Source organism: Amycolatopsis vastitatis (assembly GCF_002234595.1).
GTDB lineage: Bacteria > Actinomycetota > Actinomycetes > Mycobacteriales > Pseudonocardiaceae > Amycolatopsis > Amycolatopsis vastitatis.
Genome location: NZ_NMUL01000043.1, coordinates 1 through 56,642, shown reverse-complemented (window position 1 = coordinate 56,642; position 56,642 = coordinate 1). Strand labels below are relative to the sequence as shown.

At 71.0% G+C, this 56,642-nt stretch carries 53 protein-coding genes, 1 tRNA gene and 1 pseudogene (2 of these 55 only partly in view); 28 read left to right on the top strand and 27 right to left on the bottom strand.

The genetic code is table 11. From position 1 onward, the window contains the following. On the top strand, positions 1-39 hold the 3' end of the coding sequence (locus CF165_RS36540; protein WP_093952159.1) for a YhgE/Pip domain-containing protein. 966 nt of this gene lie to the left of the window's left edge; only the last 39 of its 1,005 coding nucleotides appear in the window; its start codon lies beyond the left edge, outside the window; it ends in the stop codon at positions 37-39. Here CF165_RS36540 and CF165_RS36535 read toward each other — a convergent pair. Then, a protein-coding gene (locus CF165_RS36535) for a secondary thiamine-phosphate synthase enzyme YjbQ (protein WP_093952158.1) crosses the window boundary here: on the bottom strand, positions 1-387 show its 5' portion. The gene continues 24 nt to the left of window position 1, outside the view; 387 of the gene's 411 nt are visible here — the first part of the coding sequence; the start codon lies at positions 385-387; its stop codon lies beyond the left edge, outside the window. The two genes, CF165_RS36540 and CF165_RS36535, sit on opposite strands and share 63 nt — an antisense overlap. A 10-nt stretch (positions 388-397) precedes the next feature. After that, positions 398-1,612, bottom strand: coding sequence for an MFS transporter (locus CF165_RS36530; protein ID WP_158226871.1), 1,215 nt, complete (start codon positions 1,610-1,612; stop codon positions 398-400). 129 nt (positions 1,613-1,741) lie between these two features. On the opposite strand from CF165_RS36530, the gene CF165_RS36525 reads away from it, so the two are divergent. Next, positions 1,742-2,401: a TetR/AcrR family transcriptional regulator gene (locus CF165_RS36525; protein WP_093952156.1), complete on the top strand. Its 660-nt coding sequence runs from the start codon at positions 1,742-1,744 to the stop codon at positions 2,399-2,401. Here CF165_RS36525 and CF165_RS36520 read toward each other — a convergent pair. The 3 genes and pseudogenes from CF165_RS36520 to CF165_RS36510 all read right to left on the bottom strand — a co-directional run bounded on the left by CF165_RS36520 (position 2,386) and on the right by CF165_RS36510 (position 5,241). After that, positions 2,386-3,030: a response regulator gene (locus CF165_RS36520; protein WP_093952155.1), complete on the bottom strand. Its 645-nt coding sequence runs from the start codon at positions 3,028-3,030 to the stop codon at positions 2,386-2,388. The two genes, CF165_RS36525 and CF165_RS36520, sit on opposite strands and share 16 nt — an antisense overlap. A gap of 9 nt (positions 3,031-3,039) precedes the next feature. Then, entirely contained in the window at positions 3,040-4,344 is a 1,305-nt protein-coding gene (locus CF165_RS36515) for a sensor histidine kinase (protein ID WP_093952154.1), read from the bottom strand. A gap of 113 nt (positions 4,345-4,457) precedes the next feature. Beyond that, positions 4,458-5,241: pseudogene (locus CF165_RS36510) on the bottom strand (LysR family transcriptional regulator). Positions 5,242-5,304: 63 nt separating this feature from the next. On the opposite strand from CF165_RS36510, the gene CF165_RS36505 reads away from it, so the two are divergent. Next, positions 5,305-6,021 (top strand): SDR family oxidoreductase, encoded by a 717-nt coding sequence (locus CF165_RS36505; protein ID WP_093952153.1) that lies wholly within the window; start codon positions 5,305-5,307, stop codon positions 6,019-6,021. A gap of 42 nt (positions 6,022-6,063) precedes the next feature. On the opposite strand, the gene CF165_RS36500 is transcribed toward CF165_RS36505, so the two are convergent. Genes CF165_RS36500 through CF165_RS36490 form a run of 3 tightly spaced genes read right to left on the bottom strand, consistent with a single transcriptional unit; the run spans position 6,064 to position 8,453 of the window. Beyond that, positions 6,064-6,264 carry a hypothetical protein gene (locus tag CF165_RS36500; protein ID WP_093952152.1) on the bottom strand — a complete coding sequence of 67 codons (201 nt, stop codon included), beginning with the start codon at positions 6,262-6,264 and terminating at the stop codon, positions 6,064-6,066. 7 nt (positions 6,265-6,271) lie between these two features. Continuing rightward, entirely contained in the window at positions 6,272-7,381 is a 1,110-nt protein-coding gene (locus CF165_RS36495) for a fatty acid desaturase family protein (protein WP_093952151.1), read from the bottom strand. Between the two features lie 10 nt (positions 7,382-7,391). Beyond that, the gene (locus CF165_RS36490; RefSeq protein ID WP_093952150.1) at positions 7,392-8,453 is read right to left on the bottom strand and encodes a ferredoxin reductase; all 1,062 of its coding nucleotides are present in this window, start codon (positions 8,451-8,453) and stop codon (positions 7,392-7,394) included. 195 nt (positions 8,454-8,648) lie between these two features. Here CF165_RS36490 and CF165_RS36485 point away from each other — a divergent pair, with 195 nt between their 5' ends. The 5 genes from CF165_RS36485 (at position 8,649) to CF165_RS36465 (ending at position 12,922) form a co-directional block, all read left to right on the top strand. Continuing rightward, complete coding sequence (locus tag CF165_RS36485; protein WP_205661066.1) at positions 8,649-9,266, top strand: TetR family transcriptional regulator; 618 nt, start codon at positions 8,649-8,651, stop codon at positions 9,264-9,266. A 122-nt stretch (positions 9,267-9,388) separates the two neighbouring features. Further along, a complete protein-coding gene (locus CF165_RS36480; RefSeq protein WP_093952149.1) occupies positions 9,389-10,501 on the top strand; it encodes a Re/Si-specific NAD(P)(+) transhydrogenase subunit alpha in 1,113 nt (370 codons plus the stop codon). A gap of 5 nt (positions 10,502-10,506) precedes the next feature. After that, positions 10,507-10,809, top strand: a complete 303-nt coding sequence (locus CF165_RS36475) for an NAD(P) transhydrogenase subunit alpha part 2 (RefSeq protein ID WP_093952148.1) — start codon at positions 10,507-10,509, stop codon at positions 10,807-10,809. Next, positions 10,806-12,194, top strand: coding sequence for an NAD(P)(+) transhydrogenase (Re/Si-specific) subunit beta (locus tag CF165_RS36470; protein ID WP_093952147.1), 1,389 nt, complete (start codon positions 10,806-10,808; stop codon positions 12,192-12,194). Before CF165_RS36475 ends, CF165_RS36470 begins: the two co-directional genes overlap by 4 nt. Further along, positions 12,191-12,922 (top strand): lipoate--protein ligase family protein, encoded by a 732-nt coding sequence (locus tag CF165_RS36465; protein WP_093952146.1) that lies wholly within the window; start codon positions 12,191-12,193, stop codon positions 12,920-12,922. Before CF165_RS36470 ends, CF165_RS36465 begins: the two co-directional genes overlap by 4 nt. 57 nt (positions 12,923-12,979) lie before the next feature. Here the strand turns inward: CF165_RS36465 and CF165_RS36460 are convergent, their stop codons facing one another. Continuing rightward, positions 12,980-13,489: an Lsr2 dimerization domain-containing protein gene (locus CF165_RS36460; RefSeq protein ID WP_240521949.1), complete on the bottom strand. Its 510-nt coding sequence runs from the start codon at positions 13,487-13,489 to the stop codon at positions 12,980-12,982. Positions 13,490-13,628: 139 nt separating this feature from the next. Between CF165_RS36460 and CF165_RS36455 the strand changes: the two genes are divergently transcribed. Beyond that, entirely contained in the window at positions 13,629-15,023 is a 1,395-nt protein-coding gene (locus CF165_RS36455; RefSeq protein WP_167441672.1) for a dihydrolipoyl dehydrogenase family protein, read from the top strand. A 1-nt stretch (position 15,024) separates the two neighbouring features. On the opposite strand, the gene CF165_RS36450 is transcribed toward CF165_RS36455, so the two are convergent. After that, positions 15,025-16,800: a hypothetical protein gene (locus CF165_RS36450; protein ID WP_093952144.1), complete on the bottom strand. Its 1,776-nt coding sequence runs from the start codon at positions 16,798-16,800 to the stop codon at positions 15,025-15,027. A 270-nt stretch (positions 16,801-17,070) separates the two neighbouring features. Between CF165_RS36450 and CF165_RS36445 the strand changes: the two genes are divergently transcribed. After that, positions 17,071-17,574, top strand: a complete 504-nt coding sequence (locus CF165_RS36445) for a DUF3145 domain-containing protein (RefSeq protein ID WP_086853966.1) — start codon at positions 17,071-17,073, stop codon at positions 17,572-17,574. 31 nt (positions 17,575-17,605) lie between these two features. Further along, positions 17,606-18,199, top strand: coding sequence for a hypothetical protein (locus tag CF165_RS36440; protein WP_093952143.1), 594 nt, complete (start codon positions 17,606-17,608; stop codon positions 18,197-18,199). 52 nt (positions 18,200-18,251) lie between these two features. Here the strand turns inward: CF165_RS36440 and CF165_RS36435 are convergent, their stop codons facing one another. The 5 genes from CF165_RS36435 to CF165_RS36415 form a co-directional block, all read right to left on the bottom strand. Next, positions 18,252-19,499, bottom strand: coding sequence for a beta-ketoacyl-[acyl-carrier-protein] synthase family protein (locus tag CF165_RS36435; protein ID WP_093952142.1), 1,248 nt, complete (start codon positions 19,497-19,499; stop codon positions 18,252-18,254). A gap of 28 nt (positions 19,500-19,527) precedes the next feature. Further along, complete coding sequence (locus tag CF165_RS36430; RefSeq protein WP_004559006.1) at positions 19,528-19,773, bottom strand: acyl carrier protein; 246 nt, start codon at positions 19,771-19,773, stop codon at positions 19,528-19,530. Positions 19,774-19,846: 73 nt separating this feature from the next. Then, positions 19,847-20,830, bottom strand: coding sequence for a beta-ketoacyl-ACP synthase III (locus CF165_RS36425; RefSeq protein WP_093952141.1), 984 nt, complete (start codon positions 20,828-20,830; stop codon positions 19,847-19,849). Beyond that, positions 20,827-21,750, bottom strand: coding sequence for an ACP S-malonyltransferase (locus CF165_RS36420; RefSeq protein WP_093952140.1), 924 nt, complete (start codon positions 21,748-21,750; stop codon positions 20,827-20,829). Before CF165_RS36420 ends, CF165_RS36425 begins: the two co-directional genes overlap by 4 nt. A 235-nt stretch (positions 21,751-21,985) precedes the next feature. Next, complete coding sequence (locus CF165_RS36415; RefSeq protein WP_093952139.1) at positions 21,986-23,200, bottom strand: PucR family transcriptional regulator; 1,215 nt, start codon at positions 23,198-23,200, stop codon at positions 21,986-21,988. 117 nt (positions 23,201-23,317) lie between these two features. On the opposite strand from CF165_RS36415, the gene CF165_RS36410 reads away from it, so the two are divergent. The 4 genes from CF165_RS36410 to CF165_RS36395 all read left to right on the top strand — a co-directional run bounded on the left by CF165_RS36410 (position 23,318) and on the right by CF165_RS36395 (position 27,343). Then, positions 23,318-24,226: an ABC transporter ATP-binding protein gene (locus tag CF165_RS36410; RefSeq protein WP_093952138.1), complete on the top strand. Its 909-nt coding sequence runs from the start codon at positions 23,318-23,320 to the stop codon at positions 24,224-24,226. Positions 24,227-24,299: 73 nt separating this feature from the next. Continuing rightward, positions 24,300-25,520, top strand: a complete 1,221-nt coding sequence (locus CF165_RS36405) for an ABC transporter permease (protein WP_240521948.1) — start codon at positions 24,300-24,302, stop codon at positions 25,518-25,520. Positions 25,521-25,792: 272 nt separating this feature from the next. Beyond that, positions 25,793-26,566 carry a mechanosensitive ion channel family protein gene (locus CF165_RS36400; RefSeq protein WP_093952137.1) on the top strand — a complete coding sequence of 258 codons (774 nt, stop codon included), beginning with the start codon at positions 25,793-25,795 and terminating at the stop codon, positions 26,564-26,566. A gap of 141 nt (positions 26,567-26,707) precedes the next feature. Next, the gene (locus CF165_RS36395; protein WP_093952136.1) at positions 26,708-27,343 is read left to right on the top strand and encodes a nicotinamide mononucleotide transporter family protein; all 636 of its coding nucleotides are present in this window, start codon (positions 26,708-26,710) and stop codon (positions 27,341-27,343) included. Positions 27,344-27,371: 28 nt separating this feature from the next. Here the strand turns inward: CF165_RS36395 and CF165_RS36390 are convergent, their stop codons facing one another. Beyond that, positions 27,372-27,971: a TetR/AcrR family transcriptional regulator gene (locus tag CF165_RS36390; RefSeq protein WP_093952135.1), complete on the bottom strand. Its 600-nt coding sequence runs from the start codon at positions 27,969-27,971 to the stop codon at positions 27,372-27,374. A 79-nt stretch (positions 27,972-28,050) separates the two neighbouring features. Here CF165_RS36390 and CF165_RS36385 point away from each other — a divergent pair, with 79 nt between their 5' ends. Next, positions 28,051-28,797, top strand: coding sequence for an SDR family oxidoreductase (locus CF165_RS36385; RefSeq protein ID WP_439098536.1), 747 nt, complete (start codon positions 28,051-28,053; stop codon positions 28,795-28,797). Here CF165_RS36385 and CF165_RS36380 read toward each other — a convergent pair whose 3' ends face one another. Next, positions 28,798-30,009 (bottom strand): alpha-hydroxy acid oxidase, encoded by a 1,212-nt coding sequence (locus CF165_RS36380; protein ID WP_093952266.1) that lies wholly within the window; start codon positions 30,007-30,009, stop codon positions 28,798-28,800. Between the two features lie 74 nt (positions 30,010-30,083). Beyond that, positions 30,084-32,879, bottom strand: a complete 2,796-nt coding sequence (aceE, locus tag CF165_RS36375) for a pyruvate dehydrogenase (acetyl-transferring), homodimeric type (protein WP_093952133.1) — start codon at positions 32,877-32,879, stop codon at positions 30,084-30,086. A 415-nt stretch (positions 32,880-33,294) separates the two neighbouring features. Here aceE and CF165_RS36370 point away from each other — a divergent pair, with 415 nt between their 5' ends. From CF165_RS36370 to CF165_RS36355, 4 genes are all read left to right on the top strand, one after another. Beyond that, positions 33,295-33,726, top strand: coding sequence for a DUF3052 domain-containing protein (locus CF165_RS36370; protein ID WP_093952132.1), 432 nt, complete (start codon positions 33,295-33,297; stop codon positions 33,724-33,726). A gap of 72 nt (positions 33,727-33,798) precedes the next feature. Further along, positions 33,799-34,263: a peroxiredoxin gene (locus CF165_RS36365; RefSeq protein WP_093952131.1), complete on the top strand. Its 465-nt coding sequence runs from the start codon at positions 33,799-33,801 to the stop codon at positions 34,261-34,263. Positions 34,264-34,305: 42 nt separating this feature from the next. Further along, positions 34,306-34,377: transfer RNA gene (locus CF165_RS36360), tRNA-Val, on the top strand. A gap of 81 nt (positions 34,378-34,458) precedes the next feature. Next, positions 34,459-35,334 carry a class I SAM-dependent methyltransferase gene (locus tag CF165_RS36355; protein ID WP_093952130.1) on the top strand — a complete coding sequence of 292 codons (876 nt, stop codon included), beginning with the start codon at positions 34,459-34,461 and terminating at the stop codon, positions 35,332-35,334. Positions 35,335-35,341: 7 nt separating this feature from the next. Here CF165_RS36355 and CF165_RS36350 read toward each other — a convergent pair whose 3' ends face one another. Together CF165_RS36350 and CF165_RS36345 are read right to left on the bottom strand one after the other, a co-directional pair. Beyond that, entirely contained in the window at positions 35,342-36,787 is a 1,446-nt protein-coding gene (locus tag CF165_RS36350) for an MFS transporter (protein WP_093952129.1), read from the bottom strand. A gap of 103 nt (positions 36,788-36,890) precedes the next feature. Further along, complete coding sequence (locus CF165_RS36345) at positions 36,891-37,397, bottom strand: carboxymuconolactone decarboxylase family protein (protein ID WP_167441678.1); 507 nt, start codon at positions 37,395-37,397, stop codon at positions 36,891-36,893. A gap of 125 nt (positions 37,398-37,522) precedes the next feature. Between CF165_RS36345 and CF165_RS36340 the strand changes: the two genes are divergently transcribed. After that, positions 37,523-37,987 (top strand): MarR family winged helix-turn-helix transcriptional regulator, encoded by a 465-nt coding sequence (locus CF165_RS36340; RefSeq protein ID WP_093952127.1) that lies wholly within the window; start codon positions 37,523-37,525, stop codon positions 37,985-37,987. Here the strand turns inward: CF165_RS36340 and CF165_RS36335 are convergent. Then, on the bottom strand, positions 37,984-38,400 hold the full coding sequence (locus tag CF165_RS36335) for a cupin domain-containing protein (protein WP_093952126.1): 417 nt from the start codon (positions 38,398-38,400) through the stop codon (positions 37,984-37,986). The two genes, CF165_RS36340 and CF165_RS36335, sit on opposite strands and share 4 nt — an antisense overlap. A 61-nt stretch (positions 38,401-38,461) precedes the next feature. On the opposite strand from CF165_RS36335, the gene CF165_RS36330 reads away from it, so the two are divergent. Together CF165_RS36330 and CF165_RS36325 are read left to right on the top strand one after the other, a co-directional pair. Next, positions 38,462-39,598, top strand: a complete 1,137-nt coding sequence (locus CF165_RS36330; protein ID WP_093952125.1) for an acyl-CoA dehydrogenase family protein — start codon at positions 38,462-38,464, stop codon at positions 39,596-39,598. A 40-nt stretch (positions 39,599-39,638) separates the two neighbouring features. After that, complete coding sequence (locus CF165_RS36325; protein WP_093952124.1) at positions 39,639-40,586, top strand: SDR family NAD(P)-dependent oxidoreductase; 948 nt, start codon at positions 39,639-39,641, stop codon at positions 40,584-40,586. Here the strand turns inward: CF165_RS36325 and CF165_RS36320 are convergent. Next, complete coding sequence (locus CF165_RS36320; protein ID WP_093952123.1) at positions 40,583-41,752, bottom strand: aminotransferase class V-fold PLP-dependent enzyme; 1,170 nt, start codon at positions 41,750-41,752, stop codon at positions 40,583-40,585. The two genes, CF165_RS36325 and CF165_RS36320, sit on opposite strands and share 4 nt — an antisense overlap. Positions 41,753-41,798: 46 nt before the next feature. On the opposite strand from CF165_RS36320, the gene CF165_RS36315 reads away from it, so the two are divergent. Further along, complete coding sequence (locus CF165_RS36315; RefSeq protein ID WP_093952122.1) at positions 41,799-42,425, top strand: GntR family transcriptional regulator; 627 nt, start codon at positions 41,799-41,801, stop codon at positions 42,423-42,425. Next, positions 42,422-43,243 carry a metallophosphoesterase gene (locus CF165_RS36310; protein WP_093952121.1) on the top strand — a complete coding sequence of 274 codons (822 nt, stop codon included), beginning with the start codon at positions 42,422-42,424 and terminating at the stop codon, positions 43,241-43,243. Before CF165_RS36315 ends, CF165_RS36310 begins: the two co-directional genes overlap by 4 nt. Here CF165_RS36310 and CF165_RS36305 read toward each other — a convergent pair. The 5 genes from CF165_RS36305 to CF165_RS36285 are packed head-to-tail and all read right to left on the bottom strand — an operon-like array spanning position 43,233 to position 49,284. Further along, a complete protein-coding gene (locus tag CF165_RS36305) occupies positions 43,233-44,858 on the bottom strand; it encodes a CocE/NonD family hydrolase (RefSeq protein WP_093952120.1) in 1,626 nt (541 codons plus the stop codon). The genes CF165_RS36310 and CF165_RS36305 overlap by 11 nt on opposite strands. 49 nt (positions 44,859-44,907) lie before the next feature. Continuing rightward, positions 44,908-46,299, bottom strand: a complete 1,392-nt coding sequence (aspA, locus tag CF165_RS36300; RefSeq protein WP_093952119.1) for an aspartate ammonia-lyase — start codon at positions 46,297-46,299, stop codon at positions 44,908-44,910. After that, complete coding sequence (locus tag CF165_RS36295) at positions 46,296-47,213, bottom strand: asparaginase (protein WP_093952118.1); 918 nt, start codon at positions 47,211-47,213, stop codon at positions 46,296-46,298. Before CF165_RS36295 ends, aspA begins: the two co-directional genes overlap by 4 nt. Then, the gene (locus CF165_RS36290; RefSeq protein ID WP_093952117.1) at positions 47,210-48,640 is read right to left on the bottom strand and encodes an amino acid permease; all 1,431 of its coding nucleotides are present in this window, start codon (positions 48,638-48,640) and stop codon (positions 47,210-47,212) included. Before CF165_RS36290 ends, CF165_RS36295 begins: the two co-directional genes overlap by 4 nt. Then, positions 48,637-49,284, bottom strand: coding sequence for a FadR/GntR family transcriptional regulator (locus tag CF165_RS36285; RefSeq protein WP_093952116.1), 648 nt, complete (start codon positions 49,282-49,284; stop codon positions 48,637-48,639). The genes CF165_RS36290 and CF165_RS36285 overlap by 4 nt, the downstream gene beginning before the upstream one ends. A 388-nt stretch (positions 49,285-49,672) precedes the next feature. Between CF165_RS36285 and dnaE the strand changes: the two genes are divergently transcribed. From dnaE to CF165_RS36270, 3 genes are all read left to right on the top strand, one after another. Then, positions 49,673-53,260 (top strand): DNA polymerase III subunit alpha, encoded by a 3,588-nt coding sequence (gene dnaE / locus CF165_RS36280; RefSeq protein ID WP_093952115.1) that lies wholly within the window; start codon positions 49,673-49,675, stop codon positions 53,258-53,260. Positions 53,261-53,336: 76 nt separating this feature from the next. Then, positions 53,337-54,806, top strand: coding sequence for an MFS transporter (locus tag CF165_RS36275; protein WP_093952114.1), 1,470 nt, complete (start codon positions 53,337-53,339; stop codon positions 54,804-54,806). Between the two features lie 426 nt (positions 54,807-55,232). Beyond that, positions 55,233-56,441 (top strand): low temperature requirement protein A, encoded by a 1,209-nt coding sequence (locus CF165_RS36270; protein WP_093952113.1) that lies wholly within the window; start codon positions 55,233-55,235, stop codon positions 56,439-56,441. Positions 56,442-56,642 lie beyond the last annotated feature (201 nt).

Sequence of the window (56,642 nt, the reverse complement as noted above, 5' to 3'; positions counted from 1 at the left end):
CACCTTGCGGACCGGGTTGTCGAGGTTGGTGTCCACTAGGCAGACCGACTGCCAGGTACCCAGCGCCAGCACGCCGCCGAGCACCGGGATCGTCGCGTAGGGCGGCACCAGCGCCGGGAGCACGTGGTCACGGCCGTGACCCGGGCTCCCGTGCCGGTGCCGCCAGCGGCCGTCGCGGGGGAGCAGCTCGTCGAGCGCGGTCAGCAGGTCCTCGTCGCTGCCGGCGCCGGTCTCGAGGATCGCCAGGCCGGCGGTGGCGTGCGGGACCCAGACGTGCAGCAGCCCGTCGGCCGCGTCGGCGTCGCGCAGGAACGCTTCGGCCTCGTGGGTGAGGTCGTGGACGACGGCTTCGGAGCCGGTGCGGACCTCGATCTCGGTGGAGTACATGCGCCCCAGCCTAGGGAGCCACGGGCTCCTTCGCGGGCTCGCGGGTCACGGTGCAGGCGAACGCCGCCAGGCCGGCCAGGAGCACCGCGCCGGCGATGTACGGGACGGCGGGGGCGATCTCGTACAGGCCGGTCCCGAGCAGTGGCCCGCCCATGAACGCGAGGGCGCTGCCCGAACCCATGAGCCCGGCGACGGCCCCTTGCTCCTCCCGGGTCGCCAGCAGTGTCGGCGCGGACAGGAACCCCGGCGTCGCGAACCCCATCCCGGCACCGAGCACGGCCACCCCGGCGCCGAGCAGGAGCCCGTCCGAACCGGCGGCCACCAGAAGCATCCCGCCGGTCATGACGACCGCGCCGACCCGCACGAGCCGCAGGGGCGGCCAGTCCAGCCGCGGGACGGCGACCGCCTGGACGAGGATGATCATCCCGGCGCCGGCCAGCATGACCAGGCCGGTGACCCGCCCGGTCTCCTGCGTGGTGAGCCCCAGCCTGTCCTGCACCAGGAAGCCGACGGTCATGAGGACGATCGCGAGCGCGAGGTACAGCCCGAAACCGAGGGTCAGGAACGGCCACAGGCGCTTGTCGAACGGGCTCACCTTCGCCGTGACGGGGATTTCCCGTTCTTGCGGCAGGTTCCGCGGCGGCTTCGGCAGCGCGAACGCGATCACGAGGCCGATCACGGCCAGGATGACCGGCGCCGCGTACACCGGGACCAGCAGGTTCCCGGTGAGGCTCAGCGCGCCGCCCAGCGCGGGGCCGACGGCGAGCGCGAGGCCTTGCGCCGCACCGAACACCGCCATGCCCCGCACCCGTTCGGCCGGACCGGACGTCACGTCGGCGATGTAGGACTGCGCGGTCACCGGCGTCGCGGCCCAGGCGAGCCCGAACGCGACGCCGCGGGTGAGCAGGACGGCCGTGAACAGCACCGGCCCGGCGAGCACGCCGGTGAGCCCGAGCTGGGCGACGAAGGCGAAGCCGAGCAAGGCGATCATGGCGCCCGCCAAGGAGATCAGCAGGACCGGGCGGTGGCCCTGGATCGCGCTCCGGCGGCCCCAGAACGGGCTCGCCAGCACGACCCCGGCGCCGCCGACCGCCCACACCGCGCCCAGCGCGAACTCGCTGAACCCGAACTCGCGAGCCAGCGGCGGCAGGATCGGGTTGAGCAGCTGCTGGCCCGCCATCAGGCCGAAGACGGCCAGGCAGACCACGAAGACCGGCCGTCTCATGCCTCGGCCCGCCCGCGCTCGGTGCCACCCATCAGAAGTCGGATCAAGGTCTTGAACAGCTCGTAGTTTTCGAACATGTTCCGAAAGTAGCACCGGCGCACCCTCGGTGTCGAACGGCATGATGGGGGCATGCCACGAACCGCCGGCCGCATCGGCCGGCCGCCGACGACGTCCCGCCCGCAGATCCTGGAAGCGGCGCGGGTCATCCTCGACCGCGACGGCTGGGAGAAGCTGACGATCCGCCGGCTGGCCACGGAGCTCGGCGTGGGCGCGACGACGCTCTACCACCACGTACGCGACAAGGACGACCTCCTGATCCAGCTGCTCGAGCACTACGCCGGGCAGCTGCCGAGGCCGGAACTTCCGGACGATCCGCGGGAACGCGTCGTCGCCGCGGCGACCGTCATGCACGACTCACTGGCCGCCTGGCCCGAGATCGTGGAGGTGCTGACGGCCGACGACGTGCTCGGTGAATCGGCGCTGTGGATGGTCGAGGGCATCGTCGGCGGCGCCCTCGGCTGCGGCTGCACGCCCGAGCGGGCCGTCGCCGTCTACCGGGACATCTGGTACTACACCGTCGGGGAGATCCTGGTCCGCGCCCGTGCCGGACGGCGGGCGGCCCAGGACCGTCCACGCTACCGCGATTCGGTCTTCGGCAGCCTCGACTCCGCCCGGTTCCCCAGCCTGGCCGCGGTCGGGGACCGCTGGCCCGAGCTGACCGCCCGCGACACCTACCGGCAGGGGCTGCGCGCGCTCGTCGACGGGCTGCTGGCTCAGGAATCCAGGTAGCGCAACACCGCCAGCACCCGGCGATTGTCCCCTTCGGACGGTGGCAGGCTGAGCTTGCCGAAGATCGACGACACGTACTTCTCGACCGAACCGGCGGACAGGAACAGCTTCGCGGCGATGGCGGAGTTCGACCGGCCTTCCGCCATCAGGCCCAGTACTTCGCGCTCGCGCGGAGTCAGGCCGCCGAGTGCGTCGGTCTGGCGGGTGGCCGAGAACAGCTGGCTGACGACCTCGGGGTCCAGCACCGTTTCGCCGTCCGCGACCCGGCGCAGCGCGTCGAGGAAGTCCGACACCTCGGCGACGCGGTCCTTCAGGAGGTACCCGACGCCGCCCGCGCGGCCGGCCAGCAGCTGGGCGGCGTACTTCGTCTCGACGTACTGGGAGAACAGCAGGATCGCGCAGCCCGGGAGCTCGCGGCGGAGCGAGATCGCCGCCCGCAGGCCCTCGTCGGTGTGAGTAGGCGGCATCCGGATGTCCACAATGGACACGTCGGGCGTGTGCTCGTCGACCGCGGCTCGCAGCGCGTCGGCGTCCTTCACCGCGGCGACGACCTCGTGACCGCGGAAGGTCAGCAGCTCGACGAGGCCCTGGCGCAGGATGGTGGAGTCCTCGGCGATGACGATCCGCATGCCGCGACTTTAGCGGGGCAGCGGCACCCGCGCGGTCACTTCGGTCGGACCGCCCGGCGGGCTCGTGACGGCCAGTTCGCCGTCGACCGTCCGCAGCCGCTCGGCGACGCCGGCCAGCCCGCCGCCCGGCAGGATCCGCGCGCCACCGCGGCCGTGGTCACGCACCCGCAGCCACAGCGCGTCGCGTTCTTCGGTGACTTCGACCAGCGTCGTCCCGCCGTGCTTCGCCGCGTTCGTGAGCAGCTCGGCGGCGCTGAAGTAGACGATCGTCTCCAGCGACGGCGGCGGGCGGCGCGGCAGGTCGACGGTGACCCGCGCGTCGATCCCGGACGTCGCGACCAGCGTGGCGAGGGCGACGTCGAGACCCGCGTCCAGGGCGGCCGGGTGGATGCCGCGGGCGAGGTCCCGCAGCTCGGTCAGTGCCTGCTTCGCGTTGGCGTGCGCGGCGGTGACCAGCTGCTTGACCTCGGGCAGGTCGACGTCCGCCAGCTCGTCCTTGGCCAGGCCGAGCTTCATCGCGAGCGCCACGAGCTGGGCCTGGGCGCCGTCGTGCAGGTCGCGTTCGATGCGCCGCAAGCGCAGGGCGGCGTCCTCGACCGCGGTCGCGCGGCTCGCTTCGAGGTCGCGGACCCGTTCGGACAGCACGCGCTCGCCGAGCAGGCCGACGACCAGCAGCCGGTCGAGCGCGGTGAAGGCGTGGACCACCCACGGGAGCGCGACGAGGACCAGCAGCCCGGACGCGGACCAGGCGAGCGCGGCCGTCCAGTTCCCGGCGTGGATGGCGAAGACCGGCAGCCGCTGCTCACCCAGCGGGTACCAGAGGAACGCGTAGGTCGTCGCGGCGAAGCCGTAGATCGTCGCGACGAAGACCGTGAACAACCCGGCGAGGGTGAGCGGGAGGCGCAGCAGCAGGTAACCGGCCGCGCGCCAGCCCGCCGGATCGCCGACGCGGGCTCTGACCCAGCTCCACAGCCCGGGCTCGAGCCGGGGACGGCCCGGGACGGGCGCGCTCACGCCGAGCAGCGCCCGCGCGAGCCGACGGTGGGCGGCGCCGAGACCGCGGGCGTAGCGGAGGGTCCCGCCGAGCACGAGGAAGCCGAGCAGGACCGGCGTCAGCCAGACGCCGACGGCGAGGAAGACGAGGAAGCTGAGCAGGGCGAACACGGTCAGCGGCGCGGAGAGCCAGAGCCAGGCGTACTCGGCCAGGAAGTCCCGCGAGGCGAGCGGGCCGAACACGCGGCGCAGCAGGTGGGGACGCGGCAGGTCGAGGCTGGTCACCGCTTCAGTCTCGCCGGGTTCGGTGGGCGTGCCCATCCGGTTTTCCCCCACAGCGGCTCGGGGAAGCTTCCGTGGTCCGGCGGGTGTCGCCTGCGGTGCGCCACGCGTTTTCGGCGGCGGGCCCGCGGGGGCGCCCCCCGTCTTCCACTCTACCGGGGAGCACCGACAGTTCCGGGTGCCGAACGGTCCGGGCGGACCCCTCCGGAGTCCGCGGAGCCGTCGCGGAGCCCGGCCGCTGAACGGACGAGTACGGCGACCTCCCGTGAGCGGCTGTTCGACGGCCACGCGATCACCGTCGTGATGTCCGGGGCGTCGACGACCGGCACCGCGACGTGCTCGGGCCACTGCCAGGCGCGGCTGGACGCGGGATGACGAGCAGCGTCCTGCCGAGCGCCACGAGCTGGGCGAGCTGGGACTGGGTGCGCACCTCCGGCCCGGGACAGTCCGGGTAGGTCCCGTCGAGCCGGGGCCACCGGGCCATCGGCAGGTCCGGCACGTCGCGGACGTCCGCCAGCGTGAGCCGGTCGCGCGAGGCCAGGGGATGTCCCGCGGGGACGATCGCGACCTGGCCCTCGACGTGCAGGTCCTCGGTGTCGAACCCGGCGAGGTCGTCGAACGGGCGGTGCAGCAGGGCGACGTCGGCCTGTCCCTCGCGAAGCAGCCGGCCGCCGCGACCGCGTCGAGCGCAGTACCGGCCTCGCGGAGCAACACCCGGCCGGCATCGGTGAGCGCGACGCCGCGACAGTCCCGTTCGAGAAGCCGGACGCCGAGCCGGTGCTCCAGCAGGCGGATGGCACGGGAGAGCGGCGGCTGGGCGATCCCCAGCCGGACGGCGGCGCGTCCGAAGTGGAGCTCCTCGGCGACGGCGACGAAATAACGGAGTTCGCGGGTCTCGAGGTCGTGCACCGGCGAAGCCTCCTCCTGATACCGCATGAGTATCACAGCACACCGGGATGATCTTGGACGAGCAGCGGGTGGCGCACCGAGCATGGACTGGTGAACGACAAGAAGACCGCGCTGGTCACCGGCGCGAACAAGGGAATCGGCTTCGCCATCTCGCAGGGCCTCGGAACGGCCGGTTTCACCGTCGCGGTGGGCGCGCGCGACGACGCCCGGCGGGCGGAAGCCGTCCGGCGGCTGCAGGCCGCGGGCGTCGACGCGTTCGGCGTCGCCCTCGACGTCACCTCCGACGACAGCGTCGCCGCCGCGGCCGCGTCCGTCGAACGGACGGCGGGCCGGCTGGACGTCCTCGTCAACAACGCCGGCATCTCCGGTCGCTTCGACGGCGACGCGCAGGACCCGACGACGCTTGACCTCGACGTCGTCCGGACCGTCCTCGACACCAACGTGTTCGGGGTCGTCCGGGTGACGAACGCGATGCTCCCGCTGCTGCGCCGCGCGGAGTCGCCACGCATCGTCAACATGTCCAGCACCATGGGCTCGCTGGCGCTGCAGGCCGGTCCGATCCTGGCCGCCTACGCACCGTCGAAGTCGATGCTCAACAGCATCACGACGCAGTACGCCCGGAGGCTCGCCGACACGAACGTCATCGTCAACGCCGCCTGCCCCGGCTACGTCGCGACCGACTTCACCGGCTTCAACGCGCCCAAGACACCCGAAGAGGGGGCCGCGATCGCGATCCGGCTCGCCACACTTCCGGACGACGGCCCGCGCGGTGGCTTCTTCGACGACGGGGGCGTCGTCCCCTGGTGACCCCGTTGCCGGACGGACGGGGGATGTCCCGTCCGTCCGGCGTCAGGGGGCGTCCGGGTCGTCGTCCCGGGCCTTCTGCGCGGCTTCGCGCATCTCGATCACGTCCGTGAGCCAGTCACCCGTCTCGCGGGCAATGTCGCGGATCGCCCCCGTGATGATGCTCGCGATGTTGCCGACGTGCGTCGCGGCCGATTCGGTGATCACCTGCAGGGTGTCCTTCTCCCGCTCGAACTGACCCACCATGTCACCCTCACGCTGCTCGGAGCTGCCGGTCGGGTTCCACGGTAGTCGGCGACGGCGAATTCTGCGGAAGCGCCAGCTTCACGATCTTCTTCGCCACCGACCAGAGCTGCTTGCGCAGCGGCCCGGTGTGGTACGGCAGGCCGTACTTCTCGCAGATCGCGCGCACCTCGCCGGCGATCTCCGGGTACCGGCGCGCCGGGATGTCCGGGAACAGGTGGTGCTCGATCTGGTGCGACAGGTTGCCGCTCATGATGTGGAAGAGCGGGCCGCCGCTGATGTTCGCCGAACCGAGGATCTGCCGCAGGTACCACTGACCGCGCGTCTCCGAAGCGGTCTCGTCCTCGGTGAAGCTTTCGACGTCGGCCGGGAAGTGGCCGCAGAAGATGATCGCGAACGCCCACAGGTTGCGGGTCAGGTTCGCCGTCGCGTTGCCGAGGAACGTCAGCGGCGCCAGCGGCCCGGTCAGCAGCGGGAACAGGACGTAGTCCTTGCCGATCTGCCGCCCCGCCTTCCGCAGGATGCGACGCAGCACCGGCACGTTCTCGGCCCACGTGCGCTCGCCCTTGGCGACGTTCTCGATCTCGAGGTCGTGCAGCATGACGCCCCACTGGAAGAAGATCGCCAGCAGCGTCGCGTACACCGGGTTGCCGAGGTAGTACGGGTGCCACTTCTGGGCGTCGTCCATCCGCAGGACGCCGTAACCGATGTCGCGGTCCTTGTCGAGGATGTTCGTGTACGTGTGGTGGATGTAGTTGTGCGAGTGCCGCCAGTTCTCCGCCGGCGCCACGGTGTCCCACTCGAAGCGCTGCGAACTCAGCGCCGGGTCGCGCGTCCAGTCGTACTGGCCGTGCATGACGTTGTGGCCGATTTCCATGTTGTCGAGGATCTTGGCCACCGACAGTGCGCCGACGCCGACGAGCCACGCGGGCGGAAAGAACCCGGCGAACAGCAGTGCCCGCCCGGCGACCTCCAGGCCACGCTGCGTCTTGATGATGTCGTGGATGTAGTCGACGTCTTCCTGGCCCAGATCGTCGACGATCCGCTGCCGCAGCGCGTCGAGCTCGCGGCCGAACTCCTCGACCTGTTCCGGGGTCAGGCGATCCTGCAGACCGGTCATGGCTGTCTCCCTAAGCGTCGATCTCGACGTCCCCGACGGGGACGGAGATGCAGAGCTGGATTTCTTCGTCTTCTTCGCCGGAAATCTCGCCGGTGCGGGCGTTGCGGACGCGACCGGCGGTCTTGAGCTGGGTGCAGGAGAAGCAGATGCCCATCCGGCAGCCGTGCTCCGGCGACAGCCCGGCTTCTTCGGCCTGCTCCAGCAACGGCTTCCCCGAGTTCGCGCATTCGCGGCCGCTCCGCCGGAATCGCACCTGACCTCCGGCGTCCCCGAGAGTCAGCGCGGGCGGCGTGAACTCCTCGGTGTGCACGCGTTCACCCAACTGCTCGTGCACGGCGTCCATCAGCGGCTTCGGGCCGCACACGAACGCCTCCGCGTCGCGGAACCAGGGCGCGACCCGCGAAAGGTGCTCTGACGAAAAGAAGCCGTTCAGGTCCCCGCCGCCGGAGTGGGTGTACGCGTGCACCACGCGCAGCCCGGGGTGCCGGGCGGCGAGCTCGGCCAGTTCGGTGCGGTAGAGCGCGTCGGCCGGGCCGTTCGAGTACTGCAGGAACACGATCTCGCCGGGGTTCCCCTCGTCGACCAGGGTGCGGGCCATGGCCAGCACCGGCGTGATGCCGCTGCCGCCGCAGATGAGCAGCACCCGGTCCGGCCGGGCGGCGGGGAGCGTGAACGTGCCGTCCGGAGTGGACAGACCGACCACCGAGCCGACGCCGATCGAGCGGTTCAGGTGCCCGGAGACCAGGCCCTGCTCCTTGACCGTGAACTCCAGTTCGCCTTCGTACTGCGAACCGCACGGCGAATAGCAGCGCGTGCGCCGGACGCCGTCGATCTCCACCTGCAGGCGGACGTGTTGGCCGGCGGCGAAGCCGGGCCACGCGCGGCTGGGCCGGACGGTGAGGGTGACGCTGTCCGGCGTCTGCTTCCGCACCGCCGTGACCAGGCCGCGGATCTCGCGACGGACCAGCATCGGGTCGACGAGCTCCAGGTACCGGTCCATCCCGTGCGGCGTCAGCAGTGCCTCGGCCAGCGAGGCGAGACCGCGTACCCGCCGGGGGATGAGCGCCGTCATCGGGAACCTCCTCGGTTACAGTGAACGGCTGTACACTGAATAGTGCACTGCAGAAGTGGACACCCTGTCAACGCGGGAAGGCGAGGATGTGACGTGAGCAACGCGGTGGACGCAGTGTCGAGCGGGGCTCCGCCCCGGCCCCCGGCAGGGGGCAGGCCCCCTGCACCCCCAAAAGATGTCCGTACGCTGGAGCTCGTGTCCGAAGAGCCGGTGACCCGTCAGGAGCGCAAGCAGCGCACGCGTCAGGCGCTCCTGGACGCCGCCCTGGACATGCTGGCCGACCGCCCGTTCGCGACGCTTTCCCTGCGCGAGGTCGCCAAGGGCGCCGGAATCGTCCCGACGGCCTTCTACCGGCACTTCGCCTCGATGGAGGAACTGGGCGTCGCGCTCGTCGAAGAAGCGACGCGCACGCTGCGCGGCATGATGCGCTCGGCCCGCACCGACCCCGACACCTACCAGGGGATGATCAGCGCCTCGGTGGTCACGGTGCACCGGTTCGTCCGGGCGAACGAGGACCATTTCCGGTTCCTGACGCGCGAACGCTACGGCGGCGGTCCGCTCGCCAAGGCCATCGGCGTCGAACTCCGCCTGTTTTCCGGCGACCTCGCGATCGACCTCGCCCGGTTCGCGCCGCTGCGGTCGTGGAGCACCGAAGACCTGCACATGCTGGCCGACTTGATCGTTTCCGTGATGCTCGCGACGATTGTCGAACTGCTGGAAGCCCGCCCTGGTGAAGACGAGAAAATCACCGGAACGGCGGAAAAACGGCTGCGTCTTGTCCTGCTCGGCGTCCCGCACTGGAAAAGCGACTGAACGTTTCACGCACCCCATCCGTACTTCCGTGACAAACGGGAGACTTGCGACTCACGTCACTGGGGACTGTCGGTCCGGCGTGGTACAACCCTCGGATCGTGCCTCGCCGATGAGGAGGTCGTGTGGCGGACAGCGAACAGAGTCAGCAGCTCACCGTGGGTGTGGTGGCCGAGTCACGCCCCGGGGAGCGCCGGGTGGCCATGGTGCCGAAGCTCGTCGGGAGGCTCGCGCAACGCGGGTTGCGCGTCCTCGTCGAGCCGGGCGCCGGCGCCGGTGCGCACCTGAGTGACGACGCGTACACCCAGGCGGGCGCCGAACTCGGCGACGCGTGGGGCGCGCCGATCGTCGTCAAGGTCAACGCGCCCTCGCCCGGGGAAATCGCGAAGCTGAGCCGGGGCACCGTGCTCGTCGGTTTCCTCGATCCCCGCGGCAACCCGGAAGGGCTCGCGAAGCTCGAAGAAGCGGGCCTGCGCGCCTTCGCGATGGAGGCGATCCCGCGGATTTCCCGGGCCCAGGCGATGGACGCGCTGTCGTCGCAGGCCAGCATCGGCGGCTACCGCGCGGTGCTGCTCGCGGCGCAGAAGCTGCCGCGGTTCTTCCCGATGCTCACCACCGCGGCCGGCACGGTTCCGCCGGCCAAGGTGCTCGTGCTCGGCGCCGGCGTCGCCGGCCTGCAGGCGCTGGCCACCGCGAAACGGCTCGGCGCGCAGACCACGGGCTACGACGTGCGGCCCGAGGTCGGCGAGCAGGTCAAGTCGCTGGGCGCGCAGTTCCTGGACCTCGGCATCGAGGCGGTCGGCGAAGGCGGGTACGCCCGCGAGCTGACCCCGGAGGAACGCGAAGAACAGCAGCGGCGGCTCACCGAGGCCATCACGAGGTTCGACGTCGTGATCACGACGGCGCTGGTGCCGGGCCGCAAGGCGCCGACCCTGGTCACCGCGGACGCCGTCAAGGGCATGCCGGCCGGCTCGGTCGTCGTCGACCTGGCCGGGGAGTCCGGCGGCAACTGCGAGCTGACCAAGCCGGGCGAGGACGTCGTGGAGCACGACGTCACCATCTCGTCTCCGCTGAACCTGCCCGCCGAAATGCCTTCGCACGCCAGCGAGCTGTACGCGCGCAACGTCACCGAGCTGCTGGAGCTGCTCGTGACGAAGGAAGGCGCCCTCGAGCTGAACTTCGAGGACGAAATCGTCGCCGGTGCCTGCGTGGCCGGGCGCGAAGGGAGCGCGTCGTGAGTCCTTTGGTGCAGAACCTGGCTGTGCTGGTGCTCGCCGGGTTCGTCGGCTTCGCCGTCATCTCCAAGGTGCCCAACACCCTGCACACGCCGCTGATGTCCGGCACCAACGCCATCCACGGCATCGTGCTGCTGGGCGGCCTGGTCGTGCTCGGCCTCGGCGTCGACGGCGTGTTCAACAAGATCCTTCTGGTGATCGCCATCGCCTTCGGCACGATCAACGTCGTCGGCGGGTTCCTGGTCACCGACCGGATGCTGTCGATGTTCAAGGCCAAGAAACCCGTTGCCGGTGAGGAGGACGAGAAGTGACCGACTTCATCGCGATCCTCTACATCATCGCGTTCGCCCTCTTCATCTACGGCCTGATGGGCCTGACCGGCCCGCGCACCGCGGTTCGCGGCAACTGGATCGCCGCGGTCGGCATGGGCATCGCGGTGGTCGCCACCCTGCTCACGCCGGGCATGGGCAACTGGCTGCTGATCGTCCTCGGCGTCGGGATCGGTGTGGTCGTCGGCGTCCCGTCGGCGCGCAAGGTCAAGATGACCGCGATGCCGCAGATGGTGGCGCTGTTCAACGGCGTCGGCGGCGGCGCGGTCGCGCTCATCGCCTGGGTCGAGTTCAACTCCACCGACGGCTACGCGCACGAGCCGGTGTACATCGCGATCGCGTCCCTGTTCGCGGCGATCATCGGGTCGATCTCCTTCTGGGGCTCGAACGTCGCGTTCGGCAAGCTGCAGGAGCTGATCAGCGGCCGCCCGATCACCATGGGCAAGCTGCAGCAGCCGGTCAACGCGCTGCTCCTGCTGATCGCCGTCGTCTGCGCGGTGCTCATCATCACCGGCGGCGACAACGAACTGCTGATCATCGGCCTGCTCGTCGCGGCGGGCATCCTCGGCCTCACGGTCGTGCTGCCGATCGGCGGCGCGGACATGCCGGTGGTGATCTCGCTGCTCAACGCGTTCACCGGGCTGTCGGCCGCGGCGATGGGCCTGGCGCTGGACAACACGGCGCTGATCGTGGCCGGCATGATCGTCGGCGCGTCCGGCTCGATCCTGACCAACCTGATGGCCAAGGCGATGAACCGGTCCATCCCGGCGATCGTCGCGGGCGGCTTCGGCGGCGGCCCGGCGGTCGCGGCCGGCAGTGGGACGAAGGAAGCCCGTCCGGTGCGTTCGACCAGCGCGGCCGACACCGCGATCCAGATGGCGTACGCGAGCAAGGTCGTCGTGGTGCCCGGCTACGGCATGGCCGTGGCGCAGGCGCAGCACACCGTCCGCGAGATGGCGAAGCTGCTGGAGAAGAAGGGCATCACGGTCGCCTACGCGATCCACCCGGTGGCCGGCCGGATGCCCGGGCACATGAACGTGCTGCTCGCCGAGGCCGACGTGCCGTACGAGCAGCTCAAGGAGATGGACGAGATCAACTCCGAGTTCGCCCAGACCGACGTCGCGCTGGTGATCGGCGCGAACGACGTCACGAACCCGGCCGCGCAGACCGACCCCAGCTCGCCGATCTACGGGATGCCGATCCTCAAGGTCAACGAAAGCCGGTCCGTGATCGTCTTGAAACGCGGGATGAGCTCCGGGTTCGCCGGCATCGACAACGACCTGTTCTACGATCCGAAGACCAGCATGCTCTTCGGGGACGCCAAGTCGTCGGTGGGCGAGATCGTGGAGGAACTCAAAGCGCTATGACGACGGGGTCGGACGTCCGTGCCGCGTTCACGGACCCGGCCGAAAACCTGGCGTTCGACGAAGCGCTCCTCCGGGTCGCGTCCGGGTCACCGGTGCTGTGGCTCTGGCGCAACCCGGTGTGCGTCGTCGTGGGCCGCGGGCAGCGGATCACGCGCGAGGTGCGCGTCGACGAGTGCGCCCGCGACGGCGTCCCGGTGCTGCGCCGGGCCAGCGGCGGCGGCACGGTGTTCCACGACCCGGGAAACTTGAACGTGACGCTCGTCCTGCCCGGCCCGGCCGACCGGCCCCTGGAGGCGCTCGGCCAGGTGATGAGCGCGGCCGTCGACCAGCTCGGGCTGGTGCCGCGGATCGGCGACCGCGGGTTGTTCGTCGGGGACGCCAAGCTGTGCGGCTTCGCCGTGTTCCGCACGAAGACCGGGCTGCTGGCCCACTCGACGCTGCTGGTCGAGACGTCCGCCGGCCTCGTCGGCCGCTACCTGACGAGCGCGCCGCCGGACCCACGGCCGCTCGACTCCCACCGCAGCCCGGTGGCGTCGCTGGCCGAGCACGGCCTGCGGCCCGGCTTCCCCGCGGTCGAGGCGGCGGTGCGGGCGGCGGCGTCGCAGCTGCTCGGGACGTTCGTGCCCCGGCCGCCTTCCGCGGCGGAACTGGCGCGGCAGCGGGCGTTGCTGCACACCCGCTACCGCTACCCCTCCTGGCACGCGGACGGCGCCCAGCGCGCGGCCTGACCGCCGCGAAAGACCCCGGAGACCGACGGCCTCCGGGGTCTTCTGTCTCCTGTGGACTTACTCGGCCGCGGAGAACGTGACCGTGGGCACCTTGCGCGTGGACGCCGGGGTGGACTTCTTCGGCTCCGCCGCTTTCCGGGCCCGGGTGGTCTTCGCCGGTTCGGCCTTCGCCGTGGTCTTCGCGCGGGTGGTGGTCTTGGCCGGGGCCGCCTTCGCCGTGGTGGCCTTGGCCTTCGCGGCGGGCTTGGCGGCGGGCTTCGGAGCCGGGGTCTGGACGGGTTCGGCCTTCTTGGCGGCCGCGCGGCGACCGGCGGCCGGCTTCGCCGTCTTCGACGTGGCCTTGGCCCGCGGCAGCTTCGCACCCGGGACGAGCCGCGGGCGGTTCTTGCGGCCGCCGGTCCGGCGTCCGGCGTCGGCGTAGCGCTGCAGGAACTCGCGCAACGCCTCGGCGTTGGCGAAGGAGAGGTCGATGTCGTAGTCGATGCCGTCCAGCCCGAACCCGACGGTCTCCCCCGCGGGCTCGCCGGTCAGATCATCCAGCACCTGCACAGCCGTGTTCTTGGCCACGACAAACCTCCCGTGCTCGAACGTTGGTATTTCGCGCGCACCGGGCCCGACGGCACCCGGGCCGCCGATAACTTGCAGCTTCCTGACGGAGGATAGCCGTTCGCTTGCGCGATCCCGCGTAGTGGTGTGACCTGAAGCCATGTCTGGACAGACTTTTGACGTAGTGGTGATCGGTGCGGGTCCGGTGGGGGAGGTGGCCGCGGAACGGGCGGCCCGCGGAGGCCTCAAGGTCGCCCTCGTCGAGCACGAACGCTTCGGCGGCGAGTGCTCCTATTGGGCCTGCATCCCGAGCAAGGCGTTGCTGCGGCCGGGAAATCTCCTCGCCGCGGCGAAGCGGATACCCGGCGTGCCGGTCGGCGACCGGCTCGACCCCGCCGCGGTGTTCGCGCGGCGTGACTGGTTCACCGGCAAGGGCGACGACTCGGGGCAGGTCGACTGGGCCCGCGGCGCGGGTATCGAACCGGTTCGCGGGCACGGGGAAATCACCGGTGAGCGGGAGGTGACCGTCGGCGGCGACCGGGTGCTGACCGCGCGGCACGCGGTGATCGTCTGCACCGGCAGCGTGCCCCACCTGCCGTCGATCCCCGGGCTCGAGACGATCCGGCCGTGGGGTTCGCGGGAAGCCACGTCGGCGGAGTCCGCGCCGCGCCGGCTCGGCGTGCTCGGCGGCGGCGTGGTCGGCGTCGAGATGGCGCAGGCGTTCGCCTCGCTCGGGTCGGAGGTCCACCTGGTGATCACCGGTCCGCGGCCGTTGCCGCGCAACGCCGGGTTCGCCGGTGACCTGGTGCTGCACGGGCTGCGCGAAGCCGGCGTGTTCGTGCACACGATGTCCGGGGTCGAGGGGGTGGCCAAACCCGGGAACGACATCGAACTCGTGCTCAAGGACGGCGAGCGGCTCGTCGTCGACGAGTTCCTGGTGGCGACCGGACGCCGTCCCGCGACCGCCGGGCTCGGGCTGGAGCGCCTCGGGATCGAGCCCGGGCACGCACTGGAGGTCGACGACACCGGCCGGGTGTCCGCAGTGGACGGTGACTGGCTGTTCGCGGCCGGCGACGTCACCGGCCGCGCCCCGCTGACCCACCAGGGCAAGTACGGCGCCCGCGCGGCGGGCGACACGGTGGCGGCACTGGCGGCGGGTACGCCGGTGCCGGCTGAGCCGTGGAGCCGGTTCACGGCCACCGCCGATCACCACGCGGTGCCGCAGGTGGTGTTCACCGACCCGGAGGTCGCGGCGGTCGGCCTGGCGGACGCGCGGCCGGGGTCGGCGGACCGCGTCGTCGACATCGACATCGCGGTGGCGGGCTCGTCGCTGCACGCGGACGGCTACACCGGCAAGGCCCGGATGGTCGTCGACACCGAGCGGAACGTGCTGCTCGGCGTGACGTTCGTCGGCCAGGACGTCGCGGAGCTGGTGCACTCGGCGACGGTCGCGATCGTCGGCGAGGTGCCGCTGGACCGGCTGTGGCACGCGGTGCCGTCGTTCCCGACGATCAGCGAGGTGTGGCTGCGGCTGCTCGAGGCCTACGGGCTCTGAGTCACTGCGCGGGCAGGTCCAGGGCCGCCTTCGCGGCCCGGACCAGGCCGGGATCGTCCGGAGTGGATGGTCCCGGCGCCCACACCGCCTGCACCAGCCGGACGGAGGTGCCCTCCAGCTTGGAGGCGTAGGCGGCGTTCTCGAAGCGCGGCGCGGTGGCGCCCCACTTGCCGGTCTCGGTGGCGAGGTCGAGGATCCCGCCGCCGCCCGGGGTGTCGGCGACGGCCTTGAAGGCGGCGGCGTGGCCGGCGTCGGGGAATTCGACGATCCCGATGGTGACGGCGCCGGACCTGCCGTCGACGGTCGCGGCGTAGCTCGCCCGCCGCACGCCCGAGCAGCTGGTCTGCTGCAGGCTGGCCTGGGCGTCCCCGAAGGCGTGCGACGCGCACCGCTGGTCCCCGTCGGCGGCGCGCAGGGCGAACTGCAGGCTCTTGACGGGAGCGGGCCTGCCGGCGGCGGTGGACGGCGACGGGCTGACCGGAACGGGCGGCGGAGCGGCGGCGGTCCCGTCCCCGGTGGTGGCGACGGCGATCGCGGCGACGACCAGGACGACGAGCAACCCGATCGCGCCGAGTGGCAGCCAGCGGACGGTCCGCGAGGCCGCGGCGGCGGCTTCGGGCAGGGGTCTCGGTTTGGGGAAGGGGAGCGCCGGCTCGGGTGCGGCGGGTTCTGGGGCGAGCGGCCCGACGGTTTCGGTGTCCCCGGCCGACGGTTCGGGGGCATTCGCCGCGGTGGGGCCTGGGAGCCGCGGTGCCGCGGGTTCGGCGCCGGGGAACACGGGCCGCGGAGGGGTTTCGACGGGGTCCGGCTCGTCGTGCGGCGACGGGAGCACTTCGGTGGGTTCGGCTTCCGCGAGTGCTTCCTCGTCGGCGGGCGGGCGATCGGTCGCGGTGGTGGGCTCCGGGGCCGTGGTCGGCTCCTGCTCGGCCGGCGGCGGATTCTCGGTCCCGCTCGCGGCGGCCGAATCCTCCGTCACCGGATCAGGCAGGGCTGAAGCGGGCGCGGCCTCATCGGCATCTGTAGCGGCCGAAGCCGCCGCGATGGCTGCGCCCGCGGTAGCCGAAGCTGCCGCCGCCCCGCCGGGATCAACCGAGACCGCTGCCGAACCGGGGGCCGCCGCGGGCCGGGCTGGGGGCGGAGTGTCCCAAAGGGACTCCGGGGGCGAGTCGTCCGTCAACCGGCTGAAGCCTTCGCCCAGCAGCACCTCGTCCGAAAACTCCGGCGCCGAAGGTGCCAGCCCCCGGATCAGGGCCCTGACCTGGTCCACCGACCGCGGCCGGTGGGCCGTCGCCAGCGAGACCGTCGCCGCCAGCATCGTCGTCGGGGTCGGGTGCAGGACGCGGACCGGGCCCGCCAGGTCGCCCGCGGGCTGGTCGACCGTCTCCACGTACGGGCCCACCGCGATGATCGTCCCCACCGGGGCCGTCCCGGGGACCAGGGAGGCGATGCGCCGTTCGCACGCCTGGGAGATGTCCAGGGCTTCGGTGGCGGGATTGACCGCGTCGTCGTCCGCCACCAACGGCCAGCCGTCCGCCTTCCACGGAGCGCCCAGCGGGGCTTCCAGCCGCAGGGCCGGGTCCGGCAGGTCGACGCCGATCACGATGATCACGCCGTGGGGCAGCAGAACCACCGCTTCGATCGGGCGCTCGGTCACCGAGGCGACGCCGATCAGCGCGATGCCGCCGATGACGGTGCTGCCGCGGCCCAGGGACGCCAGTGCCGCCCGGACGTCGTCGGCCACCCGGGACTGCTGCCGCTCCAGGCGCACCAGTCGCACCGAAAACCCCTTTCCGCTCGTCGTTCCGGGTCATCACGCTAGCGCCCGCGGCCGTATCCACCGTGCGACACGGGGACGACGCGGCCGCGTGCCCTCCGAAAGTGGGGCACCGGGTGACTTGTGGTGTTCGTGTGGCCAAACAGCACGGTTGGGGTGCAGAATGTGCTACAACGCATCGGAGGCGGCATTCGGGAGCCGCGCTGAGGCCGCGCTGAAGCTCGAAGTAGGGCGTAGGGGAAGACGTCCCTCGTCGAGCAAGCGGAGGTAGCAGTGAGCACCCGTGGCAGCACCCGAGGTGTGGTGTACGTCCACTCGTCGCCGTCTGCGGTGTGTCCGCACGTCGAGTGGGCCATTTCGGGCACCCTGGGTGCCCGCGTTGACCTGAAGTGGACGGCGCAGCCGGCCAGTCCGGGTCAGCTTCGCGCCGAATGCGGATGGCGCGCGCCCGCGGGCACCGGCGCCAGACTGGCGTCCGCCCTCAAGGCGTGGCCGATGATTCGGTTCGAGGTGACCGAAGAGCCCAGCGCGGGCGTCGACGGCGAGCGGTTCTGCTTCGCGCCAGGCCTCGGCCTGTGGCACGGCCGGACCAGCGCCAACGGCGACATCGTGGTGGGCGAAGACCAGCTGCGCGCCCTCGTCAGCATGACCCGCGGGGGTGAGTCCCTCGCGCACAAGCTCGACGAACTCCTGGCCGCGAGCTGGGACGAGGCGCTCGAGCCCTTCCGTCACGCCGGCGACGGCGCGCCGGTGACCTGGCTGCACCAGGTCGGTTAGCGGCGGGACGGGGGCCGGTACGCTTCCGGGCGTGACCACCCCCGCCCCCAGCTCTCGCCAGCGCTGGCTGGTGCCCGTCGTGGTCGTGGTGCTGTCCGTGACCGTCGGTGGCGGCTTGATCGCGCGCGAGCTCTACCGCCGTCCGGACCAGCCCGCGGGCGACACCTCCGCGGCCGTGCCGACCCCGTCCACCGCGGGCAGCGCCGAGCAGGGCGCGGCGAACGAGGTCAGGATGACCGACGACGCGCGAGCGCATCCGCAGGCCGAAGCCGTCCGCCAGGTCCTGCAGAAATACTTCACCGCGATCAACACGCAGAACTACCAGCAGTGGACGAAAGTGGTCAGCGCACAGCGGGTGCTCGACCAGCCACCCAACGTGTGGCTCAAGGGGGTGCGCTCCACAGAGGACAGTGACGCCCTCGTCTACCGGATCGAGCGCGGCTCGGGCGCGTCGCTGCGGGTCCTCGTCGGGTTCACCAGCAAACAGGACCCCGAGGACGCGCCGCTGTTCTTCCCGGAGCGGTGCATCAAGTGGCGACTCGTGCTCCCGATGGTCGTCGACGGCTCCGCGTTGAAGATCGACACCGTCGACAAGGGGCCACAGCCCGAACACGAGAAGTGCTGAACGCGTGAAAAAAGGGGGCCCGGCCGAAGCCGGCCCCCCTTTTTTCACGCCATCAGGACACGGTGAACAGCAGCGCCGTGTTGTGCCCGCCGAAGCCGAACGAGTTGCTGATCGCCGCGGTCAGCTCGACCTTGCGCGGTTCGCCCGCGACGACGTCCAGCTGCACCCGCGGGTCCAGGTCGGTCAGGTTCAGGGTGGCCGGCACCAGACCGTGGTAGAGCGACAGGATCGTGATGATCCCCTCCACCGCGCCGGCCCCGCCGACGAGGTGGCCGAGCGAGCCCTTCGGTGCCGTCACGATCGCGTGGTCGCCGACCGCCTTGCGGATCGCCGCCGCCTCGCCGATGTCACCGACCACAGTGGACGTCGCATGCGCGTTCACGTGCCCGACCTCCGCGGCGGTCACCCCGGCCATCTTCATCGCCGCGCGCATCGCGGCGATCTGGCCGATGCCCTCGGGGTGGTTGCCGGTGATGTGGTAGGCGTCCGAGGTGATGCCGTGTCCCGCGATCGTCGCGTAGATGCGCGCCCCGCGGGCCTTCGCCTGGTCGGCGCGCTCCAGGATGACCACGCCGGCGCCCTCGCCGAGGACGAAGCCGTCGCGGCTGGAGTCGAACGGCCGCGACGCGCTCGCCGGGTCGTCGTTGCGCGTGGACACCGTGCGGGCCTGGGCGAACCCGGCCAGGGTGATCGGGTGGATGCACGCCTCGGCGCCCCCCGCGACCACGACGTCGGCGCGGCCGGAGCGGATCATCTCCACCCCGTTCGCGATGCCCTCGGCACCCGAGGCACAGGCCGAGGCCGGGGAGTGCACCCCGGCCCGCGCCTTGAGGTCGATGCCCACGTGCGCGGCCGGGCCGTTCGGCATCAGCATCGGCACGGTCAGCGGCGACACCTTGCGGAGACCCTGCTGGTGCAACAGGTCGTTCTGGGTGAGCAGCGTGACCGGGCCGCCGATGCCGGTGCCGATCGACACGCCGAGGCGGTCGGGGTCGACGTCGGTGTGCTCGTCGGTCGGCTCGGTGTACCCGGCGTCGGCCCACGCCTGCCGGGCGGCGATCAGCGCGACCTGCTCGCAGCGGTCCAGCCGGCGGGCCTGGACCCGGGGCAGGACGTCGGCCGGGTCGACGGCCAGCTGACCGCCGATCTTGACCGGCAGCTGCAGCTCCTCGACCCAGTCGGCCTCGATCGCGCGAACCCCGCTCGCCCCGGCCAGCAGACCGTCCCAGGTGGACGTGACGTCCCCGCCGAGCGGTGTGGTGGCGCCGAGACCGGTGATCACGACGTCGATGTTGCTCATGGGAGTCTCCTCAAGGAGGGAAGAGGCCTTACTTGGAGTTGGCCGACACGTAGTTCACCGCGTCGCCCACGGTCTTGAGGTTGGCGAGCTCGTCGTCCGGGATCTTGACGCCGAACTTGTCCTCGGCCTGCACGGCGATCTCGACCATCGACAGCGAGTCGATGTCCAGGTCGTCCACGAACGACTTCTCGGCGGTGACGTCGTCCTGAGCCACACCGGCGACCTCTTCGACGATCTCGGCGAGGCCGGCGAGGATCTCAGCGTTGTCAGCCATGGGGTGTTCCCTTCTCGGTCTTTCTGGGGTCTGGTTTCCCGTGGGCGAGTGCCCGCGGGGAGCGTAACGGTGATCAGGGGCAGACGAACGCCTGCCCGGCGTAGGACAGGCCCGCGCCGAACCCGACCGCCAGCACCACGTCACCGGGCTTGGCCGTCCCGGCCTTGCGCATGTGGTCCAGCGCGAGGGGGATGGACGCCGACGAGGTGTTGCCGGAGTACCTGATGTCGTCGGCGACGACCATGTCGTCGCGGGCGCCGTTGGCCCGCAGCTTCTTCGCGATCGCCTCGACGATGCGCAGGTTCGCCTGGTGCGGGATCAGCACGTCCACATCGGACGGCTTGAGCCCGGCGGCCTCCAGCGCCTCCATCGCGATCGGCGCGATCTTCGTGGTCGCCCACCGGAAGACCGACTGGCCCTCCTGGTAGATGAACTTCTCGTCGCGCATGTAGATCAGGTCGACCAGGTCGCCGGCGCTGCCCCAGGACACCGGGCCGATCAGCGGCTCGTCGGACGCGCCGACGACCGCGGCGCCCGCGCCGTCGGCGAAGATGATCGCGTTCGCGCGGTCGGTGGGGTCGATCCAGTCGGTGAGCTTCTCGGCGCCGATCACGAGGACCTTCTTCGCCGAGCCCCCGCGGATCAGGTCGGAGGCGACGCCGAGGCCGTAGCAGAACCCGGCGCACGCGGCGTTGAGGTCGAACGCGCCGGGGCTCGGGATGCCGATCCGCGCGGCGACCTGGGCGGCGGCGTTCGGGATCGGGGTCGGCATGGTGCAGTTCGGGAGGATCACCGTGTCCACTTCGGACGGGTCGACCCCGGCGTCGGCGAGCGCGGCGGTGCCGGCGGCGACGGCGAAGTCGGTCAGCAGCTCGTCCTTCTCGGCGAACCGCCGCTCGATGATCCCGACGCGCGTCCGGATCCACTCGTCGTTGGTGTCCATGATCTCCGAGAGGTCGTCGTTGGTGACGATCTTCTCGGGCTGCGCGCTGCCGATGCCCAGCACGCGGCTGCCGCGGGAGCCGGGGTTGAGGCTCAGGGCGGGTCGGTCGGTCACGAGGCGTCCTCCTGGCGCAGTGCCGCCAGTTCGGCCGGCGTCTTGAGCGCGGTGGTAGTGGTGACGACGCCCTTGAGCTGCCGCTTGACCAGGCCGGTCAGGGTGCCCGCGGGCGCGAGTTCGATCGTGCGGGTGACGCCGAGGGAGGCCAGGCCGTCCATCGTCAGGTCCCAGCGGACCGGGCGGGTGACCTGCGAAACCAGCCGGCGGAGGTACTCGGCCCCGCTGGTGACGACGGTGCCGTCCACGTTGGACAGCAGCGGGCGGACCGGGTCGGCCGGGGTCAGCTCGGCGGCGTGGGCGCGCATCGCCTCTTCGGCGGGCTCCATGTACCGCGTGTGGAACGCGCCGGCGACCTTGAGGGCGCGGATCTTCGTGCCTTCCAGGGGCTCGGCGACGATCTTCGCGATCGCGTCGGCGGCGCCGGAGGCGACGATCTGCCCGGCACCGTTGCGGTTCGCGGCGGTCAGGCCCTGCTCCTCGAGCCACGCGACGACCTGCTCGGGGTCCCCGAGCATCACCGCGGCCATCGACGTCGGTTCCAGCGCACACGCCTTCGCCATCTCGGCGCCGCGGACGGCGGCGAGCGCGACGGCGTCTTCCGGCTTGAGCACCCCGGCGATCGCGGCCGCGGCGAGCTCGCCGACGGAGTGACCGGCGACCGGCGCGTCCGCGGGCACCGGGGCGGTGGCCTGGAGGTGCTCGAAGGTGAGCAGTGACAGGGCGACGATCAGCGGCTGCGCGATCGCGGTGTCCTGGATCTCGTCGGCGTCCGCCTCGGTGCCGAGGCGGAGCAGGTCGAGCCCCGCGCGGTCGGACCACTGGACCACGCGCTCGCGCGCGCCGTCGAGGTCGAGCCAGGGCGTGAACATACCGGGGGCCTGGGCCCCCTGGCCGGGAGCGAGGACTGCTGCTGTCACCCTTCAAGACAACACGGCGAGAGTGCTTTCCCGTGATGCCGACGCTCACAGTGTCTGCCCGGCGTCTTTGTCGGAACCCTCCAAAGATGCGCCGCAGAACCTCGCGCGTAACCCGGATGCCTTGTCGGGTTCAATCACCTTTCGCTGTTAAGTCCATCACGTGACGGCCGTCTCGGCAAGGCTCGGTCCCGCGGGCTGAGCAGGACCACCGGGATCAGCCGGTGGCTGTCTCCGGTCACCAAAGTCCGCGGGCCCGCGCCAGCCGCCCGACGGTCAGCGCGATCCGCAGCACCAGGGCGTCGCGCGGGTCGGTCGGCTGGTAGCCCGTCAGGTCCGCCGCCTTCCGCAGCCGGTACCGGACGGTGTTCGGGTGGACGAACAGCGTCTTGGCGCACGTCTCGAGCACCCCGCCGCTCTCCAGGTACGCCTCGACCGTGCGCTGGAGGGTCGGGCCCGCCTCTTCCAGCGGCCGTGCGATCGTGTCCACCAGCAGGCGTTCCGCCTCCGCGTCCCCGGACAGCGCGCGCTCGGGCAGCAGGTCCCCCGACCGGACCGGCCGGGGCGCGCCCGGCCAGCCGACCACCGCACGCAGCCCCGACAGCGCTTCCGTCGCGCTGTGGTGGGCCTCCGCCAGGGTCGGCACCGTCGGGCCGGCCACGACCGGGCCGTCGGCGAACGCCACCGACATCCGGGCCAGGATCTCCCGCTCCTTCACGCCGCCGTCGGTCGGCCCGCCCACCACGACCACCAGCCGGGAGCCCTGCACCGACAGCAGCACCGGGCGGCCGACGCGGGCCGCGCGGCTGCGGACCTCGAACACGATCGTCGGCGGGTCCTCCGACGGCGGGTTGCCGACCAGCACCGTGGCGGCCGCCGACGGCTCCCAGCCCAGCGCCGTGGCGCGCGAGAGGACCGACTCCTCGGCGTCGCCGCGGACGATGCCGTCGACGACCAGCGCCTCGAGCCGGGCGTCCCACGCGCCGCGAGCCTCGGCCGCGGCGGCGTACGAGTTCGCCGCCGCGAACGCGATTTCCCGGCCGTAGCGCAGGATTCCTTCGATCAGCGCCGCGCGTTCCGCCTCGTTCGCGGCGAACTCGGGCAGCTGCTCCTCGAACACCTCGATGGCGAGCCGCACCATGCCGACCGCCTGGCGCAGGCTGACCCACCGGGACAGCTCGGCCGGCGCGTCGCGGAAGGCCTCGGTCGTGAGCTTCAGGGCCTCCTTCGAGTCCCGCAGCCAGTCGACGAACCCCGACGCCCCGGCCTGGGTGATCAGCAGGACGCTCGCGCGCTGGTCGGCGGGCAGCCGGGTGAACCACGGCAGCCGCTGTTCCATCACCGCGATGCTGGCGCTCGCCAGGCTGCCGGAGGCGCGTTCGAGCTGCCGGAGCGTCTTCGCGGACAGTCCGTGGTGCTTCGGCACCCGGCGCGGGGTGGTGGTTCCATCCATGGCGGAGGCGATCCTACGTGCCCGCAACTTTCGTAGCCCCTCGCGGCAACGCGCGACGGTAGTCAGTGCGTGTACGGACTGCCTAGGATCGGGGCCACACAGGAACGGGGGACCGGGATGACCGGGTTGGAGATCGACACGATATCCAAACGCTACGGCGACGTCGTCGCCTTGCGTGAAATGACATTCGACGTCCGGCCGGGCGAATTGTTCGGATTCGTCGGAAGCAACGGCGCCGGCAAGACCACGACCATGCGGATCGCGCTCGGCGTGCTTTCCGCCGACGGCGGCGAAGTCCGCTACGACGGCGTGCCGGTGACGCACGAAACGCGTCGCCACATCGGGTACATGCCGGAAGAACGCGGGCTCTACCCGAAGATGAAGGTGGCCGAGCAGCTGACGTACCTCGCACGGCTGCACGGCATGTCCGCCGCCGACGCGCGGTCGTCGGCAGACAAGTGGACCGAACGGCTCGGCGTCGCCGGCCGCCGCGACGACGAGGTGCAGAAGCTCAGCCTCGGCAACCAGCAGCGCGTCCAGCTGGCCGCGGCGCTGGTGCACGAGCCGCGGATCCTGGTGCTCGACGAGCCGTTCTCCGGCCTCGACCCGGTCGCGGTCGACGTGATGAGCCAGGTGCTCAAGGAAAAGGCCGCCGAGGGCGTGCCGGTCGTGTTCTCCAGCCACCAGCTCGACCTGGTGGAGCGGCTCTGCGACCGGGTCGGGATCGTCCGCAGTGGACAGATGGTCGCCAAGGGCACGGTCGGCGAGCTGCGGGCGGGCGGTGCCGTGCGGCTGCGGGTCGACGTCCCCGAGGCCACCGACGAGTGGGCCGACGGCCTGCCCGGCGTGAAGGTGCTCGGCCGGACGGGCGCGGTGACCGAGCTCGAGCTGGGCGAAGGCGCCGACGACCAGGCCGTGCTCAAGGCCGCGCTGGCCACCGGGCCGGTCCGCGAGTTCGCGCGCGAACAGCCGTCGCTGGCCGACCTGTTCCGCTCCGTCGTCACGACCGAGGAGGTCCCCGCATGAGTGAGCCTGCGAACGAATCATTCAACACTGCGCCGACCGCTCAGGCCGCACCGAGCGTCAGCGAGGTGTGCGCATGAGCACCCCGGTCCCGGACGTCCGGATGAGCCCCACGGCGGCGGTCGGGCTGGTCGCCTCCCGCGAGATCAGCACCCGCTTGAAGTCGAAGGCCTACCGCATCAGCACCGTGGTCATGCTGCTGCTGATCGTGGTCGGCATCCTGGTGATCAAGCTGATCACCGGGGGCGGTGGCCCCGACGCGAAGGTCGGTTTCACCACCGCGACCGCCGCCTTCTCGGTGCCGATGAAAGCGGCCGGGAAGACCCTCGACGAGAACATCGAGACCACGGAGGTCCCCGACGAAGCCGCCGGGCGCGCGAAGCTGGCCGACGGCTCGCTCGACGCGCTGCTGACCGGCGACGGCAAGAGCGTGCACGTCCAGGTGAAGAAGGACCTCGACGGCAAGCTCGCGAACGTCCTGCAGGTGCTGTCCCAGCAGGTGGCGATCAACCAGCAGATCACCGCGCTGGGCGGGAACCCCGCGCAGTTCCAGACCGCGATCGCGTCCGCGAAGTTCGTCGAGGACCCGCCGCTGGAGGAGCCGTACGACTACAACGGCCAGCAGCTCGTGCTGGGCATCATCGCCGGCATCCTGATCTACATGTCGCTGTTGATGAACGGCCAGACCGTCGCGCAGGGCGTCGTCGAGGAGAAGACCTCGCGGGTGGTCGAGCTGCTGCTGTCGACGATCAAGCCGTGGCAGCTGATGGCGGGCAAGGTGCTCGGCATCGGGACGGTCGGGCTGATCCAGATGGTCGTGATCGGCGTCGGCGGGGTGGTGGCCGGGCTGGCCACGAACGTGCTCACCATTTCCGTCTCGGCGGCCGTGGGCACCGTGGTCTGGCTGATCGTCTGGTACCTGCTCGGGTTCTTGATGTACTCGATCGTGTTCGCCGCGCTCGGGGCGCTGGTTTCGCGCCAGGAAGACGTCGGCGGCGCGACGATGCCGGCGCTGATGTTCGTGATCGCCGGGTACGTGATCGGCATTTCCGTGCTGCCGTCGGATCCGGGCAACACGTTCGTCGAGGTGCTTTCGGTGATTCCGGTGTTCTCGCCGACGCTGATGCCGATGCGGCTGGCGATGGGCGGAGTGCCCGTTTGGGAAGCGGTGGTGTCGGTGGGGCTGGTGGTGCTGTTGATTCCGGGACTGATCTGGCTCGCCGCCCGGATCTACCGGAATGCGGTGATGCGCACCGGCGCGAAGGTGAAACTCCGCGACGCCTTGCGCGCCGCCTGACGTTTTCCGCTGTTCACCGGCCCTCGGAAGCTCCGGGGGCCGGTTTCTTTCGTCCGGGTGGATCCATCGGCCCCAAAATGCTCGAGGCCGCCCGGCGCTTGCGGTTTACGCTGCGCCGGACGGCCTCGTCTCCCCGGTCCCCACCGGTAGAACCAGTATGGCCACGGGTGATCTTCGCGCGCCAGTCGTCTCACTCGATCGTGGGGCGCACGAGTTGCCGCCGCCGGGTACCTGATCAACGATCCGGTGCAAAACCAGTGGAGGGAGTCGGTATGGGCCAGCAACTGAAGGACGGGCTCGGGCAGGCGTGGGCGATGGTGGCCACGTTCGTCCCGAAACTCGTCGGATTCCTGATCGTCCTGCTGATCGGCTGGCTGATCGCGAAGGCCGTTTCGAAAGCGCTGGCGATGGTCCTCGGAAAAGCCGGGTTCGGGAAACTCGTCGCGAAGACCGGCCTGAGCGGAAAGGTCGGCCAGCAGAACATCGATGCGACCGGGATCCTGGTGAAACTGGTCTACTACTTCGTCCTGCTGATCGCGCTGCAGCTGGCGTTCGGCGTTTTCGGGCCGACCAACCCGGTGAGCCAGCTGCTGAACGACATCATCGCGTTCCTGCCGCGGATCGTGGTGGCGCTGGTGCTCGTGGTGGTCGCCGCGGCCATCGCGAAGGTCGTCCGTGACGTCGTTTCGTCCGCGATGTCGGGCCGGCCGGCCGCGCGCCCGCTGGCGCTGGGTGCCTACTGGCTGATCATGGCGTTCGGCATCATCGCGGCGCTCGGCCAGGTGAACGTCGCGACGATGATCACCGGCCCGGTCCTGATCGCGGTGCTGGCGACGATCGCCGGAGTGATCATCGTCGGCTTCGGCGGCGGCCTGATCAAGCCGGCCCAGGACCGCTGGCGCGGCTGGATCGCGAACATGGAGCACCAGCTGGAGACGCCGAAGCAGCGCAGCGGCGAGATGGGCACGAGCGCGGCCCCGCGGGCGGCGGTCGGTGCGGACGCCACCCCGACCCCGCCGGTCGGGACCCCGCGCCCCCAGATCTGAGCGGGGAGTCCACGACGGGCCCGGCGGACGGGGAAGCCGCCGGGCCCGTCCCATGCTCCGGGATGTTCCGCCGCTCACAGTCCCTGGGGAATGCGTCCGTCACGGAGCATGTTGGGAGCCGTAGGACGAAAGGGGCGTGTCGTGGACTTCCTCCTGCACCACGGGATCACCGTGCTGGGCCAGTGGATCTCGATCGCGGAGCTCGCCGGGCAGGTGTTCGCGCTGGCGGTCGTGTTCCTCGCGCAGCGTCGCACCCTGTGGACGTGGCCCGTGCAGGTCGGGGCGACCGTGCTGCTGTTCGCCGTCTACGTCTCGGCGCACCTCGGCGGGCTCGCCGCCCGGCAGGTCGCGATCCTCGCCATCTCCCTCTACGGCTGGTGGGCCTGGACGCGCCGCAAGGACCCGGTGTTCGGCGTCGTCGTGCGGAAGGGCCGGCTCGCCGAACGGCTGGCCATGCTCGGCGCCTTCGCCGCCGGCACGACCGTGATGGCCCTGGTCCTGGACGCCCTGAACGCGTCCTGGGCGCCCTGGCCGGACGCGGCGATCTTCGTCGGGACCCTCGTCGCCTTCGGGGCGCAGGGGGCGGGGCTCGTCGAGTTCTGGCTGGTCTGGCTGGTCGTCGACGCGATCGGCGTGCCGCTGCAGATCTCGTCCGGGCTGTACTTCTCCGCCGCGGTCTACATCGTCTTCGCGGGCCTCGTCGTGCACGGCTGGTGGAGCTGGAACCGCTCGGCCCAGCAGGTCCGGGCTCGCGAGGTCACGGCGGTCTCCAGCTGAGCACCGCCGTGCTCTGACCCCGTACGAGTCAGGGCTTGACCGGCCGGGGCAGGACGGCGAGCGCGGTCTCGGCGATCGCGCGGAGGCCGTCCGGCTCGACGCCGCCCTTGCCCAGTGCTTCGAGGCCGCGCAGGACGGCCAGCACGAGCCCGGCGAGGTGGGCGGGGTCCGGGCCGGCGTCGATGTCACCCGCGCGCTGGGCGCCCGCGATGCACGCGGCCAGCTGTTCTTGCAGGTCCCCGAACACCCGTCGGGTCCGGGCCGCGACGGCTTCGTCGTGCTCGGCGCATTCGGCCGCGCTCTTGGCGATCAGGCAGCCCCGGCGCGCCTGGTCGGCGGCGACGGATTCGGCGATCGCCCGCACGTGGTCGCCGAGTCGCCGGTACGCGGTTTCGTCGGGGCCTTCGAGCTGCCTGCGCGTCCCCTCGGTCGCTTCGGCGCAGTAATGGTCGTAGACGCGCAGGAACAGCGCGTGCTTGTCGCCGAAGGCGCCGTAGAGGCTGCCTTTCCCGAGGCCGGTCACGGCGGCGATGTCGTCCACCTTCGTGCCGGCGTAGCCGGTCTCCCAGAACTGGTCCCTGGCCGCGCGCAGGACCGCTGCCTCGTCGAAGCTCCGGGGTCTGGCCATGGGGTCAGGCTACCCGTTCTTGACTGGATCGTCCAGAACGGCGTACGTTCTGGACGAAGTAGTCAAGAATTGGAGAAGCATCGTGAACCTGGAGAACAAGACCGCCGTGGTGACCGGCGGCGGCACCGGCATCGGGCGCGCCATCGCGAAGCGGTTCGCGGCCGAAGGCGCGCACGTGTTCATCACGGGCCGCCGCAAGGAAGCCCTCGACGACGCGGTCGCCGAAATCGGCGGCGGTGTGACGGCGGTCCGGGCGGATTCGGCGAACCTCGCCGACCTCGACGCGCTCTACCGCGCGGTGGCCGAGCGGGGCCGCGGCCTGGACATCGTGGTGGCCAACTCCGGCGGCGGGGTCCTGGCCCCGCTCGGCGAGATCACCGAAGAGCAGTTCGACGCCACATTCGGCACGAACGTCAAGGGTGTCCTGTTCGCCGTCCAGAAGGCGCTGCCGCTGCTGAACGAGAACGCGTCGATCATCCTCACGGGCTCGACGACGTCGACGCGGGTCAGCCCGGCCTTCAGCGTCTACGCGGCGACGAAGGCGGCGGTCCGCAACTTCGCCCGCACCTGGGCGCTCGACCTGAAGGGAACCGGCACGCGGGTCAACGTCCTGAGCCCGGGACCGACGCACACCCCGGGCCTGCTGGGCCTGGTGCCCGACGACGCGCAGCAGGGCCTGGTCGACGGCCTCGCGGCCGACGTGCCGCTCGGCCGCCTCGCGGACCCGGCGGAGATCGCCGCCGCGGCGCTGTTCCTGGCCTCCGAAGAGTCGAGCTTCGTCAACGGCATCGAGTTCTTCGTCGACGGAGGCCAGGCGCAGGTCTGACTAACGCAGGGTGGCGTGGCTCGGCGTCAGGTCCTTCAGGGTGCGGACGCCGAGCAGCTGCATCGTGCGGACCATCTCCGTGCGCAGGATGTCGACGCAGCGCTGGACGCCGCGCTCGCCGCCGGCCATCAGGCCGTACAGGAACGCGCGGCCGACCAGCACCGCGTTCGCTCCGCGGGCGATCGCCGCCACGATGTCGCCGCCCGACAGGATGCCCGTGTCGATCCAGACCTCCGCGCCGCCCTGGACCTCGTCCAGCACCGCCGGGAGCAGTTCCAGCGGCGTCGGCGCGCGGTCGAGCTGGCGGCCGCCGTGGTTGGACAGCAGGACCGCGTCGGCGCCGTGCTTCACGACGTCGCGCGCGTCTTCGACGCTCTGGACGCCCTTGACCACGAGCTTGCCCGGCCAGGTCCGGCGCACCCAGTCGAGGTCGTCGTAGTTCAGCGTCGGGTCGAACAGCTTGTTCAGCAGCTCGGCGACAGTGCCGTCGAAGTGGCTGAGCGAGGCGAACTGCAGCGGCTCGGTGGTGAGCAGGTTGAACCACCACGCCGGGTGCGTCGCGCCGTCGAGGAACGTCTTGAGGGTGAGCGCCGGCGGGATGGTCAGCCCGTTGCGGACGTCGCGCAGGCGCGCCCCGCCGACCGGCGTGTCCACGGTCAGCATGAGCGTGTCGTAGCCGTGCTCCCACGCGCGATTCATCAGATCTTCGCCGGCGGCGTGGTCGCGCCAGACGTAGAGCTGGAACCACTTGCGGGCGCCCGGCGCGGCCGCCGCCAGGTCCTCGATCGACGTCGTCGCCATCGTCGAGAGCCCGACCGGGATGCCGTTGCGCTCCGCGACGCGGGCGACCGCGCTCTCGCCCTCGTGCTGCATCATCCGGGTGAACCCGGTGGGGGCGAAGGCGAACGGCAGCGCCGACGTCTTGCCGAGGATCTCCCGTGAGGTGTCCACATCGGACACTCCGCGCAGCACGTTCGGGTGGAACTCGACGCGGCGGTAGGCCTGCCGGGCGCGCAGCAGGCTGTCCTCGAGCTCGGCCGCGCCGTCGGTGTAGTCGAACGCCGCCCGCGGGGTCCGCTTGCGCGCGATCATCCGCAGGTCGGCGATGGTGTGCGCGTTCGCCAGCCGCCGGTCCGTCGGGTTCAGCACGATCGGCTTCGGCCGCAGGATCTGCTTCAGCTCGGCCGGCTTCGGCAGTCGGCGCTTCGTCACCTTCATCAACTCCCTACACGCAACGGGACCCGGCAGACATCGGATGTCTGTCGGGTCCCGAACCTAGCAGCAGGTCACGCGTTCCCGGAATCCGACGTCTGCGGCCCGGCGGCCGTGATGTCGTCGAGCCGGTACTTCGTGGCCGCATCGAGGACCTTCGCCTGGTCGACCTCGCCGCGCTTGGCCAGGATCGACAGCGCGCCGACGGTGATCGACTCGGCGTCGACCAGGAACTTCCGCCGGGCCGCCGGCCGGGTGTCGGAGAAGCCGAACCCGTCGGTGCCCAGCGTCAGCATGTCGGTCGGGACGTACGGGCGGATCAGGTCCGGCACCGCGCGCATCCAGTCCGACACCGCCACGACCGGGCCGTTGCTGCCGGAAAGCGCCTCCGTGACGTACGGCACGCGCGGCTCGCTGCCCGGGTAGAGCAGGTTGTCGTGGTCGATCTCGACGGCTTCACGCCGCAGCTCCGTCCACGACGTGGCCGACCACACGGCCGCCCGCACGCCCCACTCCTCGGCCAGCATCTTCTGCGCCTTCAGCGCGTCCGGCATCGTGACGCCGGAGACCAGGATCTGGACCTCCGGGCCGTCGCCCGAGGGCGCGTCGGCGTACTTGTACAAGCCCTTGAGCAGGCCGTCGACGTCGAGGTTCTCGGGCTCGGCGGGCTGCTGGTACGGCTCGTTGTAGATCGTCATGTAGTAGAAGACGTTCTCGCCGTTGCCGTCCGGGCCGGTCTCGCCGTACATCCGGCGCAGGCCGTCCTTGACGATGTGCGCGATCTCGAACGACCACGCCGGGTCGTAGGCCACCGCGGCCGGGTTGGTCGCCGCCAGCAGCAGCGAGTGCCCGTCCGCGTGCTGCAGACCTTCACCCGTCAGGGTGGTCCGGCCGGCGGTCGCGCCGAGGACGAACCCGCGGGCCATCTGGTCGGCGGCGGCGTAGAGGCCGTCACCGGTCCGCTGGAACCCGAACATCGAGTAGAAGATGTAGATCGGGATCATCGGCTCGCCGTGCGTCGCGTACGACGTGCCGACGGCGGTGAACGACGCGGTCGAGCCCGCCTCGTTGATGCCCTCGTGCAGCAGCTGGCCCTTCTCGGACTCCTTGTAGGCCAGCATCAGGCTCGCGTCGACCGACGTGTACGTCTGGCCGTGCGGGTTGTAGATCTTGGCCGTCGGGAACATCGAGTCGAGGCCGAAGGTGCGGGCCTCGTCCGGGATGATCGGGACGACGCGCTTGCCGATCTCGGAGTCCTTCGCCAGCTCGCGGACCAGCCGGACGAACGCCATCGTGGTGGCGACCTCCTGCTTGCCGGAGCCCTTCCGGATGCCTTCGTAGACCTTGTCGCCGGGCAGAACCAGGGCCTTGGCGGCCTTCGGCCGGCGTTCGGGCAGGAAGCCGCCGAGCGCCTTGCGGCGGCCGATCATGTACTCGATCTCGGGCGAGTTCGCGCCCGGGTGGTAGTACGGCGGCAGCTTCGGGTTGCGCTCCAGCTCCTCGTCGCTGATCGGGATCCGCTGCGAGTCGCGGAACAGCTTCAGGTCGTCGAGGGTGAGCTTCTTCATCTGGTGCGTGGCGTTGCGGCCCTCGAACGCCGGGCCCAGGCCGTAGCCCTTGATCGTGTGGGCCAGGATCACCGTCGGCTGGCCGTGGTGCTCCAGCGACGCCTTGTAGGCCGCGTACACCTTGCGGTAGTCGTGGCCGCCGCGCTTGAGGTTCCAGATGTCGGCGTCGGAGAGGTCCTTGACCAGGTCCTTCGTCCGCGGGTCGCGGCCGAAGAAGTGCTCCCGGACGAAGGCGCCGTCGTTGGCCTTGTACGTCTGGTAGTCACCGTCCGGGGTCACGTTCATCAGGTTGACCAGCGCGCCGTCGCGGTCGGCGTGCAGCAGCGAGTCCCACTCGCGGCCCCAGATCACCTTGATGACGTTCCAGCCGGCGCCGCGGAAGTACGACTCCAGCTCCTGGATGATCTTGCCGTTGCCGCGCACCGGGCCGTCGAGCCGCTGCAGGTTGCAGTTGATCACGAAGGTCAGGTTGTCGAGGCCCTCGCCGGCGGCCACGTGAATGAGGCCCCGCGACTCGGCCTCGTCCATCTCGCCGTCGCCGAGGAACGCCCAGACGTGCTGGTCGTCGGTGTTCTTGATGCCGCGGTCGCGCAGGTAGCGGTTGAACCGCGCCTGGTAGATGGCGTTCATCGGGCCGAGGCCCATCGACACCGTCGGGTTCTCCCAGAACTCCGGCATCAGCCGCGGGTGCGGGTACGACGGCAGGCCGCCGCCCTCGCCGGCGTGCGAGTACTCCTGGCGGAAGCCGTCGAGCTGCGACTCGCTCAGCCGGCCCTCGAGGAAGGCGCGGGCGTAGATGCCGGGGGAGGCGTGGCCCTGGATGTAGATCTGGTCGCCGCCGCCGGAGTGGTCCTTGCCGCGGAAGAAGTGGTTGAAGCCCACCTCGTACAGCGCGGCCGAGGAGGCGTAGGTCGAGATGTGCCCGCCGACGCCGACGCCCGGGCGCTGCGCCCGGTGCACCATGATCGCCGCGTTCCAGCGGATGTAGGCGCGGTAGCGGCGCTCGATCTCCTCGTCGCCGGGGAACCAGGGCTCGTTCTCGGTGGGGATGGTGTTGACGTAGTCCGTCGAGGTCAGGGCCGGGACGCCGACGTTCCGCTCCCGGGCCCGCTCGAGGATGCGCAGCATCAGGTAACGGGCCCGCTGCTGACCGCCCCTCGCCAGAGCCTCGTCGAAGGAGTCCAGCCACTCGGCGGTCTCCTCCGGGTCGATGTCGGGCAGGTGCGCCGCCAATCCGTCACGGATGACGCGTACGCGTGCCGGGGTCTCCTTACCGGAGGCGCCGTCGTTCTGCGGGGCCAAGGGGTCTCCTTGCGAAAGTTGTAGCCGGTGGTGCTCGTACGCGGGGGTGTACGACTCTCCATCGTCGTCTTCCGTCCCGGCTTCCGCACCGCTACTTGGCGGTAACATAGGCCGACCCGGTCGAGCCACTCCCGGCGCGAGGTGTATCGCGCGCGCGTTTTCTTCCTCCCCACCCTAGGGGACGGGGTCCGGCGGGGTGGCAGACCGGTACCCGGAGGCACCCGAAACGCCGTCGCGGGACGTCCCTCGCGGGCCGTATCCTGCGACACGACTTGTCAAAGATCCGGTGTGGACGGTTGCGCGCGGAGCCGCACCAGTGTTCGCTATCGGCAACCGGGTAGCCGAGTGTGGCGAAGCCGTACCCTCTCCGAGGGCAGGCGACGCCACGCTCCGTCGTAGTTGGAGGAGTGAAACAGTGGTCGCCGCGGGAGACGCTGATCAGAGCAGCGTCGCCGAGAGGCTCGGCATCAAGCCCGAGATGGTGGTCCAGGAGATCGGCTGGGACGAGGACGTCGACGACGACCTCCGCGCGGCGATCGAGGAGCAGATCGGCGGGGACATCCTCGACGAGGACGCCGACGAGGTCATCGACGTGGTGCTGCTGTGGTGGCGCGAGGACGACGGCGACCTCGGCGACGCGCTCATCGACGCCAGGGGCCCCCTGGAGGAGAGCGGCGTGATCTGGGTGCTCACCCCCAAGACGGGACAGCCAGGGCACGTCGAGCCGAGCGAAATCGCCGAAGCGGTGCCCGCCGTGGGCCTGGCCCAGACCGCCAACATGAGCGTCGGCCCGAACTGGATCGGCACCCGGCTGGTGTCGCCGAAGTCGAAGTCGAAGCAGCGCTGAACCGGCCTCGCCGGACGGACACGATAGGGTTGTCGTCGCAGGCACGTGTCCGTTCGGGAGAGGAAACGCGGTATGACCGTCGAGGTCGGTTCTGAGGCCCCTGACTTCACGCTCAACGACTACAACAAGCAGCCGGTCCAGCTGTCGTCGTTCCGGGGTGACAAGCCGGTGCTCCTGGTGTTCTACCCGTTCGCGTTCAGCGGCATCTGCACCGGCGAGCTCTGCCAGCTCAGGGACGAGTTCGCGGACTACGACAACAAGGGCGTCCAGGTGCTGGGCGTCTCGGTCGACACGCCGTTCTCGCTCAAGGCATGGGCCGAGAAGGAGGGCTACCAGTTCCCGCTGCTGTCGGACTTCTGGCCGCACGGCGAGGTGGCTCGCGCGTACGGCGTGTTCAACGAGCAGGCGGGCCTGGCCGTACGCGGCACGTTCCTGATCGACAAGGACGGCGTGGTCCGGTTCGCCGAGGTCAACGCGCCGGGCGAGGCCCGCGACCAGCAGGGCTGGAAGAAGGCCGTGGCCGAACTGACGGCATGAGTTTCCACGGCGGCGGCCCGCTCTTCCGGGCCGTCGCCGCGAGGGCGCATAGCTCAGCGGAAGAGCACTCGGTTTACACCCGAGCGGTCGCAGGTTCGAACCCTGCTGCGCCCACCGGAACGGCGTCCCTGAATCCTCGGGACGGCTTCGTAATTCGTTGGCTCACCCGAAGGCTGTGTGACTAGCCTCCGCCGGGTGATCTACGAAGATCCGCGCGCCTACCTGCTCGGGCTCGAGGGCCTTGCGTTGCTGCGCGCCTTCACCGGAGAGTTCGGCCGCGACTTCGTGGAGGCCCGGATCGCGGAGATCCGCCGGGTGCTCGCCGACGAGGCGTTGGCGGACGCAGCCGTGGAAGTCGACCGGGTCGACACGATGACCGGCTATCGGCTGTGGTCGGCGACCTACGACCGACCCAACTCGGCGTTCGACCTCGACGAGCCCGTGGTCAGGGACATCGTGGACGCGCTGCCCGCGGGTGTTGCGCTCGATGCCGCGTGCGGGACCGGCCGCTATGCCGAGCTGCTGGCCGGGCGTGGCCATCGGGTCATCGGGGTGGACGGCTCGCCCGACATGCTCGCGCGGGCACGCACCCGGGTGCCGCCGGGCGAGTTCCTGCTCGGTGACCTGCACCGGCTCCCGGTGGCCGAGGCCGGGGTCGATCTGGTCGTCTGCGGCTTGGCGCTGACGCACGTCCCGGCACTCGAGCCGGTGCTGGCGGAGTTCGCCAGGGTGCTGCGTCCCGGCGGGCACCTGGTGATCGCCGACATGCACCCCGAACGGGTGGCGCAGGGCGCGATCCCGCCCGTGCGCGGTCCTGACGGCCGGCCTGGACGGCTGAGTGCCTACCGCCACCCGATCGGGGACTACCTGCGTGCCGCGCTTCCGGTGGGACTGCACGTGCGTCGCTGCGAGGAACCGCCCGTCCCGATCACCGAACGGCCGGATCGGACAAGCGCGTTGGGGCCGTGGGACCTGTGGCCGTGGAGCCTGGCCGACATGGTGCCCGAAGCGAAACGAGCTGTCAGCGCAGACGCACCGGCGCTGGTCATCTGGCATTTCCAACGGTTGTGAACGGTCCTCAGCCCGCCATGACCGGTTCGAGGACCACGTCCTCCGTGCGGCGCATCGTCGTCACCAGCAGGGCCAGGCCCGCGAAGAGCACCGCCGCGATCACGCCCGTCACGTGCAGCGCGCTCGTGAACGCTTCCTTCGCCTGCTCAGCCACCTCCGGACGGGTGACGTCGACCGCGAGCGTCGTGCCCGCCGGGAACACCCCGCGGTAGACCGCCGCCGCCGTCAGGCCGATCAGGGCCAGGCCCAGGGACCCTCCGAGGTAGTTGCCCGTGTCCGCCATCGAGGCCGCCGAGCCGGCCCGCTCCGGCGGCACCGAGCCCATGACCAGGCCGATGCCCAGCGCGAACAGCGGGCCCGTGCCCAGCGTCAGCACCGCGATGGCCACCATGACCAGCGCCGGCCCGCCGGTGAAGGCCAGCAGCAGGCTGCCGGCCGCGGAGACCGCCAGACCGCCCGCGATCGCCGTGGCCGGGGTCATGAACCGGGTCAGCGCCGGGGCCGTCATCGTCCCCACCGCCACGCCGAGGCCCATCGGCGCGAACAGCACGGCCGAGACCAGCGGCGAGTAGCCGAGGACGCTCTGCAGGTACTGCGTGACCAGCAGGCCGACGCCCGCCATCGCCACGCCGGCGAACACCAGCGCCACCAGCACGGCCGTGAACGGGCGGTTGCGGAACAGCCGCAGGTCCAGCAGCGGCGACGCCGTCGTCAGCTGGCGGTGGACGAAGACGGTGCCGAGCACGACGCCGGCCGCGACCGCCGCGAGCGGCGGCGTCAGCGAGCCGGTGGTCAGCTGCTTGAGGCCGAACACGATCAGCAGCACAGCGGCCAGCGACAGCGCGACGCCGGCGAAGTCCAGCCGTCCGGACGCCGGTGCGCGGAACTCCGGCAGCAGGAACGGGCCGGCGGCGAGCAGGACGACCACGGCCGGGACGGCGACCAGGAACACCGACCCCCACCTGAAGTGCTGCAGCAGGAAGCCGGCGAACACCGGGCCCGCCGCGCCGCCCGCGAACTGGCAGGTGGCCCAGATCGAGATGGCCTTCCCGCGCTGCTTCGCGTCGCGGAACATGTTCGTGATCAGGGCGAGCGTCGACGGCATCAGCGTCGCGCCCGCGACGCCGAGCGCCCCGCGGACGGCGATGAGCATCTCCGGGCTGGTCGAGAACGCGGCGACCACGGAGAGGACGCCGAACGCGGCCCCGCCGGCGAGCAGCAGCCGCCGTCGCCCGATCCGGTCGCCGAGCGTGCCCATGGTGATCACGAAGCCGGCGACGACGAAGCCGTAGCTGTCGGTGATCCACAGCTGCTCGGTGCCGCTCGCCCCGAGGTCAGCGCTGAGCTGCGGCAGGGCGAGGAACAGCGAGGTCATGTCCATCGCGACGAGCAGGGTGGGCAGGACGAGCACCGTCAGCCCCAGCCACTCCCGCCGTCCGGCCGGCTTCTCCATTTCGGCTCCTTCATCGTGGGTTCGTTCACGAGGAGGTCGGAGCCGCGGCGGCGGACCGGACACGGGTGGCGGGACTTTCCGGGAATTTTCTCCCGGGCGCTTCTCAGGCCGAAACCGGCGCCGGGTGCCAGGCGTGCTCGGCGAAGGCGTCGTCGAGCGGGGCGCGGGTGAGGCGGTTCGCGAACGTCGACAGCGTGTACGTCCCGATTCCCAGCACCACCTCCAAGGCGTTCCGTTCGGTGTAGCCGGCGCCGGTGAACGCCGCCAGCTGCTCGGCCGGGACCTCGCCCCTGGTGTCCATGACCGCGTGGACGAAGACGCGCAGCGCCTCCAGCCGCGGCTCCGGGAGCGAGGACTCCGCCCGCAGCGCCGCCACCAGCTCCGGGGAGGCGGACAGGCGGGTCAGCGTGGCCGTGTGCATCGCCACGCAGAGGTGGCACTCGTTGCGCGCGGCCACGGTCATGATCAGCACTTCGCGTTCCAGTGCCGTCAGGGTCGTGGCTTCGAAGATCGCGCTGAGCTTGAGGAAGCCGTTGAGCAGTTCCGGCGAGGTCGCCAGGCGGGCGACGGCGGACGGCACGCGGCCGAACTTCTTCGCGGTGGCCGTCATCGCGGGGCGCGCGGCCGGGGGTGCAGACTCCGGGGTGTGATCGGCGAACAAGGTGACTCCCGAGGTAAGTTGGACAACGTGGTTGTCGAAACCGTAAACCAGGTTGTCGAATTTGGCAAGCGGCCATGATCGACACACCCGGCTACGAGCTGCCCTTGCTGCTCTTCGGTGGCTTCCGCACGCTCATCGACCGCCTGCACGCCGAGCTCGCGCGCCGCGGCCACCCGGATGTCCGGCCGTCGTACGGCTTCGCCATGCAGGCCGTCGGCGTCCAGGGGGCGACGGCGTCGGAGATCGGGCGCCGCCTCGGCGTCTCCAAACAGGCGGCGGGCAAGACCGTCGAACGGCTCGAGGCGCTCGGGTACGCCGAGCGGGCCGAGGATCCCGCGGACGCGCGGCGCAAGATCGTGCGGCTCACCGCGCACGGCGTCGACGCGCTCGGGAAGTCGGCGGAGATCTTCGACGACCTGCGTGCGGAATGGGTGCGCACGGTCGGCGCCGAGCGGATCAGCGCGCTCGAAGCCGACCTCCGCGCGGTCGTCGGTCCCGCGGCGTACCGGCTGGACGCCGCGGGCTGGTTCGCGAGCTAGAAGCCGCAGCCGGGGTCCGGGGCGTCCTCCGACAGCGGGCTGCCCGCCGGGAGCACGTACAGGACTTCGAGCACCAGCGGCGCCGACCCGAGGTTGCGGCCGATGTGCACCTGGTCGGGCTTCTCGGTGAACGCCCTCCCGGTGCCGAAGACTCCGTCGACGCTGCAGTCGGCCAGGTTGTGCGTCAGCGTCCCGGACTTCACGTAGGCGTAGAGGGTGCCGTCGTGGAAGTGCCAGCCCGTGTAGCCGCCGGGCTGGATGGTGACCTCCCGCAGCGTGTAGTCGGTGTGCCCGACGGTCTTCTGGGCCAGGATCGTGCCGGTGACGCCGCTGCCAGGGGTCGCGGAGGCGGTCGAGGGCAGCACCAGTGCCGCGGCGAGGGCGGCCAGGACGACGGTGATCGGCTTGCGCATCGGCCCAAGCTACCGCGTCCGGGCGTGCCCTCGGGGGCAGAGTTCCGGGTAGCGTGCGCCCATGGACGCGGAGCTTTTCGGGCAGGTGCTCGGCGCGGTGCGGGAGTTCGTGCGCAAGGAGGTCGTGCCGCGCGAGGCCGAGATCGACGAGCGCGACGAGATCCCCGCGGAAATCCGGGAGAAGGCCGCCGGACTCGGGTTGTTCGGCTGGGCGCTGCCCGAGGAGTACGGCGGGCTGGGCCTCGGCATGGCCGAAGACGTCCGGCTGGCGATCGAGCTGGGCCACACCACGCCCGCGTTCCGGTCGCTGTTCGGCACCAACAACGGCATCGCCGGCCAGGCGATCGTGCACTACGGGACGCCGGACCAGCGCACCCGCTGGCTGCCGCGGCTGGCCGCGGGGCAGGCGATCGCGTCGTTCGCCCTCACCGAGGCCGAGGCGGGCTCGGACCCGGGCGGGCTGACCAGCCGCGCGGTCCGCGACGGCGACCGCTACCGCCTCTCGGGCACCAAACGGTTCATCACCAACGCGCCACTCGCCGAAGTGTTCGTCGCCTTCGCGCGCACCGATCCGGAAAGCACCGGCAGCCGCGGCATTTCCGCGTTCCTGGTGCCCGCGGGCGCGGCCGGCGTCACCGTCGGCCCGCACGACGCCAAGATGGGCCAGGCCGGCGCGTGGACGTCGGAAGTGGTCTTCGACGACGTCGAGCTGTCCGCCGACGCGCTCGTCGGCGAGGAGGGCAAGGGGTTCGGCATCGCGATGGCCTCGCTCGCCCGCGGCAGGCTGCACATCGCGGCGCTGTGCGTCGGCATGGCCGAGCGGGCGCTGGCCGAAGCCGTCGAGTACGCGCGGACGGCCCGCCAGGGTGGGCGGGTGATCGGCGAGTACCAGCTGGTGCAGGCGCTGCTCGCGGAGTCGCACGCCGAGCTGGCGGCCGGCCGCGCGATGGTGCACGAGGCCGCCGCGAAGTACGACTCGGGCGAGGACCGCAAGCTCGGGCCGTCGTCGGCGAAGCTGTTCTGCACCGAGATGCTCGGCCGCGTCGCCGACCGCGCGGTGCAGGTGCACGGTGGCATGGGCTACGTCCGCGGGGTGACGGTCGAGCGGATCTACCGCGACGCGCGGCTGTTCCGGATTTACGAGGGCACCAGTGAGATCCAGAAGCTCGTGATCGCGCGGCAGCTGCTCAAGGACTGAGCTTGCGCTGGAGTCCGCTCCAGGTTCTACCGTCGGGGACATGACGACCGCACAGCACAAGATCGGCTCGGGGTTCGGCGCCCTCAACACCGCGGCCGAGGTCGTGGCCGGGATCGACCTGACCGGCAAGCTCGCCATCGTCACCGGCGGCTACTCCGGCATCGGCCTGGAGTCCACGCGGGCGCTGGCGGGCGCCGGCGCGCACGTCGTCGTCCCGGCCCGGCGTCGTGCCACGGCCGAAGAAGCCTTGCGTGGCTTCGAAAACGTCGAGATCGGCGAACTCGACCTCGCAGACCTCGACAGCGTCCGCGCGTTCGCTTCGCGGTTCCTGGCGGCGGGACGCGGAATCGACCTCTTCATCGGCAGCGCCGGGATCATGGCGTCGCCCGAGACCCGCGTCGGGCCGGGCTGGGAGGCGCAGTTCGCGACCAACCACCTCGGGCACTTCGCGCTGGTGAACCGGCTCTGGCCGGCGTTCACCCCCGGCTCGCGCGTGGTTTCGGTGTCCTCACGAGGCCACCACTTCGGCCCGGTGCGCTTCGACGACCTCGAATTCCGGCGCGGATACGACAAATGGCTCGCCTACGGCCAGGCCAAGACCGCGAACGTCCTCTTCGCCGTCCACCTCGACCGGCTCGCGCACGACCACGGTGTCCGCGCGTTCGCCCTGCACCCGGGGCGGATCCTCACCGACCTCGTGCGCCACCTGGACCGGCAGGAGCTCGTCGACGCGGGCATGGTCGACGAGTCCGGTCAGGTCACCGGAGGGGCGAAGACGCCGGAACAGGGCGCCGCGACCCAGGTCTGGGCGGCGACGTCGCCGCGGCTCGACGGCCTCGGCGGCGTCTACCTCGAGGACTGCGACGTCGCCGAGCCCGCGCCGGCGGACGGCACCCGCACGGGGGTGAAGGACTACGCGACCGATCCGGTGCTCGCCGAACGGCTCTGGACGCTGTCAGCCGAGCTGACGGGCGTGAACGCCTTCTAGAACTTCTCGATTTCCCTGACCAGCAAATCGATTTCGTCCTCGGTGTTGTAGTAGTGCACCGACGCCCGGACCATGTCCGGCAGGCCGCGCGCGGTGAAGTCGTACTGCGCGGAGGTGCGGGTCGACAGCGAAGTGTTGATGTTCGCCTCCGCCAGCCGCGCCTTGATCTCCGCGGCCGGTGTGCCGTCGAGGCTGAACGTGACGAGGCCGCACTTCCGCGCGCCGGCGTCGTGCACCCGGGCACCGGCTTCGGCGAGCCGGCTTCGCAGGGTGGCGCCCAGCCAGGCGACGCGCTCTTCGATGGCCGGCAGGCCCCATTCGAGCGCGTAGTCGATGGCCGCGCCGAGGCCGCACACCGCGGCGAAGTCGCGTTCCCACACCTCGAAGCGCTTCGCGGTCGGGTCGACGACGTACTCCGTCGGCGACTCCCAGCTCGCCGAGTGCAGGTCGAGCATCGCCGGCTCCAGCCGCTCGCGCAGCCGCGGGTGCACGTAGAGGAACCCGGTGCCGCGCGGGCCGCGCAGGTACTTGCGGCCGGTCCCCGACAGCGCGTCGCACTTCAGGCGCGTGACGTCGAGGTCGAGCTGGCCCGCCGACTGGCAGGCGTCCAGCAGGAACGGGATGCCCGCCGCCTCGGCGACCGCGCCGATCTCCTCGGCCGGGTTGACCAGGCCGCCCTGGGTGGGCACGTGGCTGACGGCGATCAGCTTGACGTCGCCGTCGACGCGCCGCCGCAGCTCCTCGACGTCCAGCTGCCCGGACTCGTCGTCACCGACCACCTCGACGACCGCGCCGGTGCGCCGCGCGACCTGCAGGAACGCGATCGCGTTGCTGGCGTACTCCGCCCGCGAGGTCAGGATCCGGTCGCCGGGCCCGAACGGCAGCGCGTAGAACACCGCCTGCCACGAGCGGGTCGCGTTGTCGGTGAGCGCGATGTCGTCGCTCCCGGCGCCGAGCAGCCGGGCCACGGACGCGTACACCGCGTCCAGGCGGCCCGCGGCCTCGGCGGCGGCTTCGTAGCCGCCGACCAGCGCTTCGTGGCGCAGGTACTCGACGACGGTGTCGGTCACGACGGCCGGAGGCAGCGCGGCGCCGGCGTTGTTGAAGTGGACCACCTCGGCGCAGCCCGGGGTCTCGCGGCGCGCGCGTTCGACGTCGAAGCTCATACCAACTGAATACAGTAGCGCTCTTCTGTATGCAATACTCGCGCATATGGCCCGGACTCCGCTGCGCAGCGATCTCCTGGAGCAGATCACCGCCCGCGTGCTCGACCGGCGGCTCGCCGCCGGCGCCCGCGTCAACGAGGTGCACCTGGCTCGCGAGCTGGGCGTCAGCCGGACGCCGCTGCGGGAGGCGCTGATCGGGCTCGCCGACCGCGGCCTGCTGGTCTCCGCGCCCGGCCGGGGGTTCCTGGTGCCGCCGTTCGACCCGGACGAGGCGCGCCGGCTCTACCCGCTGGTGGCCGAGCTCGAGGCCCTCGCCCTGCGCTGGACGTCGCCGGTGGAGCTGGCCGGGCTGCCCGACGCGCTCGACGCCGTCGCCGGCGAAATGGCGCTCGCGGACGGCGAAGATCTGTCCGCATTGGACGATCGGTGGCACGCACTGCTGCTGTCCCGCTGCCCGAACCCGCACCTGCTGCGGCTGATCGAGCAGACCAAGCCACTGCTCAAGCGGTACGAGTCGGCCTACTTCGCCGGGGACGGCCACGCCGGGGAGAGCATCGGCGAGCACCGCCGGATCGCCGCGGCGCTGCGCGACGGCGACCTGGCCGCCGCGTCCAGGGTGCTCGTCGCCAACTGGGTCAAGGCATTGGCGTACCTGGAGAAGGACCGGAAATGATCATCGCGCACCTGAGCGACCTGCACCTCGACGGCGGGCAGCGTGCGGAAGACCGCGTCGCGGCCGTGCTGCGCTACCTCGGCGGGCTCGCGGAACCGGTCGGCGCCGTCGTCGTCACCGGCGACATCGCCGACCACGGCACGGCCGAGGAGTACGCGCGCGCCGCCGCGCTGCTGAAGTACCCGGCGCCGGTGCTGGTGTGCCCGGGCAACCACGACGTGCGCGGTGCCTTCCGCACCGGACTGCTCGACCGCTTTTCGGGGGGTCCGGGTGGCGGAGCCCCCGGCCCGGGGCGGAGCCCCGGTTGTCACAGCCTGCCGGCTTCCGAGGAGCCGATCGACCTCGCGCAGGAGGTCGACGGCGTGCTGTTCGCGCTGTGCGACTCGACGATCCCCGGCCGCGGCGCGGGGTTCCTCGCCGACGAAACCCTGGCGTGGCTCGACGGCGTGCTGTCCGGCGGCGACGGCCCGGCGTTCGTCGCGTTCCACCACCCGCCGGTCGACGTCGGCGTCCCGCTGGTGGACGCGATCCGGCAGTCCGGCGAGGACCGGCTGGCGGCGGTGCTGAACCGGCACCCGCGGGTGAAGGCGCTGCTGGCCGGGCACGTGCACACCGGCGCGTCGACGACGTTCGCCGGGGTGCCGCTGCGCATCGCGCCCGGCGTGGTGTCGGGCTCACTGCTCCCGATCGAACCGGGCGCGGACCGCGGCTGGGCCGACGGCGGCCCGGTGGAGTTCGACCGGCCGCCGTCGCTGCTGCTGCACGTCCTGCACGACGACGGCCGGGTCACCAGCCACCACCGCGTGGTCAGCTGCTGAAGACCGGCAGCGTGATCCGGGACGGCCGGGCCGCGTCGTGGAACACCTCGAAGCGGTTCGGCTTGCCGTCCACCGCCGACGTGACCGGTTCGCCCGTGCCGTGGTTGCGCGCGAAGCGGGGGAACGCGCCGCCCGCCACCTGGACGCGCAGCCGGTGGCCGCGGCGGAAGCGGTACGCCGTTGGGTCGAGGGTGACTTCCGCGGTGACCACTCCGTCCGCGCCGGCTTCCGGGAAACCCGGGCGCAGCCGCAGGATCCCGTCGGTCACGTTGCGGGAGACACCGCCGGAGTCGACGTCGCAGAGCCGGACGTAGACGTCCGCGTGCCCCAGCTCGGTGCGCACGTGCACGGTCGCCGACACCTCGCCGATGAGGTCGAGGTCCGACGGCAGCGGCTCGCCGGTGAACACCAGTACGTCCGGCCGCGCCTCGACCTCCTGGTTGTCGCGCTGCTTCCACTCGCCCGTCAGCAGCGGGCCGCCGACCGCCGGCGTCGGGTCGGCCGGGTCGTAGGTGAACGCCGTCGGGCGTGCCTCCTGGCCGACGGCTTCGCCGAGGCCGCCGATCGGCCGCAGGTGCGCCGCCGTCGCGGTCGACGGCGGCGGCCACGACTCGAAGTCCAGCCACGTGCCGGCGCCCTGGAGGAACAGCCGGACCGGCGCCCGCTGCAGGAACGTGCGGTCGCCGAGCAGGTGCGCGCGCAGGAAGCCGAGCTGGTCGGAGATCATCGGCCGGAAGCTGGCGGGCTCGCCGTGCGCCCACGGCCCGATGGTGATCCGCGGCGCCTTGCCGGCCTCGGCGAGGGTCCGGAAGTCGCGCAGCTGCCCGCGGACGAACAGGTCGTACCAGCCGGTCACCATCGACACCGGCAGGTCGAGCTTGGCGACCTCGGCGCTGTGGTCGGACATGGCCCAGTAGTCGTCGTCGGGCACGAAGTGCGCGGTGATGTCCTGGAGGAACTGCACCGGCCGCCCGATCGCGGCGACGTCGGCGCCGCTGATCGGCAGGTGTGCCATCGCGCGCCGGGTTTTGCGTGTCCGCAGCGGGTTCGGCAGCGTGGCGAACCGCTCTTCCTGGCGGCCGATCATCGCCGACCACGACACCATGTTGTCCGCCGCGAGCACGCCGCCCGGGTAGAACGTCGAGACGAACTCCGACGCCGTCACGCCGAGGCACATCGCTTCGAGGGGAGGTTCGAGGTACGGCCCGACCGCCCACTGCGTGTGCCCGAGGTAGCTGGCACCCGCCATGCCGAGGTGGCCGTCGCACCACGGCTGGTCCCGCAGCCACTCGGCGGTCGCGGCGCCGTCCTCGCGCTCGAGGTGGAAGGGCCGGAACTCGCCGCCGGAGCCGAACGAGCCACGCGTGCTCTGGATGACCGTCTGCAGGCCGTGCCGCGCGAACGTGTCGCCGAACAGCTTCGACAGCAGTCCTTTGCGCCCGTACGGCGTGCGGATCAGCACGACCGGCGCCGACGTCGTCCCGGCCGGGGCGTACCGGTCGGCCAGGAGCGTGACGCCGTCCGGCATCGGCACGGCGAGGTCGCGCGTCACGACCGGTTTCGGGCCTTCGGCGGGCGGGAGTCCGAGCAGCTTGTCGACAAGTCGGTCCAGCACGGGCGCCGCCTTCCGAAGTGGAGTAGATCCTTCCGGATCCGACCGTACCTCAGTTCGCGCGCGCGAGGGTTTCCGGACGCAGCAGCTTCGCCAGCTCCTCGGCCGGGATCAGGCCCTTCTCGACGACGAGTTCCGCGACCCCGCGCCCGGTGGCCAGTGCCTCCTTCGCGATCTCCGTCGCCGCCGCGTAGCCGATGCTCGGGTTCAGCGCCGTCACCAGGCCGATCGAGTTCTCGACGTAGGCGCGCATGACGTCGACGTTCGCCGTGATCCCTTCGACGCACTTCGAGGCGAGTGTCCGGCAGGCCGCGCCCAGGTGCGTGATGCTCTCCGAGAGCGAGTGCAGGATGATCGGCTCGAACGCGTTGAGCTGCAGCTGGCCGGCCTCGGCGGCCATCGTCACGGTGACGTCGTTGCCGATCACCTCGAACGCGACCTGGTTGACCACCTCCGGGACGACCGGGTTGATCTTGCCGGGCATGATCGACGACCCGGCCTGCACCGGCGGCAGGTTGATCTCGTTCAGCCCGGCGCGCGGGCCCGAGGACAGCAGCCGCAGGTCGTTGCAGCTCTTCGACAGCTTGACCGCGATCCGCTTGAGCACGCCCGAAAGGTGCACGAACGCGCCGCAGTCCTGGGTCGCCTCGACGAGGTCTGTGGCCGTGACGACCGGCAGCCCGGTGATCTCGCGCAGGTGACGGCACGCGGCTTCGGCGTAGCCCGGCGCGGCGTTGAGGCCGGTGCCGATCGCGGTCGCGCCGAGGTTGATCTCGTGCAGCAGCGCGACGGCTTCGTTCAGCCGCAGCCGGTCCTCGCCGAGCATCACCGCGTAGGTGCCGAACTCCTGGCCGAGCGTCATCGGCACGGCGTCCTGCAGCTGCGTGCGGCCCATCTTCAGCACGTCGTGGAACTCGACGGCCTTGGCCGCGAACGCCTTCTCCAGCACGATCATCGCTTCGGACAGCTGGCGCACGGCGATGATCGTCGCGACGTTGACCGCCGTCGGGTAGGCGTCGTTCGTCGACTGCGAGAGGTTGACGTGCTCGTTGGGGTGGACGACGTGGTAGTCGCCCTTGGCGTGCCCGAGCAGTTCGAGAGCGCGGTTCGCGATGACCTCGTTGGCGTTCATGTTGGTCGACGTCCCGGCGCCGCCCTGGATGACGTCGACGACGAACTCGCCGTGCAGCGCGCCTTCGCGGATTTCCCGGCAGGCCGCGGTGATCGCGTCCGCGATCCGGGGTTCCAGCAGGCCCAGCTCGGCGTTGGCGCGGGCCGCGGCCTCCTTCACCGAGGCCAGCGCCTCGACCAGGTGCGGGTACGCGGCGATCGTGGTGCCCGTGATCGGGAAGTTCTCGCGGGCGCGGGCGGTGTGCACGCCCCAGTACGCCTCGGCGGGGACGTCTTTTTCGCCCAGCAGGTCGTGTTCGCGGCGGGTGGTCATCGCAGGCTCCCCACAGAAAGATTTCCGGTGAAACGCAGGTTTTCCGGGCCGGGCGGGACGTCCGCCCCGCACAGCCCGAGCAGCGCGGCCAGCACGGGGTACCGCGCCCGGTCCCCGCCGTCGGCGATCTTGACCGCGATGGCCGTGCCGTCCGGCAGCGCGGCGACCTGGACGGCCTCGAAGCCGTCCTTCGCGATCAGCCCGGGCACCGCGCGCATGACGGCGGTGACGTCCCGGCGGCTGCCGCCGACCAGCTCCGGGTGCCGCCGAATGCCGTCGGCGACCAGGCCATCCGGCGTGCCGGGCGCGGCCGTGGCGATCTTGGACACGGCCGTCGCGAGCCCCCGCAGCGTCGTCGCGAAGAGCGGCGCGCCGCAGCCGTCGACGGCCACGCGGGCGATGTCCCGGCCGGTCAGGTCCTCGACGGTGGCCGCGATCGCGCGCTGCAGCGGGTGGGCCGGGTCGAGGTAGCCGTCGGTGGCCCAGCCGTTCAGCTCGCAGGTCGCGAGCATCGCCGCGTGCTTGCCGGAACAGTTGTGCGCCAGACGGCTCGGCGCGCGGCCGGTCGCGATCCAGCGGTCGCGCTCGACCGGGTCGAACGGGAAGTCCGCGGGATTGCCCAGCCGGTCGGGTGAGCGCCCGTCGAGCACCTCGAGCGCGGCGTCGAGGTGCATCGGCTCGCCGGAGTGGCTGGCCGCGGCGACGGCGAACCCGGCGGGGGACAGGCGCAGGCCCAGCCGCGCCATCGCCGTGGCCTGCAGCGGCTTCGCCGTCGACCGCGGGTACATCGGCGAGTCGAGGTCCCCGGCGGCGAACAGCGTGGTGCCGTCCGGGGCGAGCACCACGGCCGAGCCGTGGTGGACGCCCTCGACCATGCCGTCGCGGACCAGCTCGACCAGGGGTTCGTGGCTCACAGCCCGGCCTCGTCGAACTCGCGCATGTCGATCCGCTTGCGCACCGCGAACCAGCCGGCGACCAGCGCGACGACGATCGCGGGCAGCGCCAGCAGGGTGATCCGGCCGGTCTCGTCGAAGCCCATCAGGACGACGACGGCGGCGAGGAACACCAGCGTCGCGATCTCGGTGTAGGGCGAGAACGGCAGCCGGAACGACGGCCGCTCGAAGCCGTCGCGCTTCGCCTTGCGCACGAACAGCAGGTGGCAGAGCACGATGATGGCCCAGGTGGCGAGGATGCCGATCGCGGCGAAGTTCAGCACGATGTCGAAGGCCTCCTTCGGCACCAGGTAGTTGAGGCCGACGCCGGCCACGCAGACGGCCGCGGTGAGCAGGATCCCGCCGTAGGGCACGTGGTTGCGGTTCATCACGCCGGTGAACTTCGGCGCCGAGCCCGCCATCGCCATCGACCGCAGGATCCGGCCGGTCGAGTACAGGCCCGAGTTCAGGCTCGACAGCGCGGCGGTGAGCACGACCAGGTTCATCACGCTGTCGGCCGCGGGCACACCCAGGTGCGAAAGCACGGTGACGAACGGGCTCTGGTCCTTGGTGTAGGAGCTCCACGGCAGCAGCATCGCCAGCAGCACGACCGAGCCGACGTAGAAGACCAGGATGCGCCACATGATGGAGTTGATCGCCTTCGGCATGATCTTCTCCGGGTTCTCGGTTTCGCCCGCTGCGACGCCGACCAGCTCGACCGAGGCGTAGGCGAACACCACGCCCTGCACGATCAGCACCATCGGCAGCAGCCCGGACGGGAAGATTCCGCCGTGGTCGGCGATCAGCTGCGGGCCGCCCGCGACGCCGTCGATCGGCGTCTGCGTCACCAGCAGGAAGATCCCGATGACCATGAACAGCACGAGCGCGGCGACCTTGATGATCGCGAACCAGAACTCCATCTCGCCGAACAGCTTCACCGACACCATGTTCAGCGTCAGGACGACGGCGAGCGCGATCAGCGCGAGCACCCACTGCGGGACCGGCGAGAAGAACGACCAGAAGTGCGCGTACAGCGCGATCGCCGTGATGTCGGCGATGCCGGTGGTCGACCAGTTGAGGAAGTGCATCCAGCCGGCGACGTACGCACCCTTCTCGCCCATGAACTCGCGGGCGTAGGAGACGAAGGCGCCGCTGGAGGGCCGGTGGAGGATCAGCTCGCCGAGCGCGCGGACGACGAAGAAGGCGAAGAGCCCGCAGACGCCGTAGACGATCGCCAGCGCCGGCCCGGCCTGGGCGAGCCGGCCGCCCGCACCGAGGAACAGGCCGGTGCCGATGGCCCCGCCGATGGCGATCATGTTGACGTGCCGGGACTTCAGGGCCTTGTGGTAGCCGGCGTCGCCCGCGTCGGTGGTGTTGGCGGCCGTGGCCGTGAGGGTCTGTTCGGTCACTGGTCCCCGTTCACGATGCTGTTGAGGGTGGCTTCGACGTGCGACAGGTGCGCGGTCATGGCGGCGACGGCGGCGTCCTCCGCACCGTCGGTGATCGCCGTGACGATTTCGCGGTGCTCGACGTTCGACTGGCGGCGCCGGTCGCCGAGCTCGTTGAGGAAGGCGGACTGGCGGGCGAGCGCGTCCCGGATCTCCTCGATCACCTTCCCGAACACGGGGTTGCCCGACGCCTGGGCGATGGTGATGTGGAAGAGCGAGTCGAGCGCGACCCAGGCCGTGTTGTCGGTCTCGGCGTCCATCCGGTCGAGCAGGTGGCCGAGCAGGTCGAGGTCGTCCTGGCTGCGGCGGACGGCGGCGTACCCGGCGACGGGGATCTCGACGTGCCGGCGCACCTCGATCAGGTCGCGGGCCGAGTAGGGCCCGAAGGTCGGGTGCTCGGCGGGCCCGGTGGCGGTGACGAAGGTGCCCTTGCCGCTCTTCGACTCGGTGAGCCCGAGCGCCTGGAGGCCCCGGAGGGCTTCCCGGACGACCGATCGGCTGACCTCGAACTCCCTGCTCAGCGCGGCCTCGGAGGGGAGCTTCCCGCCGACGGCGTACTCGCCGCGTTCGATCGAGGAGCGCAGGTGGGCCAGCACGGCCTCCATGGCACTCACCCGGCGAGGACCACCTTGTCCGGCTGTCTGGCTGTCAGACAGGTTCATGGCGGGAATGCTCGGTGCCGAGCGTCGGGCTGTCAACGCGAGGCGACGCGGGTGTGGTTCAGCTCACGCGTCGCCGCGGTGTCATGAACGACTCGTTCACGTCGTCCGGCGACAGGAAAGAGTCGTTCATGACGTCCGGCGGCCCCCCGCGCCCGGCCGCCGCGCGTGACCGCCCGGCAGCGGCGCGTGTCGTGATCGTTTCCGCCGAAGGAGCAGCGCGTCGGTGCTCTCGTCCGGCCCCGCCGAGGGGCACAATCGAGCCCGGCGAGCGCGGGATAGGGTGGGAGACCCGGGCGCGCCGGTCCGATCCACCTAGGGGAGGTTTTCGCTGGTGTCGAACGATTCTTTCGTCCACCTGCACGTCCACACCGAGTACTCGATGCTCGACGGTGCGGCGAAGATCGCTCCCCTCTTCGCGGAGGCGGCGCGCCTCGGCATGCCCGCGGTCGGCATGACCGACCACGGCAACATGTACGGCGGCGACGAGTTCTACCAGCAGTCCAAGAAGCACGGCCTCAAGCCGATCATCGGGATCGAGGCGTACATCGCGCCGGAGTCGCGGTTCCACAAGAAGCCGGTCTTCTGGGGCCAGTCGAACCAGCGCGGCTCCGACGAGCTGGGTGAGGGCGGCGACGTCTCGGGCGCCGGCGCGTACACCCACATGACCATGCTCGCGCAGAACGCCACCGGGCTGCGGAACCTGTTCAAGCTGTCCTCGCTGGCCAGCATGCAGGGCTACTACCGCAAGCCCCGGATGGACCGCGAGCTGATCGCGGAGAACAGCTCCGGCATCATCGCGACCACCGGCTGCCCCTCGGGCGAGGTGCAGACCCGGCTGCGGCTGGGCCAGAAGGAGGCGGCGATCCAGGCCGCGTCCGACTACAAGGACATCTTCGGCGCGGACAACTTCTTCCTCGAGCTGATGGACCACGGCCTGCCGATCGAGCGGTCGGTCCGCGAGGGCCTGCTGGAGGTCGGCCGGCTGCTCGACCTCAAGCCGATCGCCACGAACGACTCGCACTACGTCACCAAGGACCAGGCCGACACGCACTCGGCGCTGCTGTGCGTCCAGGCGGGCAAGACCCTCAACGACCCGACCCGGTTCAAGTTCGACGGCGACGGCTACTACCTCAAGTCCGCCGCCGAGATGCGCGAGTACTGGGACAAGGAGGTCCCGGGCGCGGCCGACACGACGCTGATGATCGCCGAGCGCGTCGAGTCCTACGAAGAGGTCTACTCGCACAAGGACCGGCTGCCGTTCTTCGAGGTCCCGGAGGGCTACGACCAGGGCGGCTGGCTGCGCGAAGAGGTCCAGCGCGGCCTCAAGTGGCGCTTCCCGGACGGCGTGCCGGACGAGTCCTACAACGAGCGCATCGAGATCGAGCTCGACGTCATCATCGGGAAGGGCTTCCCTGCCTACTTCCTGATCGTCGCCGACCTCATCAGCTACGCCCGCCGCGTCGGCATCCGGGTCGGCCCCGGCCGTGGTTCGGCCGCCGGCTCGCTGGTCGCGTACGTCCTCGGTATCACCAACCTGGACCCGATCCCGCAGAAGCTGCTGTTCGAGCGGTTCCTCAACCCCGAGCGCGTCTCGATGCCCGACATCGACATCGACTTCGACGACCGCCGTCGCGGCGAGATGATCCGGTACGCCACCGAGAAGTACGGCGCGGACAAGGTCGCCCAGGTCATCACGTTCGGCACGATCAAGACCAAAGCGGCGATCAAGGACTCCGCCCGCGTCCACTTCGGCCAGCCGGGGTACGCGATCGCGGACAAGATCTCCAAGGCGCTGCCGCCGCCGATCATGGCGAAGGACATCCCGCTCTCGGGCATCGTCGACAACAAGCACGAGCGCTACGGCGAGGCCGCCGAGGTCCGAGCGCTCGTCGAGACCGACGAAGAGTGCAAGACGATCTTCGAGACCGCCCGCGGCCTCGAGGGCCTGATCCGCAACGCCGGCGTCCACGCCTGCGCGGTCATCATGTCGAGCGAGCCGCTGACCAACGCCATCCCGCTCTGGCAGCGTGACGACGGCTCGATCATCACCGGCTGGGACTACCCGTCGTGCGAGGCCATCGGCCTGCTGAAGATGGACTTCCTCGGCCTGCGCAACCTCACGGTCATCGGCGACGCGATCGACAACATCAAGACCAACCGCGGGGTCGACGTCGACCTCGACACCCTGGGCGTCGACGATCCCGAGACGTACAAGCTGCTCGCCCGCGGCGACACGCTCGGCGTGTTCCAGCTGGACGGCGGCCCCATGCGCGACCTGCTGCGCCGCATGGAGCCCACGGTGTTCGACGACATCGTCGCGGTCGGCGCGCTGTACCGCCCCGGCCCGATGGGCATGAACGCGCACAACGACTACGCCGACCGCAAGAACAACCGGCAGAAGGTCAAGCCGATCCACCCGGAGCTCGACGAGCCGCTGCGGGAGATCCTGGCCGACACGTACGGCCTGATCGTGTACCAAGAGCAGATCATGCACATCGGCCAGAAGGTGGCCGGGTACACGATGGGGCGCGCGGACGTGCTCCGCCGCGCGATGGGCAAGAAGAAGAAGGAAGTCCTCGACAAGGAGTACGAGGGCTTCGAAGCCGGCATGCGGGCCAGTGACCTGCGGCCCGGCGGGTTCTCGCCCGAGGCGATCAAGGCGCTCTGGGACACGATCCTCCCGTTCGCCGGGTACGCGTTCAACAAGAGCCACGCGGCCGCGTACGGCCTGATCTCGTACTGGACGGCGTACCTCAAGGCGAACTTCACCGCGGAGTACATGGCCGCGCTGCTGACGTCGGTCGGCGACAACAAGGACAAGTCGGCGGTCTACCTGTCCGAGTGCCGCCGGCTCGGCATCAAGGTGCTGCCGCCGGACGTCAACGAGTCGGCCATGCGCTTCGCGGCCGTCGGGGACGACATCCGCTTCGGCCTGGGTGCCGTCCGCAACGTCGGCGCGAACGTCGTCGAGTCGATCATCAAGACGCGCGAGGAGAAGGGCAAGTACGCCTCCTTCACCGACTTCCTCGACAAGTCCGAGCTCGTGGCCTGCAACAAGCGGGTGATCGAGTCGCTGATCAAGGCGGGCGGGTTCGACTCCCTCGGCCACACGCGGCTGTCGATGATCCAGATCCACGAGGACGCGGTCGAAGCCGTCGTCCCGCTCAAGCGCCAGGAGGCGATGGGCCAGTTCGACCTGTTCGGCTTCGGCGGTGACGACGGGGAGGCGGCGCCGTCGTCGTCCCCGCTCGCGCACCTGAAGTTCGGCGAGGAGGAGTACCCGCGCAAGCAGCTGCTCGCCTACGAGCGCGAGATGCTCGGCCTGTACGTCTCGGCGCACCCGCTGGACGGCGCCGAGCGGATCCTGCGCAAGCACGCCCCCAAGCCGATCGCGTCGATCCTGGCCGACCCGCCGAAGGAAGGCGAGATCGTCGTGTCCGGGCTGATCACGTCGCTGGAGCGGCGGGTCAACAAGAAGGGCGAGCCGTGGGCGATCTGCACGGTCGAGGACATGGACGCGTCCCTCGAGGTGCTGTTCTTCCCCAAGTCGTACGCGCTCTTCGCGGGTGAGCTGATCGAGGACAACGCGGTCCTGGTCAAGGGCCGGGTCAACTGGCGCGAGGACAAGATGTCCATCTTCGGCGGCGGCCTCGCGACGCTGGACCTGTCCGAGGTCGGCACGGGCAACGGTGACGACGAGCCCCCGCTGGTCCTGCTCGCCGCGGCCGAGAAGATCGACCAGTCGGTGGTCAGCGAGCTGCGGTCCACGCTGCTGGCCCACAAGGGCGAGACGCCGGTGCACCTCAAGCTGGTGGGCAAGAACCAGACGGTCTTCGCGCTCTACGACTACCCGGTCAAGGTCAGCTCGATGCTGATCGGCGAGCTCAAGGGCATCCGAGGGATCACCGCGTCGACGTAGACGCGGCCCGGCTTCGGGAGGCGGGATCCGTGCGCACAACGCGCGCGGATCCCGCCTTTCGTGTTTGCTGGACAGGATGACGTACGAACCCGATCCCCGCCGCTGGAAAGCGCTTGCCGTCTCGCTCACGGCCGGGTTCATGGGCCTGCTCGACGTCAGCATCGTCAACGTCGCCCTGCCGTCGATGCAGTCCGGGCTGCACGCGACCAGCGGCGGGATCCGCTGGGTCGTCTCCGGCTACGCCCTGGCGTTCGGCCTGGTCCTGGTCACCGGCGGCCGCCTCGGCGACGCGTTCGGCCGCCGGAACATGTTCCTCGGCGCCCTCGCCGCGTTCGTCATCACGAGCGCACTGGCCGGCGCCGCCCCCAACGAGACCACGCTGGTGCTCGCCCGCCTCGCCCAAGGCGTGGCGGCGGGCATGCTGACCCCGCAGAACACCGGCCTGATCCAGGACCTCTTCCGCGGCGCCGAGCGCGGCCGCGCGTTCGGCATGTTCGGCGCGGTCGTCGGGATCTCGACGGCGGTCGGCCCGATCCTCGGCGGGTTCATCCTCGCCGTCTTCGGGGCGCAGGACGGCTGGCGCTGGGTGTTCTACGTCAACGTCCCGATCGGGGTCCTCGCGTTCGCCCTCGCGCTGCGGCTGCTGCCGCGCAGCGAGAAGAAGCAGCTCAGGATCCGCTCGGAGATCGACTTCGTCGGGATCGCGCTGCTCGCGGTCGCCGTCCTCGGCGTGCTGCTGCCGGTCATCGACTCCGACAGCGGTGGCTTCGTCCGGCTGTGGTGGCTGTTCCCCGTCGCGCTGGTCTTCGGGGTCGCGTTCGTGCGCTGGGAGCACTCGGTGGTCCGGCGCGGCCGCTCGCCGCTGCTCGACACCCGCCTCTTCACCGACACCCCCGGCTACGCCTCCGGTGCGGCGGTCGGCGCGCTCTACTTCTGCGGGTTCGCCGGGATCTGGCTGGTCTTCGCGATGTACTTCCAGCAGGGCCTCGGCTATTCGCCGCTGCAGTCGGGCCTGTCGGTGACGCCGTTCGCGCTCGGTTCGGCGGTGTCGGCCGCCGTCGCCGGCCGGCTCGTGCCCCGGTTCGGCCGCCGGCTCACCGTGACCGGGCTGGCCATGGTCGCCGCCGGGTTGCTGGCCGTCGCGCTGCTCGCCGAGCTGGTCCCGCCGTCGGTGTCCGGATGGGCCTTCGCGCTGCCGCTGGTCTTCGCGGGCGTGGGCGGCGGGATGGTGATCTCGCCGAACACGACGTTGACTCTCGAGTGCGTGCCGGTCCGGATGGCCGGCGTCGCCGGGGGCGCCCTGCAGACCGGGCAGCGGATCGGCACGGCGATCGGCACCGCCGTGCTCGCGTCGGTCTTCGGCATGGTCCTCGGCCGCGGCTACCCCTTGGCGCTCACCATCGCGCTCGGCTGCGCGGCCGTCCTGACGTGCGGAGCGCTGGCCCTGGCGATCGCCGAACTGCGGGCGCGGCGCCACCGGGCGGCCGCGGAGGACCGGGAAGCGCGGGCGGCCGAGACGTCGGCGGCGGACGTCCACCGGGGCTGAGACACTACTTTGCGCAGATTCGCGATGCTCCATCCGGGTGACGAGCGCGGAAAGGCACTGGTGCTACGCAGAGCGACCGGGTAGATCTTATGGAGCCTTCACTGCGCGGCTTTAGCTACCGACAGTGGCAAATCGGTCGGCCACCCGGGGATGGGGTGACCGGCTAGAGCGATCGAGACGTCCGGAGTTCGAGGGAATGGACACACTCGGTCACCTTCCATCCAGTGGGTGTCGGCGTCCGCGGGGGACCGTCCGGCGCTCACGGAAGGGTTGCCCATCGGTGACCGCCGGCGCGTGACGGCGGCGGGCGGGCCCGGGTGAGGGGGAACCGGGCCCGCCCGCCTCACTTCGTGTCGCGCCCGTCGCTTCGGCACCGATCATGCTGGGATGGTCGGCGTCCGTCCGAGGCCGACCCGGGGAGTCCCGATGACCGAGCAGCCGTCGCGCGTGCGGGTTTGGTACCGGCCGATGCTCTCCCGCGACCGGGGTGAGGGACACCGCGTCGCGACGCCGCTCGAGCTGCTCTTCGACCTGTGTTTCGTGGTCGCCGTCGGCCAGGCCGCCGCGTCGCTGCACCACGCGCTGGCCGAGGGGCACGCCGCGCACGGAGTGTCGTCGTTCGCGATGGTGTTCTTCGCGATCTGGTGGGGCTGGCTGAACTTCAGCTGGTTCGCCTCGGCGTTCGACACCGACGACGTCCCGTACCGGCTGGCCACCCTCGTGCAGATCGCCGGCGGCCTGACCATCGCGGCCGGGGTTTCGAGTGCGTTCGAGGGCGACTTCCGGGTGATCGTGGTGGGGTACGTCCTGATGCGGCTGTCGCTGGTCGGGCAGTGGCTGCGGGCGGCGCACTCCGCGCCCGAGGCCAGGCCCGCCGCCCTGCGGTTCGCCGCCGGGATCGCGTTCTGCCAGGTGCTCTGGATCGCCCGGCTGTGGCTGCCCGCGTCGATCGCCGTCGTGACGTTCGTAGTCGTCGTGCTCTGCGAGCTCGCGGTGCCGGTGATCGCCGAGCGCAGCGCGAGGACGACGTGGCACCCGCACCACATCGCCGAGCGGTACGGCCTGTTCACGCTGATCGTGCTCGGCGAGACGATCCTGAGCGCGACCAACGCGATCAAGGAGGGCGTGTCCGGCGGCGAGCACGTCGGAAGCCTGATCGGGCTCGCGGCGGCCGGCCTGGTGCTCGTGTTCGCCATGTGGTGGCTGTACTTCGACCAGCCGGGCCACGCGCGGCTCATCCGCCGTCCGGGCATGTTCACGTCGATGAGCTGGGGCTACGGCCACTACCTGATCTTCGCGTCGGCGGCGGCCGTCGGCGCCGGCCTCGAGGTGGCGGTCGGGTACGACACGGGGGTGCTGCACCTCGGCGGGGTGGCGGCGGCGCTGCCGACCACGGTCCCGGCCGCGGTCTTCCTGCTGAGCGTGTGGCTGCTGCACATCGGCCCGACCAACGAATGCCGCCCGATCGCCATCGGCTTCCCGGTGACCGCGGTGCTCGTTGTAGCCGCGTCGTTCACGCCAGCGCCGATCCACGTCGCCGCCGGGCTCGCGGCGGCGCTCGTCGTGCTGACGGTCGTCGCGACCCACAGGGAGCCTACCGAGGGATCGGTGCAGGTCAGGGGCCTGGCGCGATAAAAGGGACCCCCCTGTGCAAGGGAGTTTCGGGGGCATGTAAAGTTCTCCAAGTCGCCAGGGAAACCGGGCGGCCGCCGGGAACACGAACCAAGCTCCTACGATCGTGGTAGAGTGGGTGGTCCCGAACCAGGGTGGTATCCCTGGAACAAAGCTTGAAACAAAAGCCGAAGACCAAGGCGCTTCGCGGCGCGGCGGTCCGAA

Excerpts from the sequence above, each read along its gene's own strand:
- CF165_RS36410 (WP_093952138.1), top strand. The coding sequence starts at position 23,318 with ATGACCGGGTTGGAGATCGACACGATATCCAAACGCTACGGCGACGTC.
- CF165_RS36320 (WP_093952123.1), bottom strand. The coding sequence starts at position 41,752 with ATGAGCTTCGACGTCGAACGCGCGCGCCGCGAGACCCCGGGCTGCGCC.
- CF165_RS36400 (WP_093952137.1), top strand. The coding sequence starts at position 25,793 with ATGGGCCAGCAACTGAAGGACGGGCTCGGGCAGGCGTGGGCGATGGTG.
- CF165_RS36525 (WP_093952156.1), top strand. The coding sequence starts at position 1,742 with ATGCCACGAACCGCCGGCCGCATCGGCCGGCCGCCGACGACGTCCCGC.
- CF165_RS36330 (WP_093952125.1), top strand. The coding sequence starts at position 38,462 with ATGGACGCGGAGCTTTTCGGGCAGGTGCTCGGCGCGGTGCGGGAGTTC.
- CF165_RS36270 (WP_093952113.1), top strand. The coding sequence starts at position 55,233 with ATGACCGAGCAGCCGTCGCGCGTGCGGGTTTGGTACCGGCCGATGCTC.
- CF165_RS36500 (WP_093952152.1), bottom strand. The coding sequence starts at position 6,264 with ATGGTGGGTCAGTTCGAGCGGGAGAAGGACACCCTGCAGGTGATCACC.
- CF165_RS36455 (WP_167441672.1), top strand. The coding sequence starts at position 13,629 with ATGTCTGGACAGACTTTTGACGTAGTGGTGATCGGTGCGGGTCCGGTG.
- CF165_RS36415 (WP_093952139.1), bottom strand. The coding sequence starts at position 23,200 with ATGGATGGAACCACCACCCCGCGCCGGGTGCCGAAGCACCACGGACTG.
- aspA (WP_093952119.1), bottom strand. The coding sequence starts at position 46,299 with ATGACCACCCGCCGCGAACACGACCTGCTGGGCGAAAAAGACGTCCCC.
- CF165_RS36405 (WP_240521948.1), top strand. The coding sequence starts at position 24,300 with ATGAGCACCCCGGTCCCGGACGTCCGGATGAGCCCCACGGCGGCGGTC.
- CF165_RS36345 (WP_167441678.1), bottom strand. The coding sequence starts at position 37,397 with ATGACGGCCACCGCGAAGAAGTTCGGCCGCGTGCCGTCCGCCGTCGCC.
- CF165_RS36490 (WP_093952150.1), bottom strand. The coding sequence starts at position 8,453 with ATGACGGCGCTCATCCCCCGGCGGGTACGCGGTCTCGCCTCGCTGGCC.
- CF165_RS36325 (WP_093952124.1), top strand. The coding sequence starts at position 39,639 with ATGACGACCGCACAGCACAAGATCGGCTCGGGGTTCGGCGCCCTCAAC.
- CF165_RS36335 (WP_093952126.1), bottom strand. The coding sequence starts at position 38,400 with ATGCGCAAGCCGATCACCGTCGTCCTGGCCGCCCTCGCCGCGGCACTG.
- CF165_RS36530 (WP_158226871.1), bottom strand. The coding sequence starts at position 1,612 with ATGAGACGGCCGGTCTTCGTGGTCTGCCTGGCCGTCTTCGGCCTGATG.
- CF165_RS36520 (WP_093952155.1), bottom strand. The coding sequence starts at position 3,030 with ATGCGGATCGTCATCGCCGAGGACTCCACCATCCTGCGCCAGGGCCTC.
- CF165_RS36515 (WP_093952154.1), bottom strand. The coding sequence starts at position 4,344 with ATGGGCACGCCCACCGAACCCGGCGAGACTGAAGCGGTGACCAGCCTC.
- CF165_RS36310 (WP_093952121.1), top strand. The coding sequence starts at position 42,422 with ATGATCATCGCGCACCTGAGCGACCTGCACCTCGACGGCGGGCAGCGT.
- CF165_RS36435 (WP_093952142.1), bottom strand. The coding sequence starts at position 19,499 with ATGAGCAACATCGACGTCGTGATCACCGGTCTCGGCGCCACCACACCG.
- CF165_RS36430 (WP_004559006.1), bottom strand. The coding sequence starts at position 19,773 with ATGGCTGACAACGCTGAGATCCTCGCCGGCCTCGCCGAGATCGTCGAA.
- CF165_RS36390 (WP_093952135.1), bottom strand. The coding sequence starts at position 27,971 with ATGGCCAGACCCCGGAGCTTCGACGAGGCAGCGGTCCTGCGCGCGGCC.
- CF165_RS36285 (WP_093952116.1), bottom strand. The coding sequence starts at position 49,284 with ATGGAGGCCGTGCTGGCCCACCTGCGCTCCTCGATCGAACGCGGCGAG.
- CF165_RS36315 (WP_093952122.1), top strand. The coding sequence starts at position 41,799 with ATGGCCCGGACTCCGCTGCGCAGCGATCTCCTGGAGCAGATCACCGCC.
- CF165_RS36365 (WP_093952131.1), top strand. The coding sequence starts at position 33,799 with ATGACCGTCGAGGTCGGTTCTGAGGCCCCTGACTTCACGCTCAACGAC.
- CF165_RS36495 (WP_093952151.1), bottom strand. The coding sequence starts at position 7,381 with ATGACCGGTCTGCAGGATCGCCTGACCCCGGAACAGGTCGAGGAGTTC.
- CF165_RS36465 (WP_093952146.1), top strand. The coding sequence starts at position 12,191 with ATGACGACGGGGTCGGACGTCCGTGCCGCGTTCACGGACCCGGCCGAA.
- CF165_RS36340 (WP_093952127.1), top strand. The coding sequence starts at position 37,523 with ATGATCGACACACCCGGCTACGAGCTGCCCTTGCTGCTCTTCGGTGGC.
- CF165_RS36350 (WP_093952129.1), bottom strand. The coding sequence starts at position 36,787 with ATGGAGAAGCCGGCCGGACGGCGGGAGTGGCTGGGGCTGACGGTGCTC.
- CF165_RS36275 (WP_093952114.1), top strand. The coding sequence starts at position 53,337 with ATGACGTACGAACCCGATCCCCGCCGCTGGAAAGCGCTTGCCGTCTCG.